Annotated in this window: 58 protein-coding genes (2 of these 58 running past the window's edge); 24 read left to right on the forward strand and 34 right to left on the reverse strand. The window is 61.8% G+C overall.

Annotation, left to right across the window (positions count from 1 at the left end; all coding sequences use genetic code 11):
• The 4 genes in view from M1E05_RS18995 to M1E05_RS19010 are tightly spaced (each overlapping or abutting the next) and all read right to left on the reverse strand, a layout consistent with a single transcriptional unit that may run on beyond the window.
• Positions 1–1100: the 5' portion of a glycosyltransferase gene (locus tag M1E05_RS18995; protein ID WP_458113040.1), read on the reverse strand. It extends 160 nt beyond the left edge of the window; 1100 of the gene's 1260 nt are visible here — the first part of the coding sequence; it begins with the start codon at positions 1098–1100; its stop codon lies off the left edge, out of view.
• Positions 1097–2113: a glycosyltransferase gene (locus tag M1E05_RS19000; RefSeq protein ID WP_461163889.1), complete on the reverse strand. Its 1017-nt coding sequence runs from the start codon at positions 2111–2113 to the stop codon at positions 1097–1099. The genes M1E05_RS18995 and M1E05_RS19000 overlap by 4 nt, the downstream gene beginning before the upstream one ends.
• Positions 2110–3186, reverse strand: coding sequence for a glycosyltransferase family 9 protein (locus M1E05_RS19005; protein WP_458113038.1), 1077 nt, complete (start codon positions 3184–3186; stop codon positions 2110–2112). The genes M1E05_RS19000 and M1E05_RS19005 overlap by 4 nt, the downstream gene beginning before the upstream one ends.
• Entirely contained in the window at positions 3183–3725 is a 543-nt protein-coding gene (locus M1E05_RS19010) for a D-glycero-alpha-D-manno-heptose-1,7-bisphosphate 7-phosphatase (protein ID WP_458113037.1), read from the reverse strand. Before M1E05_RS19010 ends, M1E05_RS19005 begins: the two co-directional genes overlap by 4 nt.
• 73 nt (positions 3726–3798) lie before the next feature.
• Here M1E05_RS19010 and M1E05_RS19015 point away from each other — a divergent pair, with 73 nt between their 5' ends.
• Positions 3799–4761, forward strand: a complete 963-nt coding sequence (locus tag M1E05_RS19015) for a glycosyltransferase family 9 protein (protein WP_461163890.1) — start codon at positions 3799–3801, stop codon at positions 4759–4761.
• Here the strand turns inward: M1E05_RS19015 and M1E05_RS19020 are convergent.
• The gene (locus M1E05_RS19020) at positions 4719–5666 is read right to left on the reverse strand and encodes a sigma-70 family RNA polymerase sigma factor (protein ID WP_461163891.1); all 948 of its coding nucleotides are present in this window, start codon (positions 5664–5666) and stop codon (positions 4719–4721) included. The genes M1E05_RS19015 and M1E05_RS19020 overlap by 43 nt on opposite strands.
• 184 nt (positions 5667–5850) lie before the next feature.
• Between M1E05_RS19020 and M1E05_RS19025 the strand changes: the two genes are divergently transcribed.
• Entirely contained in the window at positions 5851–7002 is a 1152-nt protein-coding gene (locus tag M1E05_RS19025) for an NAD-dependent epimerase/dehydratase family protein (RefSeq protein WP_458113034.1), read from the forward strand.
• A 72-nt stretch (positions 7003–7074) separates the two neighbouring features.
• Here the strand turns inward: M1E05_RS19025 and M1E05_RS19030 are convergent, their stop codons facing one another.
• Positions 7075–7611, reverse strand: coding sequence for a hypothetical protein (locus M1E05_RS19030; RefSeq protein WP_461163892.1), 537 nt, complete (start codon positions 7609–7611; stop codon positions 7075–7077).
• A gap of 150 nt (positions 7612–7761) precedes the next feature.
• Between M1E05_RS19030 and M1E05_RS19035 the strand changes: the two genes are divergently transcribed.
• The 5 genes from M1E05_RS19035 (at position 7762) to M1E05_RS19055 (ending at position 11940) form a co-directional block, all read left to right on the forward strand.
• Complete coding sequence (locus M1E05_RS19035; protein ID WP_461163893.1) at positions 7762–8661, forward strand: hypothetical protein; 900 nt, start codon at positions 7762–7764, stop codon at positions 8659–8661.
• Complete coding sequence (locus M1E05_RS19040) at positions 8658–9080, forward strand: phage holin family protein (protein ID WP_458113031.1); 423 nt, start codon at positions 8658–8660, stop codon at positions 9078–9080. The genes M1E05_RS19035 and M1E05_RS19040 overlap by 4 nt, the downstream gene beginning before the upstream one ends.
• 18 nt (positions 9081–9098) lie before the next feature.
• Positions 9099–9695 (forward strand): DUF3618 domain-containing protein, encoded by a 597-nt coding sequence (locus tag M1E05_RS19045; protein WP_458113030.1) that lies wholly within the window; start codon positions 9099–9101, stop codon positions 9693–9695.
• A 126-nt stretch (positions 9696–9821) separates the two neighbouring features.
• The gene (locus tag M1E05_RS19050; RefSeq protein WP_458113029.1) at positions 9822–10973 is read left to right on the forward strand and encodes a YihY/virulence factor BrkB family protein; all 1152 of its coding nucleotides are present in this window, start codon (positions 9822–9824) and stop codon (positions 10971–10973) included.
• Positions 10974–11088: 115 nt separating this feature from the next.
• A complete protein-coding gene (locus M1E05_RS19055; RefSeq protein WP_458113028.1) occupies positions 11089–11940 on the forward strand; it encodes a universal stress protein in 852 nt (283 codons plus the stop codon).
• Between the two features lie 20 nt (positions 11941–11960).
• Here the strand turns inward: M1E05_RS19055 and M1E05_RS19060 are convergent, their stop codons facing one another.
• Together M1E05_RS19060 and M1E05_RS19065 are read right to left on the reverse strand one after the other, a co-directional pair.
• Entirely contained in the window at positions 11961–12638 is a 678-nt protein-coding gene (locus tag M1E05_RS19060; protein ID WP_458113027.1) for an O-methyltransferase, read from the reverse strand.
• A 57-nt stretch (positions 12639–12695) separates the two neighbouring features.
• A complete protein-coding gene (locus M1E05_RS19065) occupies positions 12696–13046 on the reverse strand; it encodes a thiamine-binding protein (RefSeq protein ID WP_458113026.1) in 351 nt (116 codons plus the stop codon).
• A gap of 69 nt (positions 13047–13115) precedes the next feature.
• Here M1E05_RS19065 and M1E05_RS19070 point away from each other — a divergent pair, with 69 nt between their 5' ends.
• Positions 13116–13736: a TetR/AcrR family transcriptional regulator gene (locus tag M1E05_RS19070; RefSeq protein ID WP_458113025.1), complete on the forward strand. Its 621-nt coding sequence runs from the start codon at positions 13116–13118 to the stop codon at positions 13734–13736.
• A gap of 69 nt (positions 13737–13805) precedes the next feature.
• Here M1E05_RS19070 and M1E05_RS19075 read toward each other — a convergent pair whose 3' ends face one another.
• The 3 genes from M1E05_RS19075 to M1E05_RS19085 all read right to left on the reverse strand — a co-directional run bounded on the left by M1E05_RS19075 (position 13806) and on the right by M1E05_RS19085 (position 15732).
• Complete coding sequence (locus M1E05_RS19075) at positions 13806–14129, reverse strand: hypothetical protein (RefSeq protein WP_458113024.1); 324 nt, start codon at positions 14127–14129, stop codon at positions 13806–13808.
• Positions 14130–14143: 14 nt separating this feature from the next.
• Positions 14144–14902 (reverse strand): GAF and ANTAR domain-containing protein, encoded by a 759-nt coding sequence (locus M1E05_RS19080; RefSeq protein ID WP_458114610.1) that lies wholly within the window; start codon positions 14900–14902, stop codon positions 14144–14146.
• Positions 14903–15000: 98 nt separating this feature from the next.
• On the reverse strand, positions 15001–15732 hold the full coding sequence (locus tag M1E05_RS19085) for a GAF and ANTAR domain-containing protein (protein WP_461163894.1): 732 nt from the start codon (positions 15730–15732) through the stop codon (positions 15001–15003).
• Positions 15733–15978: 246 nt separating this feature from the next.
• Between M1E05_RS19085 and M1E05_RS19090 the strand changes: the two genes are divergently transcribed.
• The gene (locus tag M1E05_RS19090; RefSeq protein ID WP_461163895.1) at positions 15979–16203 is read left to right on the forward strand and encodes a hypothetical protein; all 225 of its coding nucleotides are present in this window, start codon (positions 15979–15981) and stop codon (positions 16201–16203) included.
• Positions 16204–16274: 71 nt separating this feature from the next.
• Here M1E05_RS19090 and M1E05_RS19095 read toward each other — a convergent pair whose 3' ends face one another.
• From M1E05_RS19095 to M1E05_RS19110, 4 genes are all read right to left on the reverse strand, one after another.
• Complete coding sequence (locus tag M1E05_RS19095; protein WP_461163896.1) at positions 16275–16484, reverse strand: hypothetical protein; 210 nt, start codon at positions 16482–16484, stop codon at positions 16275–16277.
• A gap of 138 nt (positions 16485–16622) precedes the next feature.
• The gene (locus tag M1E05_RS19100; protein ID WP_461163897.1) at positions 16623–16934 is read right to left on the reverse strand and encodes an AzlD domain-containing protein; all 312 of its coding nucleotides are present in this window, start codon (positions 16932–16934) and stop codon (positions 16623–16625) included.
• Entirely contained in the window at positions 16931–17722 is a 792-nt protein-coding gene (locus tag M1E05_RS19105) for an AzlC family ABC transporter permease (RefSeq protein WP_461163898.1), read from the reverse strand. The genes M1E05_RS19100 and M1E05_RS19105 overlap by 4 nt, the downstream gene beginning before the upstream one ends.
• An 18-nt stretch (positions 17723–17740) precedes the next feature.
• Positions 17741–18616 carry a glycerophosphodiester phosphodiesterase gene (locus tag M1E05_RS19110; RefSeq protein WP_458113019.1) on the reverse strand — a complete coding sequence of 292 codons (876 nt, stop codon included), beginning with the start codon at positions 18614–18616 and terminating at the stop codon, positions 17741–17743.
• Between the two features lie 50 nt (positions 18617–18666).
• Here M1E05_RS19110 and M1E05_RS19115 point away from each other — a divergent pair, with 50 nt between their 5' ends.
• Positions 18667–19983, forward strand: coding sequence for a DUF445 domain-containing protein (locus tag M1E05_RS19115; RefSeq protein WP_461163899.1), 1317 nt, complete (start codon positions 18667–18669; stop codon positions 19981–19983).
• A 20-nt stretch (positions 19984–20003) separates the two neighbouring features.
• On the opposite strand, the gene M1E05_RS19120 is transcribed toward M1E05_RS19115, so the two are convergent.
• Entirely contained in the window at positions 20004–20225 is a 222-nt protein-coding gene (locus tag M1E05_RS19120; RefSeq protein WP_458113017.1) for a hypothetical protein, read from the reverse strand.
• Between the two features lie 64 nt (positions 20226–20289).
• On the opposite strand from M1E05_RS19120, the gene M1E05_RS19125 reads away from it, so the two are divergent.
• Complete coding sequence (locus M1E05_RS19125) at positions 20290–21315, forward strand: SDR family oxidoreductase (protein WP_461163900.1); 1026 nt, start codon at positions 20290–20292, stop codon at positions 21313–21315.
• Here the strand turns inward: M1E05_RS19125 and M1E05_RS19130 are convergent.
• From M1E05_RS19130 to M1E05_RS19140, 3 genes are all read right to left on the reverse strand, one after another.
• Positions 21282–22031: a LamB/YcsF family protein gene (locus tag M1E05_RS19130; RefSeq protein ID WP_461163901.1), complete on the reverse strand. Its 750-nt coding sequence runs from the start codon at positions 22029–22031 to the stop codon at positions 21282–21284. The two genes, M1E05_RS19125 and M1E05_RS19130, sit on opposite strands and share 34 nt — an antisense overlap.
• A complete protein-coding gene (locus M1E05_RS19135; RefSeq protein WP_461165294.1) occupies positions 22021–22878 on the reverse strand; it encodes a hypothetical protein in 858 nt (285 codons plus the stop codon). The genes M1E05_RS19130 and M1E05_RS19135 overlap by 11 nt, the downstream gene beginning before the upstream one ends.
• A 128-nt stretch (positions 22879–23006) precedes the next feature.
• Positions 23007–23564: a hypothetical protein gene (locus M1E05_RS19140; RefSeq protein WP_461163902.1), complete on the reverse strand. Its 558-nt coding sequence runs from the start codon at positions 23562–23564 to the stop codon at positions 23007–23009.
• Positions 23565–23719: 155 nt separating this feature from the next.
• Between M1E05_RS19140 and M1E05_RS19145 the strand changes: the two genes are divergently transcribed.
• Positions 23720–25036 (forward strand): MFS transporter, encoded by a 1317-nt coding sequence (locus M1E05_RS19145; RefSeq protein WP_461163903.1) that lies wholly within the window; start codon positions 23720–23722, stop codon positions 25034–25036.
• A gap of 41 nt (positions 25037–25077) precedes the next feature.
• On the opposite strand, the gene M1E05_RS19150 is transcribed toward M1E05_RS19145, so the two are convergent.
• Positions 25078–27435, reverse strand: a complete 2358-nt coding sequence (locus tag M1E05_RS19150) for a glycoside hydrolase family 65 protein (protein WP_461163904.1) — start codon at positions 27433–27435, stop codon at positions 25078–25080.
• 57 nt (positions 27436–27492) lie between these two features.
• On the reverse strand, positions 27493–28239 hold the full coding sequence (locus tag M1E05_RS19155; RefSeq protein WP_458113011.1) for an HAD family hydrolase: 747 nt from the start codon (positions 28237–28239) through the stop codon (positions 27493–27495).
• Positions 28240–28512: 273 nt separating this feature from the next.
• Here M1E05_RS19155 and M1E05_RS19160 point away from each other — a divergent pair, with 273 nt between their 5' ends.
• Positions 28513–28890: a DUF7793 family protein gene (locus M1E05_RS19160; RefSeq protein ID WP_458113010.1), complete on the forward strand. Its 378-nt coding sequence runs from the start codon at positions 28513–28515 to the stop codon at positions 28888–28890.
• Between the two features lie 22 nt (positions 28891–28912).
• On the opposite strand, the gene M1E05_RS19165 is transcribed toward M1E05_RS19160, so the two are convergent.
• Positions 28913–29530 carry an alpha/beta hydrolase gene (locus tag M1E05_RS19165; protein WP_461163905.1) on the reverse strand — a complete coding sequence of 206 codons (618 nt, stop codon included), beginning with the start codon at positions 29528–29530 and terminating at the stop codon, positions 28913–28915.
• Between the two features lie 171 nt (positions 29531–29701).
• On the opposite strand from M1E05_RS19165, the gene M1E05_RS19170 reads away from it, so the two are divergent.
• Positions 29702–29959 carry a DUF6458 family protein gene (locus M1E05_RS19170; RefSeq protein WP_458113008.1) on the forward strand — a complete coding sequence of 86 codons (258 nt, stop codon included), beginning with the start codon at positions 29702–29704 and terminating at the stop codon, positions 29957–29959.
• A 92-nt stretch (positions 29960–30051) separates the two neighbouring features.
• Here M1E05_RS19170 and M1E05_RS19175 read toward each other — a convergent pair whose 3' ends face one another.
• The 4 genes from M1E05_RS19175 to M1E05_RS19190 all read right to left on the reverse strand — a co-directional run bounded on the left by M1E05_RS19175 (position 30052) and on the right by M1E05_RS19190 (position 34437).
• Positions 30052–31284, reverse strand: coding sequence for a pyridoxal phosphate-dependent aminotransferase (locus M1E05_RS19175; RefSeq protein ID WP_461163906.1), 1233 nt, complete (start codon positions 31282–31284; stop codon positions 30052–30054).
• A gap of 94 nt (positions 31285–31378) precedes the next feature.
• Positions 31379–31885 (reverse strand): hypothetical protein, encoded by a 507-nt coding sequence (locus M1E05_RS19180; RefSeq protein ID WP_461163907.1) that lies wholly within the window; start codon positions 31883–31885, stop codon positions 31379–31381.
• A gap of 166 nt (positions 31886–32051) precedes the next feature.
• Positions 32052–33347, reverse strand: a complete 1296-nt coding sequence (locus tag M1E05_RS19185) for an Nramp family divalent metal transporter (RefSeq protein WP_461163908.1) — start codon at positions 33345–33347, stop codon at positions 32052–32054.
• A 154-nt stretch (positions 33348–33501) separates the two neighbouring features.
• Positions 33502–34437 (reverse strand): dihydrodipicolinate synthase family protein, encoded by a 936-nt coding sequence (locus M1E05_RS19190; RefSeq protein WP_461163909.1) that lies wholly within the window; start codon positions 34435–34437, stop codon positions 33502–33504.
• A gap of 186 nt (positions 34438–34623) precedes the next feature.
• Between M1E05_RS19190 and M1E05_RS19195 the strand changes: the two genes are divergently transcribed.
• Complete coding sequence (locus M1E05_RS19195; RefSeq protein ID WP_461163910.1) at positions 34624–35700, forward strand: LacI family DNA-binding transcriptional regulator; 1077 nt, start codon at positions 34624–34626, stop codon at positions 35698–35700.
• 46 nt (positions 35701–35746) lie between these two features.
• Here M1E05_RS19195 and M1E05_RS19200 read toward each other — a convergent pair whose 3' ends face one another.
• Together M1E05_RS19200 and M1E05_RS19205 are read right to left on the reverse strand one after the other, a co-directional pair.
• Positions 35747–36676 (reverse strand): hypothetical protein, encoded by a 930-nt coding sequence (locus M1E05_RS19200; RefSeq protein WP_461163911.1) that lies wholly within the window; start codon positions 36674–36676, stop codon positions 35747–35749.
• A gap of 124 nt (positions 36677–36800) precedes the next feature.
• On the reverse strand, positions 36801–37508 hold the full coding sequence (locus tag M1E05_RS19205; RefSeq protein WP_461163912.1) for a TetR/AcrR family transcriptional regulator C-terminal domain-containing protein: 708 nt from the start codon (positions 37506–37508) through the stop codon (positions 36801–36803).
• A gap of 115 nt (positions 37509–37623) precedes the next feature.
• On the opposite strand from M1E05_RS19205, the gene M1E05_RS19210 reads away from it, so the two are divergent.
• The 7 genes from M1E05_RS19210 to M1E05_RS19240 all read left to right on the forward strand — a co-directional run bounded on the left by M1E05_RS19210 (position 37624) and on the right by M1E05_RS19240 (position 43879).
• Complete coding sequence (locus M1E05_RS19210) at positions 37624–38331, forward strand: DUF4386 domain-containing protein (RefSeq protein ID WP_458113000.1); 708 nt, start codon at positions 37624–37626, stop codon at positions 38329–38331.
• Between the two features lie 259 nt (positions 38332–38590).
• A complete protein-coding gene (locus tag M1E05_RS19215; RefSeq protein ID WP_458112999.1) occupies positions 38591–39400 on the forward strand; it encodes a DeoR/GlpR family DNA-binding transcription regulator in 810 nt (269 codons plus the stop codon).
• Entirely contained in the window at positions 39397–40395 is a 999-nt protein-coding gene (locus tag M1E05_RS19220; RefSeq protein ID WP_461163913.1) for a 1-phosphofructokinase family hexose kinase, read from the forward strand. Before M1E05_RS19215 ends, M1E05_RS19220 begins: the two co-directional genes overlap by 4 nt.
• A 1-nt stretch (position 40396) precedes the next feature.
• Positions 40397–42472: a PTS fructose transporter subunit IIABC gene (locus tag M1E05_RS19225; protein ID WP_458112997.1), complete on the forward strand. Its 2076-nt coding sequence runs from the start codon at positions 40397–40399 to the stop codon at positions 42470–42472.
• A gap of 56 nt (positions 42473–42528) precedes the next feature.
• A complete protein-coding gene (locus tag M1E05_RS19230; protein WP_458112996.1) occupies positions 42529–42807 on the forward strand; it encodes an HPr family phosphocarrier protein in 279 nt (92 codons plus the stop codon).
• Positions 42808–43010: 203 nt separating this feature from the next.
• Entirely contained in the window at positions 43011–43610 is a 600-nt protein-coding gene (locus M1E05_RS19235) for an SRPBCC family protein (protein WP_458112995.1), read from the forward strand.
• A gap of 2 nt (positions 43611–43612) precedes the next feature.
• Entirely contained in the window at positions 43613–43879 is a 267-nt protein-coding gene (locus M1E05_RS19240) for a DUF7218 family protein (RefSeq protein WP_458112994.1), read from the forward strand.
• Between the two features lie 50 nt (positions 43880–43929).
• Here the strand turns inward: M1E05_RS19240 and ku are convergent, their stop codons facing one another.
• The gene (ku, locus tag M1E05_RS19245; RefSeq protein ID WP_461163914.1) at positions 43930–44985 is read right to left on the reverse strand and encodes a non-homologous end joining protein Ku; all 1056 of its coding nucleotides are present in this window, start codon (positions 44983–44985) and stop codon (positions 43930–43932) included.
• Positions 44986–45025: 40 nt separating this feature from the next.
• Between ku and M1E05_RS19250 the strand changes: the two genes are divergently transcribed.
• Positions 45026–47611 (forward strand): ATP-dependent DNA ligase, encoded by a 2586-nt coding sequence (locus M1E05_RS19250; protein ID WP_461163915.1) that lies wholly within the window; start codon positions 45026–45028, stop codon positions 47609–47611.
• A 147-nt stretch (positions 47612–47758) separates the two neighbouring features.
• On the opposite strand, the gene M1E05_RS19255 is transcribed toward M1E05_RS19250, so the two are convergent.
• Together M1E05_RS19255 and M1E05_RS19260 are read right to left on the reverse strand one after the other, a co-directional pair.
• A complete protein-coding gene (locus M1E05_RS19255; RefSeq protein WP_458112991.1) occupies positions 47759–48019 on the reverse strand; it encodes a hypothetical protein in 261 nt (86 codons plus the stop codon).
• A 96-nt stretch (positions 48020–48115) separates the two neighbouring features.
• Positions 48116–48310 carry a hypothetical protein gene (locus M1E05_RS19260; protein ID WP_458112990.1) on the reverse strand — a complete coding sequence of 65 codons (195 nt, stop codon included), beginning with the start codon at positions 48308–48310 and terminating at the stop codon, positions 48116–48118.
• A 598-nt stretch (positions 48311–48908) separates the two neighbouring features.
• On the opposite strand from M1E05_RS19260, the gene M1E05_RS19265 reads away from it, so the two are divergent.
• The gene (locus M1E05_RS19265; protein WP_461163916.1) at positions 48909–50489 is read left to right on the forward strand and encodes an MFS transporter; all 1581 of its coding nucleotides are present in this window, start codon (positions 48909–48911) and stop codon (positions 50487–50489) included.
• A 127-nt stretch (positions 50490–50616) separates the two neighbouring features.
• Here the strand turns inward: M1E05_RS19265 and M1E05_RS19270 are convergent, their stop codons facing one another.
• The 3 genes from M1E05_RS19270 to M1E05_RS19280 form a co-directional block, all read right to left on the reverse strand.
• Positions 50617–53301, reverse strand: a complete 2685-nt coding sequence (locus M1E05_RS19270) for a carboxypeptidase regulatory-like domain-containing protein (RefSeq protein ID WP_461163917.1) — start codon at positions 53299–53301, stop codon at positions 50617–50619.
• A 172-nt stretch (positions 53302–53473) separates the two neighbouring features.
• Positions 53474–54244, reverse strand: a complete 771-nt coding sequence (locus tag M1E05_RS19275; RefSeq protein ID WP_461163918.1) for an SDR family NAD(P)-dependent oxidoreductase — start codon at positions 54242–54244, stop codon at positions 53474–53476.
• A gap of 103 nt (positions 54245–54347) precedes the next feature.
• Positions 54348–55102, reverse strand: the 3' portion of a protein-coding gene (locus tag M1E05_RS19280) for an IucA/IucC family protein (RefSeq protein WP_461163919.1). The gene runs 1111 nt beyond the window's last position; only the last 755 of its 1866 coding nucleotides appear in the window; its start codon lies off the right edge, out of view; its stop codon occupies positions 54348–54350.

Genomic DNA, 55102 nt, shown 5'->3' on the forward strand with positions numbered 1-55102 from the left:
GGGGCCCCGAGCAGTTCCGCCACCGCAGCCGCAATGGCTTCCGGATCCTTCGGTGGCACGTGCAGTCCTGTCTTGCGGTCCACCACTGTGTCCCTCAGCCCGCCTACAGCAGCAGCCACAACAGGAACACCGCAGGCCATGGCTTCCAGCGGCACAATTCCAAACGGCTCATACCAGGGTGTGCAGACCACGGCGTCGGCGCTGCGCAGGATTCCCGGCATAACCTCCCTGGGCAGTTGCCCGCGGAGGCTCACCTGATTCGCCACTCCAAGCTCCTGGGCAACGGCCATGAGCCGGCTGCCTTCCGGATCGGCACCGGTGACGGCTGCGTCACCCTCGCCGCCCACAATCAGCAGTTCGACGTCGTCGAATCCAGCGGCGCGAAGGAGCGGCAAGGCCTGAATCACCAGATCCACCCCCTTACGCGGAACCAGGCGCCCTACGGAGAGGATGCGGTAGGTACGGGGCCGCGTTTCGGAGTCGCCTGTGGCGGAAAACAGCTCCAGGTCCACGCCGCAGGGAGCAATTGAGATTTTCCCGGTGTTGATCCCCATGGCCTTCAGCTCGAAAACTTCGTCCGAGCACGTGGCGATGATCCTGTCAGCGGCCCGGCCCACGTACGGTTCCAGCCACTCGCGCTCTGCAGGGCTGGTGTCCTGGGCGCCCTGGTGGCGTCGTTTGACTGTTCCCAGGGCATGGAAGGTTTGAACCACGGGCACGTGCAGGCCTGCGTCTCCCCTTCTGGCTGCATCCAGCGAAGCCAGTCCGGACATCCAGAAATGCCCATGGACCACGTCGGGACGCCGGCTTCCCCAGTCCTGTGCAATCCCGTCGGCCAGCTTGCCCATAAAGGGGAGCAATTCATCCTTGGGAACGTGCTTCGCCGGACCCGCATCAACATGGACCACTTCGAGGCGAGGCATAATCCTGACCCTGGCCGGCAGATCGGCGGCATCGCGGCGCGTGTAAACAGTGACGTGATGGCCGCGGCGGGAAAGAGCAGTTGAGAGAGCTGCGACATGGACGTTCTGCCCGCCCGCGTCCACTCCGCCCAGCGCGGCCAGAGGACTCGCGTGCTCTGACACCATGGATATTCTCATTGCATTTTCCTCTCTTGCGCCGGAACAAGTACTTGTCCCCTCCGGAAACGCCGGCACGGAAGGCTGTCCAGCAACTCGTCCCAGGCAGCGAGGAAGGCATCCAGGCTGTAGTTCGCCAGGGCCGCCTCCCGCGCCGCCGCTCCCATCCGCCGTGCTTCCTCGGGATCAAGGATCAGCCTGTGCGCCCAGCGCCGGAGCTCCTCAACCTCGGTTGAAGCGACGCCGGCCCCAGGAGGAACCGCGCGGGCTGCCTCCGTCGTGGCCAAGGCAAGCACGGGCATGCCGAGATGCATCGCCTCCAGCAGTGACAGTCCCAGAGATGTCCAGCGCATCGGATGCAGGTAGACGCGGCAGCGAGCCAGTTCACGGTGGAGGGAGGGCGTCGGCAAGTCCCCGCGAAGCTTCAACCGCGACGGATAGATTCCCGTTTCAGCCGGCAGCCCGTCTCCGCCCATGCCGAACACCTGAAGGGGAGCGACCGACGCAAATCGTGCCAACAGGTCAGTGCCTGTCACCCTTCCACGGCGCACAGGTTCATTGACCACGACGCCCAGATCCGGGGTCTCCCCTGTGTAGAGGTAGCCCGGATCCGGGATGCCGTGCTCAATCACCACGGTGGGGGCCGCCCCGCTGTCCCAGAAGAGGTCGTTGAAATGGGTTACATGGACGATTGGAATGTTGTTCTGGCCAGAGAGCGGGTGGCTAGTCCATGGCACGTCACCCTTCGGTGTGTTGTGTTCCACATACACAGCCGGAAGCTCCGTGCCGGGCCTGCGGCCCAGAACACGCTGGACTTCGTCAATCTCTTCAGGCCGTTGGAGCACGACGGCGTCAATGCTGTCCGCGTCCAACGTGGCCAATGTGACTTCAGCCACCGAGGCAGGCCAGTTCCTGCCTGCGCGGCCCAGCCCCCATGGACCTCCTTCGGGAAGGGCCGGCAGGAGGTACTCGTGGCGTCCGCGGACGAACGCGTCCGTCCAGGAGCCGTGAACATGCCACATCAGGATTCTCATGGATGCCAGACCTTTCGCCGGGTACTGAGGGAAGACACTCCGCTGATCAGCCGTTCCACAGCATCCGCCACCTGCTCAGGCGCTACCGAGCTGAGGCAGGGATGCCCTGGTACCGGACATTCCCTTGCCCTGCTGAGCCTGCAGGCGGCGTTTTGGTCACCCAGCAGCTCCAGCGGAACTCCGTAGGGGGCCCAGCGGACGGCGGGAACCACGGGGGAAAAGAGGCAAACCACCGGTGTTCCCACAGCCGCGGCAAGGTGCGCCGGTCCGGTGTTTCCGGTCACTACGGCCTTGGCCCGGGCTAGGACACCGGACAGGGTCCGCAGGTCGGTGCGGCCGCCGAGGTCGATCCCGGACGGCCCTGCGACAGTTGCCGTCAGCGCCCTTTCACCCTGAGCGCCGGTCACCACCACCCTGTGACCTGCACCTTCGAGCAGTTCCACGGCAGCAGCATGATGCAGCGGCGGCCAGGCGCGTGCAGGCGCTGTTGCCCCCGGATGCACCACGATGTACGGCTCCTCCCCCACAAGGTCCGTGACGTCGGGGACGGGAACCACTTTGAGCTTGCCGTCGTCGCCCGGGGGTAGTTCGAATCCGGCGGCGCGTGCGATGCCAAGGGCACGCTCGGCCTCAGGTTGATCCTCGGGAAAATCTTCGCCCGGCCGAAGCCTGACATCCAGGAGAGAGCCGGGATAGTCCGTTGAGGCGCCCGTGATGCGGGTGACTCCGGCCAGGCGCAGCAGCAGTGCCAGCGGCAGCGGAGATTGATGAAAGGACGTGAGGATGACGGCTTCTGTAATCCTTGAGTGCCGGATGAAGTCGGTAAGGGTGTCCAGGTGCCGTGCGCTCACGGGTGGGGCAGGATTGGCGATCCAAGGGCACGCCCAGCTGAAGACCTCGGTGACGTCGGGAAGAATGGACGCCGCCGCTTCGCCCTGGGGCCCGCACAGCATGACAACGTCGTTGGCCCGTCCGGCGCCCGAGCGCCGGCCATGGGCAACTGCCCGAACGGCAGGACCCGCGAGCAGGACGTCGCCAACGCTGTCGAGGCGGGCCACCAGGACGCGGCTCACGGCGGACCGTCCAGGAGCATCCGGATTGCAGCGCTAAGGTCGGCGGCAACGTTCCCGACGGCGGCTTCCACCTCTTCGGTACGGGTCGCCGGCGTCGGGACAAGGACACCCCTGACACCAGCGGCTACCGCGGCATCCAGATCAGAGCCGATGTCGCCTATGTAAGCCGCCTCCCCCGGTGAGATTCCCAGGCGGCGGCAGGCGGCAATGAGCATTCCGGGGGCCGGCTTCCTGCAGCCACAGCCGTCCTCGGGCGCATGCGGACAGATCTCCCAGACATCGAAGGGCCCCAGCAGCTCCTCGATGCGCGAATTGACGCTGCTGACCTGGCTTTGGGTCAAGAGACCACGGGAAATTCCGGATTGGTTACTGATGACGCCGGTGGCCAGGCCCAGTGCGCGCAGCTCCCGCAAAACAAGGGCGGCATGACCCATGGGTTCCACCAGGTCCGGGTTCCCGTTGTAGGGCACGTCCTGTACCAGCGTGCCGTCCCGGTCGAACAGGACAGCCCGAAGCGGTAATGAGTTGTCACTTCCCATATCCAGTCCGTTCCCCGTTACAGTCCTTGCTAAACAAGTCGGGCAGTACTTCTCTTGGAGCTAGACTCCAAGCTTGGGGAAAGGACACGGATTGAACGGTCATTCGGTGCAGCAAGACAAGCCTGAACTGCTGGTGTTGAGGGCCCTCAAACTCGGAGACCTGCTGGTTGCGGTGCCGGCGTTGCACGCGTTGCGCCGCGCCTTCCCTGACCACCGTCTTCGCTATGCTGCCCAGGGCTGGCTGACCGAGGCACTCCAGCTCGTCGGTGGTTTTGAACTTCTGCCGACCCATGGGCTGGACGAGCCGATTGCGGTCGAGCCCGGCACCGTGGATGTAGCAGTCAACCTGCACGGAAGCGGCCCGGAAAGCCAAGAGCGTATAGAAGAACTCAGGGCCCGCCACACCATTTCCCACGTCTCCGAGCGCAGGGCCGGGCCGCGGTGGCAACCTGATCTCCATGAGCGGGAGCGGTGGACGCGGCTGCTGCAGTGGCATGGCATCGAGGCTGACCCCTTGGACTTTCGCCTCAACCGTCCGGCAGTGCATACAGATACGCCCGATGCCACCGTAATTCATGTAGGCGCGGCCTACGGCAGCCGGCTCTGGCCTGTCGACAGGTTCGCTTCCGTGGCCTGGAAGCTGGCGGCCTCAGGGCACAGCATCCTTTTTACAGGAAGCTCAGCCGAACGCGAGCGGGCGTTGATGGTCTGCCGCAGGGCTGGCCTCGCCGCTACTGCGGTGGTAGCTGGGCAACTGACACTGAGCCAGTTCGCTGCAACCGTGGCCGACGCCCGGCTGGTCATCTCGGCCGACACCGGGGCAGCACACCTGGCCTCCGCTTACGGCAGGCCGTCAGTGGTGCTGTTCGGCCCCGCGCCACCCGAGATCTGGGGCCCCCCGCCGGGCCCGCATGTAGTGCTGACCAAGGCAGAGGCAAGACGTGGAGACACCTTTGCCGCTGATCCTGACCCCGCAATTCTGGGCGTGACCAGTCAGGAGGTGCTGGAGGCCGTCCGCGGCCTGGGCCTGCTGTGAACGTCGCCGTCGAGCAGCCGTTGCTGAAGCTGGACCAGAATCTTTGAGAGCCGTCGCGAGACCTGCATTTGGGTCATCCCCACTCTCTGGCCCAGTTCACTTTGTGACTCTTCCAGGAAATAGCGCCGGTACAGCAGCTGCCGGTCCGCTTCGCTGAGTTCCTGGATGGCTTCGCTGAGGCTCAGAAGTTCCTCGAGCCGCTCAGGGGAGGCATCCGGAGAAACAAGCATCTCAACGGGAGGCGGCGCATCACCGTGCACATCTACTGCATCCAGGGAGTCCGGACGCAAGCTGGCTGAGGCAGCCAACGCTTCCCGGACAGAGGCGACGTCGGCACCCAGTTCCCGGGCGATTTCGGCGTCCGTGGGCGTCCTTCGCAGCCTCTGCGACAGCAGCGGCTCGGTCCGCAGGATCTCCGTGCGAAGGTCCTGGATGTGACGCGGTGGCCGAACCACCCAGCACCGGTCCCGCAAGTATCGTTTGAGTTCACCAGTGATGGTGGGGGTCGCATAAGCGGGGAAACTCCCGCCCCGGCTCTCATCGAAGCCCCGCGCGGCCTTCACCAAGCCCAGGTAGGCAACCTGATTCAGGTCCGCCCGTTCGCGCCCCCTGGAGACAAACCTTGCGGCGAGGGACTCCGCCAGGTCCAGGTAGGTGAGAACCAGGTGATTCTGGAACGTGAGTTGAATCTGGCCTTGCTGGTTCTGTCGCGGCTGGTTGTGCCCCGGCTGATTGTGCCCCGGCTGATTGTGCGCCGGCTGGCTGAGCGTCGGCTGATTGTGCGCCGGCTGATTGTGCCGTTGCTGGGTGTGCGCAGGCCGGGCATGTACAGGCCGGTTTTGTGCCGGCCGGGTGCTTCGTCCGGTTGCCGGGAGCAACGGCAGGGAAGGCTGGGTTTCCCGCATGTCGTTCGTTCCTTCGTGCTGGAGCGTTCGAAAAGCCCGTGGCAAGACTTATCAGTAGCGAACCATAAGGTTGCTTATTAAACAATGCCCGGTAGCGTTATTCGAAGAACTTGTCTGAACCTGGGAACGGTGCCATTGGCACTTCTGGAGCCTGGCCACCAGTTGAACGGAAGGACCATCCGAGATGCGCGTCGTTATCGTAGGAGGCAGCGGCAATGTTGGAACGGCCGTGCTGCGCAGGCTTCAAAAGGAGCGTTCGGACAGGCCTGATCTGGAACTGGTCGGAGTGAGCAGACGCGTTCCCGACTCCTCCAAGCCACCATTTAACGGCGTTTTGTGGCACGCCCTGGATGTTGGGGCAGAAGAAGACGGACACCGGCTCAGTGCGGCCCTCAAAGGTGCAGATGCAGTGGTGCATCTCGCATGGCAGGTTCAACCAAACCACGATCTGGACCGGCTCTACCGCACCAACGTGACTGGCACGGCAAACATGCTCAGGGCAGCCAGGGATGCCGGCGTAAAGCAAATCGTGTGCGCTTCCTCAATCGGCGCATACAGCCGGGCGGCCAGCAAGGAATCCAGGGTAGACGAGAGCTGGCCGGTTGGCGGCATCCCCGGCTCGCACTACAGCAGGCACAAGGCGGAGCAGGAGGCCCTGCTGGACAGCTTCATGGCAGAGAACCCCGCCGTTGTCGTGGCCAGGCTAAGGCCGGGTCTGACTTTCCAGCGTGATGCGGGATCCGAGATCGGAAGGTACTTCCTCGGCCCGCTGATCCCGAAACTCCTGCTGGGCAAACCCAGGACGCCCATCCTTCCCGTTCCCCCACAGTTTGTTTTCCAGGCCGCACACGCCGACGACGTTGCTGACGCCTACTGGCGGGTTCTTGACCGCGGAGCGGAGGGCGCCTTCAATATTGCCGCCGAACCCGTGGTGACGCCACAGGGGTTGGCTGCGCTGTTCCACGCAAAGCGCTGGTTGCCTATCCCTGTACGCATGGTCCACGCTGCAGCGGATCTCAGCTGGAGGCTCCATTTACAACGAACCGACGCCGGCTGGGTGGACATGGCGGAAGGGGCTCCCATCATGGACACCACCCGGGCCAAGGAAGTTCTCGGCTGGACACCCCAGGTATCCTCACTGGATGCCATCAGGGAAGTACTGGCAGGGCTCGGCTCGGGGCAGGGGGTAGCAGCATCGCCCGCCATGCACCCGCGGCCGCTACCGGGACCGGCTGGGCTTCGGAGGCAGGCGATGCGCAGGGTGGCGGTCCGCAGTGGAGCCTTGCGAAGCGAGGCTTTACGTCGCCAGGTGCTCCGTACGCCCGGCGGACAGTAGCAACAGGCCTAAGCGCAAGTAATGCCTGGCTGCCAAGCCGCCAGGCATTACTGAGGGGCCTGTTTCAGTGCCCTAACGGCCGCCGTCGTCCTGCCTGCCGCTGTCTTTGGCTTCACGGTCAGCGGCATCGCGGTCAGCAGGGCCCCGGTCAGGAACACCATGTTCAACATGGCTCTGATCACGGCCGGGGGCCTGATCCCGCCGGCTCTTTGAGTCAACGTTGGGATCCAGTGAATCAGCACGCTGCCGCCGTTCGGCCGACTCATCGCGGAGCGACTCAGCCTCCTTTTGACGTTTCTCAGCTTCCTGGCGCATCCTCTCGGCATCAACCTGAGCCTGTTCGGCATCTGCGCGGGCCTTGATGGCATTGGCCTCACGCTCGCGGGCGTCGAGTTCGATATTTTCTGCCTTGCGGCGCATCTCGTCCGCCTGTTGACGCTGTTCGGCTACGTGCTTGTGGTGTAGTTCCTCTTTGCGCTTCCGGGCAGCCATCAGTCCCAGAACGAGCGCCGCCACAACGATGATTCCTATCACGATCCACACCCAGGCCATTGCATCCATGGGATATTCAACCCTTTCAAATTCGCGCAAGATCCGGCGATTTTTCATTGCCGTCCTTACTGTTCAGCAGTACCCAACCCGTCCGCTTGAAAGATCTTAGAAAGGGTACTTACTATTCGATAGTAATCATGCTTACTATTTAGTGCCAGTAATGCTGGTTCTTGATCAGCAGCCGACCTTTTGAGAAAGAGAGCGAAGATGACAGAGAACCAATGGCCGCAGGACGGAAGCTACGGCACCGCTCCGGCCGATGCGCGATCGACCGACCCGTACGACCCCGCTTACCCAGCAGGAACAACCACTTCCGCAGGGATGCAGTCCGGTGAGGAGACCGGGTCATCCAAAAAGGACGCCATGAAGACTGAGGCCGGGGAAGTCGGCAGGCAGGCCAGCGACTCTGCCAGGAATGTGGCGGAAACGGCAAAGACTGAGGCATCAAATGTTGCAACAGAGGTCAAGACGAACGCCAAGGACCTGCTGTACCAAGCGAAGTCCGACCTGAGAGACCAGGCAGGAACCCAACAGCAGAAAGTAGCTGACGGGCTGCGCTCCATTTCCAGCCAACTGCACTCCATGGCCTCGGCTCCTGATGAACAGGGTGTTGCATCGGATCTGGTCCGACAGGCAGCAGAACGCTCCTCCTCAGTTGCTTCCTGGCTTGAAGCAAGGGATCCGGGCTCGCTGCTGGATGAAGTAAAGTCCTTTGCCCGCCAACGTCCGGGAACCTTCCTCCTGCTCGCGGCCGGAGCAGGCGTCCTGGCTGGCCGCTTGACCAAGGGCTTGACCGCCGGTTCAGCTGATTCCGGAATGGGCACCAGCACCGGTCGCAGTACCGGAATGGCTGAGCCAATGCCCGGAGGGATGGCAGTTCCACCACCGCCGGTCCAATATCCGGCTCCCACAACGAGCACGGCAGGCGCCGCAACAGGGACTGGAGGCCAAACGTATCCGCCGAATCCCGTGGAAGGCGCAGGAACCACGAGCGGTCAGTGGGCCGATGACCCGCTGGCAGGCGACCGCGTTGGTGAGAGCCCCTTATCGGGAGGCACAACTGACGATCCATACCGCGACGATCCGTTTGATGGTGGGCGTCGATGAGCAGCCAGGTACCGGAGCCTCCTCCCTCTGAGGCGCACATGAAAGCGGACAACTCCTCACTGGGCGATCTGCTGGGCGATGTCACCAGGGATATTTCCACCCTGATGCGCCAGGAAGTTGAGTTGGCCAAGGCTGAGATCAAGCAGTCAGGAACCCGGGCCGGGAAAGGTGCAGGTCTTTTGGCCGGCGCCGGCGTAGCCGGACATTTCGTCCTGCTGTTCCTCTCCGTGGCTCTCTGGTGGGGACTGGGCAACCTGATCGGGCACGGCTGGTCCGCCGTCGTCGTCGCCGTAATCTGGGCCATCATCGCAGCCATCCTCGCGTCCATGGGCCGCAAGGAACTCAAGGCGATCAAGGGCATGCCACAGACAGCGGAAACGCTCCAGGAGATTCCACCCACCCTGAAACCAAATACCTAGATCGAGCAAGGACACACGATGACCGAAAACCCGGACGCAATCCGCGCCGACATAGAAGCAACCCGCACGCGGCTAGGCACCAATGTGGATGCCGTGGCAGACAAAGTCACACCGTCCAATATCGTCCACCGCCAGACCGACAAGGTAAGGGAAGCCGTTTTTGGAGTTAAGGAGAAAGTCATGGGAGCAGCCGAGAACACCGCTGACCGTATGCATTCAGCCCAGCAAGGCGGCGGCTCCGCCCTTAGTGACGCCGGTGCCGCCATCAGTGATGCACCCCAGCAGGTTAAGGCAAAAGCCCAGGGTAATCCGCTCGCTGCCGGGCTGATCGCGTTCGGCGCCGGAATGCTCCTCTCTTCACTGATCCCGGCAAGTGAGAAGGAACGTGAGGCGGCCCAGCAAGTCAAGACAGCCGCCGAACCCCTGACCACGCAATTGACGGAAACAGCCAGGGACATGGCCCAAGGACTGAAGGAACCTGCCCAGGAGGCCATGGAAAACGTCAAGACTACTGCGGCAGAGGCCACCGAACACGTCAAAGGCGAGGGCCAGATGGCAGTGGAGGACGTCAAGTACAAAACAACAGACGCCAAGGACAACGTCCAGAAGGCCTGAGCATGCCGCGTTCGGCCAGGCCGGCGGCCCGCATTCGCGGGCCGGCCGGCCTGGCCGTTTACTCTTCCCCTCACTCCTAGCGAAAACGCCCCACAAGGAAATCCGGCAGATTTGAGGATCGTTCCCATGGCCAGAAACAACTTCTCTGCGAAGAACAGCTCAAACGCAGGCACCGAGTCAGCTGACAACAGCACAGCGAAGGCCCGAACAGCCCCGGCCCCCGATGATCCGCGCAAACCGGACAGTCCCGACGACGTCACCAAGCCCTCCTGGAAGTACATTGCACGGAAGACGCTCCGGGAGTTCACAAGGGACCAATGCCAAGACCTGGCTGCGGCCCTGACCTACTTTGGTGTGCTGTCGCTTTTCCCTGCTCTGCTGGCGCTGGTGTCGTTGCTAGGTGTTTTTGGCCAGGCGGAAAGGACAACTTCCGGCCTGCTGGATATTGTGCAGGGTATTGCGCCCGGCGGCACGGTCGACTTCATCCGGCAACCGGTGGAGGAGCTGGTCAACTCCCCCGCTGCTGGTTTCACGCTGATCATCGGCGTCCTGACCGCCCTCTGGTCTGCATCCGGATATGTGGGAGCCTTCGGCAGGGCAATGAACCGGATCTATGAGATCGACGAAGGCCGCGGCGTCGTCAAACTTCGCGGCACAATGCTGGGTGTCACCGTCGTGACCGTGCTTCTCGTGGCGGTGATCGCGGCCATGCTGGTTCTCAGCGGTCCTGTTGCCGAGGCCGTAGGAAGCGCCATTGGATTGGGCGGAGCCTTCCTGACCACCTGGAACATCCTGAAGTGGCCAGTCATCGTGCTCCTGGTGGTGGTGGCCATTGCCATCCTGTACTACGCCACCCCCAACGTGAAGCAGCCCAAGTTCCGCTGGATGAGCATGGGCTCGTTCATTGCCCTCGTGGTGTCGTTCCTGGCTACTCTCGGCTTCGCCTTCTATGTCGCCAACTTCGCCAACTACAACAAGACCTATGGCGCCCTCGGCGGCGTCATCATACTGCTGCTGTGGCTCTGGATCCTGAACATGTCGCTCCTCTTTGGGGCAGAGTTCGACGCCGAGATGGAACGCGGACGGCAGCTCCAGGCGGGCATTGAGGCCGAGGAGACCATCCAGCTGCCGCCCCGGGACACCAAAAAGAGCGACAAAATGCAGGAAAAGGAAGAAGAAGACATCCGCCAGGGACGGGAACTGCGCGAACAGCACGCCGGCCAGCAGGAAGGCAAAAACAACGGCGCGGAAGGCAACGGCCGGCCCCGCGGCCGCTAGTCGCCAGTGCCAGTCGCTAAAAATCATCAGGCATGGGCCTCTGCCCTAGTAATCCTGCGGCTCTTGGCGTTTACTTGGTTCCACCTTCGCGCCGATGCAATCCAGGGAGGCCGCAATGCCGGGAGCCGCAGAATGGAACGAGAACCGCATCCTTGCGGTGGGTTTCGACGGGTCCGAACAGTCCCAGCTTGCTGTCAGGTGGGCAGCTGAACATGCAGCTGACCAGAACCTGAAACTGCGGATAATCCACGCCTGGGTGTGGCCTGTGTTCACCAAATCCCTCGGACCCGTCAAGGGTGTATCTGGCAGCGGGCTGCGCCATGCCGCTGAAGCTACGTTGCAGGAGGGTGTGGACCTGGCGCACGAGGTATCGGGCGAATTGGAGGTTGAAGGCGTTTTCGAGGCAGGCCTCCCGGGTCAGGTACTCAGGGACGCCACCAAGGACGCCCGCCTGCTCGTGGTGGGGCACCGGGGCATAGGCGGCATCGTTGGCCAGCTGGCAGGTTCAGTCTGCCTGGACCTCGCCGGGCACTCGCCGTGCCCCCTTCTGGTTGTGCGGTATCCCCACCGGGGAGGCGAGCCGGTGCTGGCAGCGCTCAGCACTGCACCCAACAGCGAAGCCGTGATCGTGGACGCACTCAGAATGGCGCGCGCATTGAAAACCTCGCTGGAGCTGGTCCACGTCGACGTAGAAAACGGACACCACCACGAACCTCACGGCCGGCACTCGCCGCTCCATGGGCAAGCGCTGGTGGACCATGCGGTTGAAGCCGCCCGCGAATTGGCGGAAGATGTGGCTGTTTCCGGCATCCTTCGGCAAGGCCACCCCATCTCCCGGGAGCTTGCCGCCGCGTCAGCCAACGCGGATCTGCTGGTCCTGGGAGCCCACCGCCGGGAGGGTGGACCCGGGCGCACCGTTTCAGCCCTCCTCCCGCGGGCACTGTGCAATGTGATGATCTCGCGATAAGGGATTACCGGGTCAGCTGATTACCTCACCACGGCAAGGGCGAAGCCGTCCCAGCCCTTGGAGCCCACGGTTTGGATCACAGTCGCATCCAGCCGGGGGTTCTCCCCCATGATGTGCAGCGCATCAAGGATGCCGGGGGCGTTGACGTTGTCCAGTTCGGGCTCCAGCACAGCGCCTTCCCATACCACGTTATCCATGACGATGGTGGTTCCTGGCCGGCCAAGGCGGATTGCCCAGTCAAGGTAGTGCGGATCGTTTTCCTTGTCTGCATCGATGAAGACAAAATCAAAGGGTCCCCGCGATTCAGCCTCCAGCAGGGGCAGAGTCTCCAGCGCGGCGCCTACACGGATCTCCACTTTGTGTCCCACGCCTGCAGCGTCCACGTTTGCCCGGGCAACTTCGGCATGCCGTTGGAGGTATTCGCACGTCACCAGCCGGCCGTCGTCGGGCAGTCCCTGGGCCATCCAGATGGTGCTGAAACCGGCCAGGGTGCCGATCTCCAGCACATTCCGGGAACCGGACAGCTGTACGAGCAACTTCAGCAGCTTCCCTGCGTTGGGTGCCACCTCAATCCTGGGCATGCCCGCTGCGGCCGCGGACACCACCGCCCGCTGAAGCCCAGGATCAGGATGGACGACGACGTCGGTCAGGAAGTCTTCCACTGCGGTCCAGTTTGACTCGGCCTTGTGCTCGATCATCCGCCCAGTCTGGCAGTTTGCAGGCACGCGCGGAAGCATGCACGCGGATGACGGGATTTATCGGCTTTCGCTGATGGCCTTTTCCAGGCGCTCAACTTTGCCGGACAATTCTCCGGAGTAACCTGGCCTGATATCCGCTTTGATGACAAGGGACACCCTGCTGCCGAAACGGCCCACGGCTTCGGTAGCTTCCTTTACAACAGCGAAAACCTCGTCCCACTCACCCTCAATGGTGGTGAACATGGAGTCCGTCCGATGGGGAAGTCCCGATTCCCGGACGATTTTCACGGCGGCGGCGACGGCGTCGTGAACGGAACCGTCAGCAGCGTTAGTAGAGGAAGCAGCAGAGGAAGCGGGGTTTCCTCCGGCGGGCGTGCCCGAAGGGGCGACGGAGAATGCAAGCAACATGCGTCCAGTGTTTCATGCCCCCTGCGTCATATAGAGTGCCTACCAATCAGTAACCCATAACCTTGAAAAATGAACGTGGCAGTAGAGCGTAAGCCCCTCCGTGCTGATGCTGCACGCAATGTAGATAAGATCATCAGTGCCGCGAGGCAGTGTTTCCGTGAGCATGGTCCTGACGTTCCTCTTCAGACCATTGCAGAAACGGCCGGGGTTGGACCCGCAACACTTTTCCGGAACTTCGCCGACAAGGAACAGCTGGTGTTGGCCGCTCTCAACCGACAGCTCCGGCTTCATGTCGATCCCGTCATCGACGAGGCCCTCTCCGGACAAGATGCCGCTGCAGGCCTCTTCAGCGTCATAGACGCCCTTATGACCGCAGCCAGCGAGGACGCCAATCTGCTCGGCGCTGTTGCCGGGCGGAGGCAGCTGCTCACCGGCATCACCGGCGGGCTCATCGAGTCTGTGGGTGTCCTGCTGGGCCGGGGGCAGGGCCAAGGAACACTTCGCGAGGACATTTCACTTACGGACCTCTTCAGGCTGCTGGCCATGCTGATCGGGGTAGTGGACACCATGGAGCCCGGCTCTGACGCCTGGCGCCGCCCCGTTGCGCTGATCGAGGACGCCATACGCACCGAGCGTCCCCGGCGCCCTCTGCCTGCCCAATCCCCGCTGCCGGGTCTGCAGCTGGCCTGACTGGCAGCCCTGGTGCCCGGCGATGCTCGCAGGTAGTTTATTGAGGTCCCGGTCTACGCGGGTCCCGGTCTACTCCGAGTCCCCCGGCTCATTTTCCGTACGTTCGCCGTCGTCGTGGGCGCGTCCGGCGTCCTCTGATTCCCTGCTGTAGGATGCGCGCCCACCCCGGGAATCAAGCTCGTCCAGGCGTTCGTTCAGTGCATGGCTCAAGATGTCACGCTGAAGCGGCGGCAAGGCTATGGCTCCATGGATGTAGGCCTCGACTTCAAACTGGCCTGCAACCCCTCCAATGCTGAAATACCTCAGCCAAAGCTCTTCAATCCGAAGGTCCGCGTCCCTCAGCGTCTCTTCGAACCGAAGCCTTTGCTCATCCTCGTCTTTGCCCAGGGCCAAAGCGCACCCCCCGATCACCTGCCGGCTATGCGGGTGGAAGAAACCAGTTCCGCTGAAATCTCGCGCAATGGTTTCCGGTCCCGCCGCGATTCTGTCAGCAGCTGCTGCATGGCAGAGGCCTCATCCATCCCATACCTCGCCATAAGGACCCCTCTGGCCGCCGCAATCATTTCGCGCCCCGCCAAGGCATCCTGCAGCATCTCGCTGAGGCTCTGAGCGCTTTCCCGGGCCTGGACGTTGATGATGAAGATGGAGGCCTGTGCGGCAAAAAGTTCCATCAGCTCCACGCTTGACGCGTCGAAGGTGCTCGCCTCACGGGCGTAAACCTTCACAGCGCCAAGGACCGAATCACCCGCAAGCAGAGGCGTACTGACTACGGACGCCAGCCCAAGCTCAGCAGCGGCTTCCAGCCAGTCCGGCCATCGCGTATCCGTGCGGACATTCTCAACCAGCACCGGCTTCCCGGTGGCCCATGCCTGAAGACAGGGACCCTCTTCCACAATGTACTGCGCGTTATCGGCTGCCTCCACCAAAGGATCAGAGGCCGCGGCGGTCCGCTTCCGTCCGGCGGCGTCCACCAGGGTGACACCGGCACCCACTGCGCCAGGTATTGCAGCCTGGGCTGCGGCAGTAATGAGTTCGAGGGCACGGGAAACCGTCTCCTCGGTAAGGAGAAGATCATTTGCCCTCGCGAAAACGGCGGCAAGCTCGTCGGCAAGTGGAAGACCTACCACCATGACTGCCTCGATTGCACCAACTCCGCCACCTTCCATCTCTCCCAAGCCCACTTCCAGCATATCCCCGTACCGAAGCCGGAGCGCCGGATGACTGCGCCTTGTTTGCAGGGCTGCCGTAAGCCTGCGGCAGCCCGTCAGAAGTCAAAGTGCGTGCTGTTATCGCCTGACAGTGAGGTGTCGTAGTTCCGCAGGATCTCCTCGGCAACAACCCGGAGCTTGACGTTCCGGTTATTGGAAACCCTGGTCAGGATTGATATTGCCTCGGCTTGTGTGCACCGGCTTTGGCCCATGACGATACCGGACGCCAGATTGATGCTGGTCCGGGACTTCATGGCGGCCAGGACATCATCCCTGAGCTCCTGCGAGGCACCTATCCTGACGGCCAGCCTGAGCGCTTTCCCCCCTTGGCAGGCATAGGTCTGGCACTGGCGGATGATCTCCTCAGTAAAGGCATCCGCTTCCGGGGCGAAGAAACTCAAAGAGGCAGTGGCCCCGTGCTCGAGCGCCAACGGGACCCCGAGGATACTCAGCTGGCCGCGATCAGCGACCAGCTGATTGTAGCGGCCCCACCGTGTGTCTGTCCTGGTATCACGTACCACCACGACAGTGGACTCCCGCACAGCCTGGAGGCACGGGCCGTCCCCGAAGGCCTGCTGGATCTCGTCCAGTTGACGTACCTCCGGGCAGCTGCCGGCCACCGTCACGGACTTACGCATACGGGTAAGGGCTACTGCACAGCTGACGGGAAATCCTGCTGCTTCGGTAATGGATGCCGCAGAAAGCACGGACATCTCCTGCAGGAAAGCGCCGACGTCGTTGCTGTCCAGGACGAGGTCCTGAAGGCGCTGGAAAAAAATCTGATCCACTTCAACCCCCTTATGGAATGGATCCAAACTCAGAAAAAGAAACATGCTGTTGTGGGTCGCGCCACATTTCAATAGACTTTTTGTGGGTTACGCAGTCAGCCCCAGATCCTCGGTATTGGAGCTAGTAATGTCCGTGCAACTGCAACGCCATCTCCAGCCCGACTGCTTCCGCCCGGAATTTCCACGTTTGGCAGCCCGGCGACTCATTGCCCCAACCTCTTCGCTACGGCTCACGGCGGCGGCATCATGAACCGCCCCCAGCTGGTCCACTACATCAATGACTCCCGGGATCCCGGGGTTGTCCTCTCCGAGGCTACGGTGCGGGAACTCGAGCAATTGGTGGACGCCCTGTACCGGAACCTGGACACACCCGAACCTGAGTTCGGCGCCCAAGTCTGGTACGAGCTCGCTTCCGAAGAGCTGGAACGCCGGAAGGATCGGAAGTTTCCTGACGCCTATGGTGCCGCCTGAAACAAGACTCCCTGAGCCGTGACCGCCAAAATTGTGGTCACCTGAACTCAGGGGCGCGATGGGCCATCCTGTCATTCGGAAGGTCCGTCTTGTGCCCCGGCAGGTTTATCCTGCGCTTCCTTCAAGTGCTGCTGCAGCTTCTCTTCGGAGTCCCGACGACGGCGGGACACATCCTGTAAGTCACGGTTGGACTCGGATCCTGTCGTGGGCGGAGAAACCCGTGGCTGCGCGCGCGTATCGTCATCGTCCCCTGCTTCAGCCGGGACGTTTTCTTCAGTCATTCTCGAATACTGGCATATTTCAAGTTTCGCCGGATAGGGCCTTAGGGCCGTAGAAAAGAGCGGCATTCTCCCCCGCGCCTTCATCAAGCCCTTCATCGGAGGCGGGAACGGCCCCAAATGGCCCGTTGAAGGCTCGAGTTAATTCCAGCCCAGGAGCCTTAGCCCTGCTGCAGCCGCAGCACCGGCCAGGACCACTACGAGAAACGGCGCCCTGAGGCAGAGCGCTATTGCTGCGGCGGCGAGCGCTCCGACTCGGGCGTCGAGGGTCACTGATTGACCTGCTGCCACCGTGTTGACGACGGTCAGGGACGCCAGAAGTCCGATGGTCATTGTGCCGGCGATCCTCGACATACGCGGGTTCCTGAGCAGGCTGGCCGGAACAAAGTAGCCAGTTAGCTTCCATAAATACCCCAGGAGGCAGGAGACCAGAAGCCAGATCCAGAGGCTCATCGCGCACCTTCCTCAGGAGCAGTCTTCTGCCCTGGTGCCGTGGCTTCATGCCGGGGGTGACTATGAAGGTGGTGATGATGGCGTTCGGCATAGGGATCGACGTCCGGCTCCATGCCCTCGTCGCTGCGACCATGGCTGAACCAGCCAATCGCTGCTGCGACCACCGCCGCGATCAGAATCGGCACCCCTGACGGCACCAGAGGAACCGCGAGCACGGTGGCGAGAGCGCAAACAGCAGCGATGGCAACCGGCTCCCGGCCTTTGAGCCGTGGCCACAGCAGACCCAGGAAGGCGGCCACGGCTGCGCCGTCGAGGCCCCATTGCTTCGGGTCGCCAAGGGCGCTTCCGGCGAGGGCTCCTACCGCTGTAAAGATGTTCCAGAGGACATAGATGCCAATCCCCGCCGTCCAAAATCCACGCTGCTGCTCAGCAGGATCGGTCTGGCCGGTACTGGTCGCTGTGGATTCATCAATGGTGATGTGCGCTGCTACGTACTTCCGCCATCCGCTTGGCCGAAGCAAGGCGTTGAGCTGCATCCCATAGATGCCGTTTCGCATACCCAACAGGGTGGCGGCACTCATGGCGGCAATCCCGGTCCCACCGCCTGCAACAACACCGATGAACGCGAACTGCGAGCCGCCGCTGAACAAGAGCAAGCTGAGTGCCATGGTCTGGAAAAAGTCCAGGCCGGAAGACACGGACAGTGCACCAAAGGAGATGCCGTAAAGGCCTGTGGCGATGCTGATGGAAATGCCCACGCGCACAGCCGGGGACTTAAGGAGGGTCATGCTCTAAATATCCGTTTCCTAAAGCTGTGCCAAAACCTGCGCAGGCCGGTTGGTGGTGATTTCGTGAATCCCCAGCCCTTGGCAAAGTGCCACATCATTTTCTGAGTCCACCGTCCACACCCTGAAACGGCGGCCCGATTCAAGCCAGCGCTGCACTGCCCTGGCGTGCTGACGGACGTAATCGATCCCCGGACCCGCCATGCCTACTTCACCCTCGTCGAGAATTCTCTCCCCTTCGAGCTGGGCTGCCTTCATGACGTTGGCGACTGCCCCGCCGGTGAACGGGCCAAGTCCCAGTTCTTCGCGGATCTCTTCAACGTTGATGTCATCCACCAATTGGCAAATGTAGTCACCGGGTACGGATTTCCGCAGATGTCTCACGGAGTCGGGGCTGAAGCTCATGAAGGATACGGAAACGTTGTCCACCGCGGAAGAGCGCGAATCCCATCCCTCGGCCCTGAGCACTTCAAGCACCCGGTCCTCGAGCTTCAGCTGATAAGGGCTCGGGTGCTTGAGCTCAATGGCCAAGCCGATGGGCCTGGCCGCTGCGCGGAGGATATCCAACAACTCGGGCAGGGTCAGGAACTGTTCTGACCTGGCACCGTACTCGGTGGGAATTCTGGCGCCCTTCCAGGAGGAAAAATCCAAGAGCCTGAGCTCGTCCAGGGTCCGTTCCGCCACGGGCCCGGTGCCGTCGGAGGTACGGTCCAGGTTTGCGTCGTGCAGCAGGACAACGTGCTGGTCCTTTGTGAGGTGGACGTCGCACTCCACACCGTCGGCACCTTCGGCAATAGCCCGCAGGTACGCCGCGCGGGTGTGCTCGGCGAAAGCGGCACTCGAGCCGCGATGGGCATAGACCAGGGGACGAACGGGTCTGGACTCGTCGATTGTCATGCTGCCACGTTATCGGACACCTGTTAAAGATGCGGCGCTAGGCTGGGCACATGCAGGTGAATACTGAGGCAACCACCGTTCCGGCCGCTCCCGGACGCGTATCCAACACCGAAACCGAGGCGGCAACCGGTGACGCCATCAAGGCTGCTGCCCTCCGCAGGATGAAACTGCTCGCATTGGCGATGCTCATTGCCATGGCCGTTATCTTCGTCTTTGCGTTCGCCCTTCAGGAGGAATATCCGTGGCTGCAGTATGTTCGCGCGGCTGCTGAGGGCGGAATGGTGGGTGCGCTTGCTGACTGGTTCGCGGTAACTGCCCTGTTCAAGTACCCCATGGGTATCAGGATCCCGCACACGGCTATCATTCCCCGGAGGAAGGACCAGATCGGCGCCTCGCTCGGTGAGTTCGTCGAGACCAACTTCCTGTCCGAGCAGGTGGTGCAGGAGAAGCTTGCCAGCGTGGATGTCGCGAGGAAGGCGGGCTCCTGGTTGGCTGGCCCGGGCGGTGCCGAACGAGTCGCGAAGGAGGGTGCCGCCGTCATCCGCGGGGCGTTCAAGGTTCTGAATGACGACAACGTCCAGGCAGTCATTGAAGGCATGGTGCGGAAGCACCTGCTGGCGCCGCCGTGGGGACCGCCCGTAGGACGGCTCGCCGAGCGGATTTTCGCCGACGGCCACCACCATACCCTCGTGGACCTTCTGGTGGACAGGACCGTGGATTGGGTAGCGCAGAACCATGAGACGGTGACCAGGCTGGTCTCACAGCGCTCCCCGCAATGGGTGCCGCAGTTCGTGGACGGGCTGGTGGGCGACAAGGTGTATGTGGAGGTGTTGAAGTTCGTCCGGGCAGTGCAAACGGATCAGCAGCACCAGGTAAGGAAGTCGATCGATACCTATCTCAACGACCTTGCGCAGGACCTCCAGCATGATCCCGTGATGATCGCCCGGGCAGAAGGGATCAAGGCCCAGGTGCTCGGCGATCCCGAAGTCCGCGAGCTTGCTTCCCGCACGTGGGGCACGGTGAAGCGGGCGCTGCTCGACGCCGTCGACGATCCCCGCAGCGAACTGACCATCAAGTTCAAGGCCGCCGTTCGGGACTTCGGTTCCCGCCTGGTGGACGACGACGAGCTGGCGGGCAAGGTGAACGCGTGGATCGGTGACGCTGCCGGCTACCTTGTGAAGACTTACCGCTCGGATATTGCCGCGGTCATCACAGACACCGTAGCCCGCTGGGATGCGGAAGAGACTTCACGCAAGATCGAACTGCAGGTGGGCAAGGACCTGCAGTTCATCCGGATCAACGGCACAGTGGTGGGCGCGTTGGCCGGCTGCGGGATCTTCACTGTGGCCCACCTGATCTTCGGCTGATGCTTTGCCTGAGCTCCTGTTCACGGTGGGGCACGGAACTGCTTCCCAAAAGCGAGACCCTGTGGTGGAGGTGCCACCGGCGACTGATCGCCGATCATTGCGTCCTGCTCGACGGCGTCGGGGTTAACCACCTCATGCCTTCCGGAAAACGCGTGCCGCACCAACCCACCGAGGGGGTCCGGGTTCTGGGACAGGACCTGGTGTACGACGTCGTTGTTCCCGGCGGCATTTCTGGGTAGCATCTAGAAACTAAGCTTGCTTAGTTTTAGCCAAATGCTTGAGCTCTGATGAACTTGGGAGACCAACATGCGGACAAGAGATTCTGTTGTTGTCATCACAGGCGCATCCAGCGGAATTGGCCGCGCCACAGCCCTCGCCTTTGCCCGGAAGAAGGCCCGCCTGGTTCTCGCTGCACGGCGTTCGGAGGCGCTTGAATCCCTGGCCGGAGAGTGCCGGAAGCTTGGCGTCAAGGCAGTGGCTGTGCCAACGGACGTCTCCGATGCTGCGGCCATGGACAAGTTGGCTGCCCGCGCCATAGAGGCGTTCGGACGGATCGACGTCTGGGTCAACAATGCCGCCGTGGCTGCGTTCGGACGCTTCCAGGACGTCCCCCTCCGGGATTTCGAACGAGTGCTGGAAGTGAACGTTATGGGCTACGTGCATGGAGCCCGGGCGGCGCTCCCTCATTTCCGGAGGCAGGGATCCGGAGTCCTCATCAACGTCTCTTCGGTCGTCGCTGCCATCGCACAGCCCTACGCGGCGGCGTACTCCATCTCCAAGGCAGCCGTCCGGGCCCTGGGCGTTAGCCTGCGTGCCGAACTCATCCTGGACAGACTTCCCGACGTCCATGTTTGTACCGTCCTGCCCGCAGCGATCGACACCCCTATTTTCCAGCAGGCCGCAAATTACACGGGCCATAGAGTGAAGGCATTGCCGCCCGTCCACACTCCGCAACGGGTGGCCCGTACCGTTGTGAAGTTGGCACGGAAACCCCGCCGGGAGGCTGTGGTGGGTACAATCGGGCGCTTCATGCTGCTCCAGTTCAAGCTGACACCGGGGACGATGGAAGCCGTGATGGCAAGGCAGGTGGACAGAACACAACTGTCCCGCAGACACGCTGCTGGCGCCTCGTCGGGGAACCTTTACCGCCCTTCAGCGGTGAAGCGAACCGCCAGAGTGGAAGGCGGGTGGCATGGTCGCAGCCGGACAGCCCGACGTCGGCTTGTGGCTCTCACGCTGCTGGCAGGAGCAGGGAAGGTCCTCAGGAAACGTCAAGCCGCTGCCCGGGACCTGGACGTTCAGGCGAAGGCGTCAAGCTCCACGCCGACTTGAAGCAAGGCCTCCCGCACAGCGGAAGCTGTCCTCGTTGAGTTCGGAACGTCCGCCGAGAGATAAAGCGAATCGGCACGAAGGCGCAGCAAGCTTCCATCAGCTGCCTCCACCTCGCCTTTCAGCGCAAGGCGGACCGCCCGGTCTACAATCTGTTCCTCATCGACGAGTACTGCTCCATCCTCGTCCCGCCTCATGGGCCGGCCGTCGGGAAGGTACACCCGGTCGATATACGCCTCGTGGAATACGGGCTGACCCCCTTCTGCGGCCAATGTCAGCAGGGCAGAGTCCGGCACGCCCAGCACAGGAAGCCCGGGATCATAGGCTTGGATCGCAGCGATTACAGCGGAGGCCTGCTCGGCGTCGTGCAGGGTGCGGGCAAAGAGGGCGCCGTGGAGCTTGACGTAGTCCACTGAGGCACCGACAGCATGGGCCACTCCGTCCAGGGCGCCAAGCTGGTAAAGCACATCACCAAAAAGCTCATCAAAGGACACGTCCAGGAAACGACGTCCGTAGCCTTGCAGGTCGCGGTAGCCCAGATGCGCACCGACGGTGACATCCAGTTCGACTGCGGCGCGGCATGTGTCCAGCATGGTCACGGGGTCTCCGGCGTGCAGCCCGCAGGCGACATTGGCGCTGGTCAGCAGCGGGATAAGCGCGGCGTCATTCCCGGCTGCCCATGGGCCGAATGATTGCCCTAAATCGGCGTTAAGGTCCAAGAGTTTCGCCTTCCTGAACAGGGTTCCCCTGAATCATGTTTCCCCGTTCGGGGTTTCCCGATGCGAAGTCTGTGGTTGCTGCTCCACCTGTTGGGCCGGCCCTCAGCTCCCCCGGAATTGTATCCGGCATAGGGCCAAACGCCTTTTTCGCATTGGCTACAACGGCTCGTCCCATCATGCGGTTGCCCACTCCGCCAACTACAGCGCCCACACCGAACGGCAGGGCTCGTCCCAACAAGGCTGTGCCTTGGCGTTTCAACAGGTTGTGGAGGAAGGCCTTCTGGATGCGCTCACGCACCGTTCCGCCGGAAAACGGGGTGGCGCGGGCAAAAGCGGAACCCCAAGCCTGTGTTGGCCCCCTGCCTTTTCCTGTCGCCTGGCCGCCGAGTGAGCCGAGCAAGGACGTGCCCTCCTCCCCCAGCATGATGGCCATAACCAAGGTGCTTGCCTTCTGCGGGTCCACCATCCGTACACCATGGAGTTCGGCGAGGGAGGTTGCGTACAGTGCCGTTGCCTCCAGGAATCCAACGGTTGCCAGGGCCGATAGCCCCAATGCAGCCACCGTTCCAACTCCTGGAACCACTGCAGAGCCGCCCACCAAGGCGCCGCCCCCTGTAACGGCAGCAATGTAGTCACGCTCAAGTTTGTCCGCCAGCTGTGCTGCGGTGGCGGTCGGATACTTCCGCTGGAGACGCCGGATGTTGGCCAGGACAAGGGGCCGCTGGACCTCAACTGCACGCAAAAGCATGCTGTGGACTCCGGGTTTGGGCTTCCCGCTGGCATCGAAAACCGCGTTCCGTGCTGTCTTCTGCGCAATCTTCATTGCCGGGTTTTGTCGCATGGCCATCATCACCTCATGTGGGATCGGGAACACTTGTCAGTTGTCATATACCCCGCAGAGCGGAAAACTTTCATCCACCACCACCCTAGGCCACCATGGATGTTCCTCGAGGCAATGTCCTCGCCAGCAGCGGACTAGGTCATCCATGATTCCGCCACTGCCATGTAGGCCGACGACGACGACGGTCCCCGCGGTCCCGAATACGTGACGGGGGCGCCGGGCCACCGGATTCCCAACTCGCTCAACCGGGCGGAGCTGCAGGGCAGGTATACGTTATTGAGCGTCCCGCTTCCGCCGCCAAGCTGAAAGTCGGGGGCTGCAAATTGCCAGCGGTCAAGGACGCCGCTGATTTCAAGCTCAGCCCTGCCGCCGATCGCCCGGAAGCCGTGTTCAAGGTCAAGTTCGACGTCGAACTCGTCCTGCGTGTGGGTCAGTTCAGTAAGCGGAAATCTGGCGGCTTCAGGGAAGAAGCGGGTGAATTCAGAGGCCATGGATGCTGCAAAGAATTCGCTGGGTCCATAGCTCCGCCAACCTTGCGTGGTAGCGATCAGCAGGGCCTGTCCAGCACCCCAGCGCGACCAGTCAGCCATCCAGAACGAAGCAAAACAGCTTGCCGGCTCTCCGGGGATATGCACGCCGTCGCGGTCCACCGGATGTAACGCGAGCCCAGGGTTTGCCCCAACAAAGGCCATGGCCCGCCGTGACGATCCCGGCCGAGGAGGCCCCTGCGGGAACGGTCCCGGTACGGACGATCCAGTGGTGCTTTTCCCCGTGCCAAGTGTCCCCCTACCGGGAGCCTAACGCGAATGTCCGGAGCCCGAGGGGGTGCCCGGCCTAGAATTGCCCTATGCCTTCCCCTCGAGCCCTGCGTCCGTTTGCGCATCGGGAGTACCGCGTACTGATTGCAGCCCTGGCTGTTTCGATCTTCGGCTCGGGAATGTGGGCCGTAGCCATGGTGTACCAGGTGATCCATCTCGGTGGCGGGCCGTTGGAGCTTTCCTTAGTGGCTGCAGCCGCCGGAGTTGGTTTGGTCGCATTCGTCCTGGCCGGAGGCATTGCAGCGGATCGTCTTCCACAGCGGCTGCTCATCATTGCGGTGGAGGGCACCAATCTCGCCGTCATAGCGGCGGTCACCGGTTTGTCCTTTATGGGCTGGCTGCAACTATGGCATCTCGCGGCGGGTGCGTTTGTGTTGGGCGTGGGTGCGGCCTTCTTCTTCCCTGCCTACTCGGCCATCCTGCCAAGGATCCTGCCGCCGGAAGATCTCTTGGCCGCTAACGGTATGGAGGGCACCATGCGGCCCATCCTGCAACAGGCGGCCGGCCCGGCGCTGGCAGGAATTATCGTTGCCGAACTTTCTCCATCACATGCCGTCGCCGGAGTTGCCCTCTGCCACGTGACGGCATTTATCGTTCTGAATTTCCTAGGGCAGCATGCACTGGAAGCGCCCGGCCATGACGGCCAGCCCACCCCGGAGCGAGCCAAGACGTCGGTCTTCCATGACCTCCGCGAGGGCGTGAGATACACAGTCCGCACACCCTGGCTGTTGTGGACCCTCCTGTGGGCATGTATTTCGGTACTTTTCCTGATCGGGCCCATCGAAGTGCTGCTGCCGTTCGTGGTGGAGGACCAACTCGGCGGGGACTCAAAAATGTTCGGTTTCCTGCTGGCCATCATGGGGGTAGGAGGCGCAGTGGCCTCCCTGGCCACAGCATCATTTCCACTGCCCAGGCGCTACCTCACTCTGATGATGGTCGCCTGGGGAGCCGGGGCACTGCCGCTGGCCGCCGTCGGGTTCATGGACAGCTTCTGGGCGGTGGCAACTGTCCTGTTCGTGTTCGGCGCGACCGGTGGCGTGGGGATGGTCATCTGGGGAACCCTGCTGCAGCGGCGGGTACCACCACACCTGCTCGGCAGGATCTCGAGCCTGGACTTCTTCGTATCGCTGGCCCTGATGCCCGTGTCCATGGCCCTCGCCGGCCCGGCAGCAGAAGTGGTGCCCATCTGGGTGATCTTCCTGGTGGCCGGAACCGTCTGCCCCGTCATGTCCGTCGTTGCGCTGATCGCGGCCAAGATGCCGGAAGACGAACTTGCCCACCCCCTCGACAGGAGGCGGGCAGTTGTGACCCATCAGGACGCTCGGGACGCCAGCCTCCTCGAATAGAAGCCTTCCGAGGTGAAGATGGTTCCGCCCCAAGCTGGATGCTAGGCGCGCGCCCGTACGATCGGGATGCTCGCCGTCGGAAGTCCGCTGGGGAAGACCGTAGGCTCGGGCACTTCAACCGGCTCAAGTGCCAGGTGCACCGGGTCGGTTCCCACTGTGTGGACTTCGCCCCGGACACTGACGTCTAAAGGTGAACCCTCACGAACGGAAAGGACGATTCCTTCGTGGCTAAGGTCCACATACAGAAGCCTCCCCTGGAGCTTCAGATGGAACGAAAGCCGCTCCCATTCACTGGGCAAGCGGGGATCGAAGAACGGCAAGGCTCCCTGGTCACGCATCCCGGCAAACCCGCACACGAGTGAACTCCAGACCCCGCCGGTGGAGGCGATGTGCACACCGTCGATCGTGTTGCCGTGGGTATCATCCAGATCGATGAACAGGGCATTGGTGAAGTGCTCCAGCGCGGCTTTTCCATAGCCCACTTCTGCGGCCATGATTCCCTGGACACAGGCGGACAGTGTGGAGTCTCCCGTGGTGATGGGGTCGTAGAAATCGAACGCGCGCCGCTTTTCCTCAGAGCTGAAGTCCGCCCACTGCAGGAACATTGCCAGGACCGTGTCCGCCTGCTTCAGCACCTGGTGCCGGTAGATCACCAAGGGATGGAAGTGCAGCAGCAGCGGGTACTTGGAACGGGGAGTGCTCCAGTCCCAGCCCTCCAGGGTCATGAAGTCGTTGTCCTGGGAGTAAACCTGGAGCCGCTCATCGAACGGCAGCTGCATGCGGTCCGCAGCAGCCGCCCAAAGCTGCCGCTCGGCGTCGTCAATCCCCGCGTGGTCCAGTGCTGCAGCAGCGCGCAGGTTGAAGCGCGCCATAACGTTCGTATAGAGGTTGTCATTGACAACTGCCGTGTACTCGTCTGGACCGGTGACACCGTGGATGTGGAACTGCCCGTCCTTCCCAAAGAAGCCAAGGGATACCCACATGCGTGCCGTTTCGATGAGCAGCTCGGCCCCCATGCCCGCTTTGAAGTCCTCATCCCCGCTGGCCCAAAGGTATCTGTTGGTGGCAAACGCAATGGCGGCGGCAATGTGGAACTGGGCGGTTCCTGCAGCGTAGTAGGCGCTGGCCTCCAATCCATTGATGGTCCGCCAGGGGAACAGGGCACCGTCCACGCTGAGTTCCTTGGCCCTGACTTTGGCATCGGGAAGCATTTCGTGACGGAATTCCAGGACTTGGCGGGCGCCATCGGGGTTGGTATATGTCAGGTAAGGCAGGAGGTAAATCTCCTGGTCCCAGAAATAGTGCCCTTCGTAGCCCGAACCGCTTACGCCTTTGGCGGGAATGCCGGCCACGTCGGCACAAGCAGTTGCCTGGGCCAGTTGGAAGAGGCTCCAGCGGATGGCTTGCTGAAGTTCTGGTTGCGCACCCACCACAATGTCCGTTGTGGCCCAGTAATCGGCATAATGCGTCTGGCTCTGGGCGAAAATATCCGCCACCGGCAAGAGCGCCGCCTCCGCGAGCTCTACCGGGTCCTGGGCTGAAGCGTCACCAAGTGAGGGATCCACGGCTCGTGCCACGGCATAGCTGACAGACTTTTCCAACCGGAACGGCCGGTCAGGTCCCACAGCCAGAACGTAGCGGGCATGGCTCTCGTCCGGGCCCACGGGAGTATCGAAGGGCTGGAGCACGGGAGACGTCACGTGATCCACGGCGAGCCCAATCCGCTGGCGCGATTCCGCAGCCTGCCATGACAACCGCAAAGATCCGTCGCCGCCCTCAAGCTGCGCCGGAAGCAGCACGCGCCCGGCGTGCCGGCCGGCACGCCGGGGATCATGCTCGGACTGGTCCTCAACGGGCTGATCCTGGCGGTTGATCACGGAGGACGTTACGTCGGCGGAAATGTATTGGTCTGCGTAAAGCTCCAAAGTGATAGCCATGCAGCCGCGGGACTCAAAACCCACGGCCCTGCGCTCAACCGTTGTGACTACAGCACCGGAGCGGCACAGCCAAGTGACCCGACACTCGTAGACACCGGTCCCGAAGTCCACGCTCCGCTGGTAGTCCTGCACGGCCGATTCGGCCAGGCTCAGGGTCTCGCCGTCAATGATCACTGTGAAGTTGTTGACGTCCGGGATGTAGAGGATCCGCTGGCCTGTACGAGCGAAGCCGAAGGCATTTTCGGCATGCTTGATGTCCCAGATCTCGTGGAACCCGTTGATGAAGCTCCCGGGGAGTTCGGTGTCGGCGGCGGCCCAATGTCCGCCACGGATGCCGAGATGTCCGTTGCCGAGGCAGAAGAGCGTTTCCAGGGTTCCGGCGTTACCGGGTTCGTGGGCAGTTTCGACGAGCCGCCAAGGGTCGTTGGGGAACCGGGAGCGGTCGGAGCTGATGAGTGCCATGGTGTTGGGGGTCCTTTGGCGTGAATACCGTGATTAATCCGGGGAAACTGCGGCGGCCTACACCAGTTCGATAAGGTCGTTAACCACAAAGGTAGCCCCGGCGGCCAGCAAAATCTGCCGCCCGGCACCCCTGTCTACGCCGATGACTGAATGGAACTTTCCGGAGTTGCCGGCCTTCACACCGGAGACCGCATCCTCCACCACAACACACTCCTCGCTCGGCAGCCCCAGCAGCCGTGCAGCGTAGTCGTACGTGGCAGGATCCGGCTTGCCCGGCAACCCTTCCGTGGCAGCCACAACGCCGTCTACCACCACAGGGAAGTGGTGCGAAAGTCCCGCTGCTTCCAGCACGGCGGGAGCATTCCGGGAGGAGGAGACGACGGCGAGCTTAAGTCCGCGCGCAAGCGCTGCTTCAATGAAACGCACCGAACCTTCATAGGGCTCCACTCCCGCAGCCACGATTTCGTTGAAGACCAGGTTCTTGCGGTTGCCGAGACCCTGCACAGTTTCGTTGGCGGGGTCGTCGTCGGCGGGCCCTTCGGGAAGCACGATGCTCCGGGAAGCGAGGAAGTCCCGGACGCCGTCGAACCGTGGTTTTCCGTCGATGTGGTCGAAGTAGTCGCTTTCGCGGTATCCCGCGGCGCTGGGCACCGACTCGAGGTAACCGTCGAACAGTTCCTGCCATGCACGCTCGTGAACCACGGCGGTGGGCGTCAGGACGCCGTCGAGATCAAAGAGGATGGCTGAGGCCGTGGTCCAACTGCTGACCTGGGCATTTTGGGCGCTGCTGTGAAGTTTAGGCATGCGGATACTTGTCCTTTCAGACGTGAGGCATGGTGCATTGGGGTGCGCCTTTGGCAGAGGCGTCTTCGCCGCATGGCCGAAGTCGAGTGTAAGCGCTTGCAATTCCGCTTGCAAGTGGTTTTTTTAGTTCCTAAACGCTAAGACAATGATAGGAGGGTAAACGGCACATCAAGGCGGCTTATTACGGCCGGTTCGGCCCCCGGCGAGGCGCCTCCGCGCCGAAGCGCGCGCAGGCACTACCATGGGGCCAGATGCTCACTGGGAGGGAACGGCATGGAACCTATCGTTATCGACGGCGGCAAGGGCACCGTGGCGCTGGGTTCCGACGGGGTGATTCATCTCGTGTGGAAATCCAAGGTCAGTATTGACCGCAGAGACTCTGAGGCCGCGATGGCAATGGTTAACGAGATCAGTGGCGGCTCTGAATATCCCATGCTCGTGGACATGGCCACCACTGAATCGGTGAGCCGCGATGCCCGTGCCGTGTTCTCCATTCCCTGCGCAGCCAACCGGATCGCCTTACTGGGCTCCAGCCCGGTGGATCGTGTGCTGGCGAACTTTTTCCTTGGAATCTACACCCCTCCGTGCCCCACCCGGTTCTTCACCTCCAGGAGCGATGCCATGACCTGGCTCAAGAACACGGACTCCTGAAACCACCTGTGCGGCCGAGCGATCAGCGCAGCACATAGTGGCGAAGGAAAGCGCTGACGTCCACCATCTCCGCCTTGCACATCGCGTGTCCCATACCAGGGTAGGTGCGCGCCGTCAGCTGTGTGTTCCGGTGCAGCCACTCGTCAGTAAACGCAATCGCTTCCTCATTGATGACCAGGTCTGCTTTATCCCTGCCCCAAAAGAAGGGCGGCGGAGAGTCAAAGGATTCACTCATCGACAGGAGTTCGTTGTCCAGGACAAACCCGGAGAGCCCGACGACGGCCCGGTACTCCTGGGGTCGAAGCCGCAACAGCGTACTGGCCATAGCCATCCCTTGCGAATATCCCAGCAGGCTGACACTGGTGTGCTGTCCCTTGACGGTGTTGATCCAGTCCCCCACCTTGTTGGTGACGGCAATGACGTCGGCAAAATCATTGGTGAGGAAGTAGTCCAGCAGGAACCAGCCATAATGGTCCCCGATGTCCGTGGGAGCCCGGAGCGCGGCGCACGTGAAATCCTGGGGCAGGTGGGGAAACAGGTTCACCATGCGGGATTCGTCGGTGCCGTAGCCGTGCATCATGACCAGCAGCGGTGTCCCAGCGCGTTCATGTTCGGGCTTGGACCATACGACTGTCTCCATCGGATCAGCCTAGCTTTTTCCGTGGAGTGCCATCGCGGCCGTCGCGACGCGCCGGAGAGGCGGACGTTGAATCAACAGGTGGCCGGATGTAGCCTGACAACAAGACAGCATGCTTAGCATTGTTGCCGCCAAGTCCTCCATGGACTTGTCCCTGGACAAAAGGAGAACGTCATGAGAATCGGTTCCTCCATCTTCCTGATCGCCCTCGGTGCGATCCTGGCCTGGGCAGTAACCCCCGGCCTCATCCCCAACGTCGACATGACCCTGATCGGTTACATTCTCATGGCTGTCGGAGTCATCGGCCTGGTCGCGTCCCTCATCCTGGCGTCCCCCGGGCGCAGCCGCAGGGTCAGCGAGACCCGGTCCGTCGTCGACCCGAACACGGGAGAACAGATCACCAGGAACGAAAGCCGGGACGGCAACATCTGACAGAGGGTACGGCTGACGGCAGCCGGCACGAGCGGCAGTCGTAGGGGCGGCCTCACCGGCCGAGGCCCCTACTGCGCCAAGACACTACTCCGCTAGGACACGCCTATGGCGACACTCCTGTGCGCGGCGAGGAAAGCAGCAATCCTTCGTACTGCTTCCCTGATGTCTTCTACGGACGGAAGGATCACAAAGCGGAAATGATCAGGCCGTGGCCAGTTGAAGGCTGTCCCGTGCGAGACGAGGATCTTTTGCTCCCGCAGCAGGTCAAGGACAAACTGCTCGTCGCTTTCGAAGGGATACAGCTCCGGGTCCAGCCGGGGAAAGAGATACATGGCGCCGGCAGCAGGGATGCAGGTCACGCCGGGAATGGCGGTAAGGAGTTCAAAGGCGAGGTCCCTTTGTTCGCGCAACCTGCCTCCGGGCCGGATCAGCGCCTCAATGCTCTGATACCCGCCCAGGCAGGTCTGTATTGCGTGCTGGGCAGGGACGTTCGCGCACAGGCGCAGCGACGCCAACAGCTCCAGCCCTTCACGGTAAGCCAGGGTGGCTGCACGGGGACCCGTGATCGCAACCCACCCTGCCCGGTATCCCGGCATCCGGTAGGCCTTCGAGAGTCCGCTGAACGTCAGGCAACAGATGTCTTCCGCCACGGAAGCGGTGTGGATGTGCTGGGCATCCTCGTACCGGACCTTCTCGTAGATCTCGTCGGAGAACAGCACCAGATCGTGCTTGCGGGCCAGTGCAGCAAACTGTTCCAGAATGTACCTCGGGTAAACGGCTCCGGTGGGGTTGTTCGGGTTGATGATTACCATGCCTTTGGTGCGGCTGGTGATCTTTGATTCAACCTCAGCCATATCCGGCCACCAGTTTTCATTCTCATCGCACACGTAGTGCACCGGCTTGCCCCCTGCCAGTGTCACCGCCCCCGTCCAGAGCGGGTAATCAGGGGCGGGGATCAGGATTTCGTCGCCATTTTCCAAAAACGCCTGCAGGGTCATGGAGATCAGCTCACTGACACCGTTGCCGATGAAGATGTCCTCGACACCAATCTGCATCAATCCCCGCGTCTGGTAGTACTGGGAAATGGCTGTGCGGGCCGAAAATATGCCTTTGGAATCGCTGTAACCCTGCGCTCCGCGGAGATGGTGAATCATATCCAGCACAACGGACTCCGGAGCTTCGAGCCCAAACGGCGCGGTGTCTCCGAGATTCATTTTGAGGATCCGGTGCCCCTCTGCCTCCATCTCCCTTGCCGCTTGGAGGATGGGTCCCCGGAGTTCGTAGTTAACGTTCTGGAGTTTGCTGGAATGTTGCATCGGAGGCATGGCTAATCTTTTCACAGCAAGCGAAGATGCCTCGAAAAGTCAACACCTTTTTCCTGAACGTTCCGGAAACGTACTGCTCTTCTGTAGGGGGCTTCTACGGAGTGATGGTCAGTGGCTTCATTGGCGTGGCGCACGCGACCAGCTGGAAAGCTGGAACCGCTCCACCCGCACGATTGTTCCTGCCAGTGTCATCGCACCAGTCGACGGCATACGGGGTGGCTGTGACGAAGCCTTCTCCGGGTGCCGCGTGAGGCGGGATCTCAAAGCTGTAGGTGAACCCGCCGGCGTCGTTCATGTCGGCAGTTTCGTCGATGATCTCCACCCCGGCAGCATCGGTGACCACCACCCAAATAAGGGCATTTTCACCGTAACGGGGATCGCAGTCAGCGTCAGATGCGGTCACCCTCACGGTCTCACCCCGGCTGGCACTTAACGGATCGACTGAGTAAACGGGAGGCATACAGGGCGGCGGTCCGTCCCCCGACGACATAACGCAACCGGAGGCAGCAATCACCACCAGGATCGCGGTGGCCAGGGTGGCCCACAATCGAAGGGTTCGAGGGTTTCTAAGGCCGGCGGGTTCCCCTGAAATGAGCGTCATTTTTTCAGTATTCGCGCATTGACTTTGATTGATCCCCCAGGCAGAAAATTCGTGGCCGTATCGTTGCCGAATAAGGGACTGCGCTCACTTGCCCCTCGACAACAAGGTTCGGAGCAAAGGCAATGCCCCCGCTTTGCAGGGGCATTGCCTTTGCTTTTTGTGCTTATTAGCTGAGCAGAGTGGTGATGAGCCTCACGGACGAGGCCAGGATAGCGATAAGGCCGATAGCGCCGAGGAGATTGTGCCACCAGCGGTTCCGAAGACTGCCCATCAGCTCGGGCTTGTTGCTCATGATGAAGAGCAGTAAGCCCAGCATGGGTGCAATGAGTACGGTCAGTGACTGGGCAATAACAATCAGGCCTACTGGCGAGGACTGGAACAAGAGCGTGATGACCAGGCCGAACGCCAGGATGATTCCGGTGACGACGCGCGCCGTCGTTGATCCTGCCTTGGCACCCCGGCCGAGGGCGTCGGAGAGCATGGTGCCGCCGGCGGTGGCATTGGCGATCATCGAGGAAAATGCTGCACCTGAGAGGCCAAGTGCGAAGAGCATGGAACCCACAGGGCCAGCCAGGGGCGCAAAAACTGAGGCGAGGGCGTTGATGGTTCCCGCTTCTGCCCCCGTCTTGCCCAAAACCGAGGCGGCAACGATGATGACCAGTGCCGTCATGATGCCGGGGGCTACGATGCCGGGGATCGTATCGACGAGGGTGATGTCGCGGTAGTCGGCCCGGGTGCGGCGATGTTCCTTGACACCGTAGGAGGTATAGAACGCAGCATTGATGGAGAAGTTGGTACCTACCAGCGCCACGATAAGGATTTCACTTCCAGCCGGCAACTGCGGAACCATTCCTTCCATTGACCTGTACCAGTCGGGCTGCGCGACAACAGCGCTGGCAACGAACGCCACCGCCATAAGGGCAACGATAACCAGCAAGGCCTTTTCAATGATTCCGTAGACATTCCTGAAGGCAAGGACGAACGCGACGGCGGCAGTGCAGACAACCGTCCACATGACCGGAGAACCGCCGAAGATCAGGGACAGCCCCAAGCCCGATCCCACGGCGTTCCCGACTGAAAACATCAGCGTGATTCCGAAGACGCCAAATCCTGCCAGGACGCCCACCCACTTACCGAGGTGTTCCTTGATGGAGGTGATCAGGGACGTCGGTGTAACAATGCCCAGCCGGACGCTCATGTCCGTGAAGAAGATCATGAGGACGGTGGATACTGCAATGACCCAGACAAGGGTGTAGTCGAACCGGCTGCCGGCCTGGACGGCGGTAGTGAGGTTGCCGGGTCCGAACTGCCAGGCTCCCACCACAAAGGCCGGACCCATAAGCGCAAGGTAACCAAGGAACGTCCGGCGTTTGGCTGGTACGGCCGGAGCGGCGTTGTCCTCGTGGGTGACCATCTGACCTCTTTTATCCAGGGGGTGGATGGTCTTATTCTGCTCGCTCATTGCGAGTCCTCCTTCTCCAGCTGCGTTGCTGGGGGTCGTCGTTGACCGATGGTGGAGACCGAAAAGTTCTTCGCCGAGATGGCACTTCACGGCAATGCTGGGCGTCAGCACTGCTGTGAAGTGCCTTCTCGCGTTGGGGGTGTTGGGACCGAGATCAGGCGGAAACGGTGACGTTGCCCAGATTGGCCGACCGAAGGGCCAGGCCGATTTCGTCACTGGCACCTGGAGCCAGGGGAAGCAGCGGCGGTCGGACGGTTGCGTGCTCGAGAATACCGCGGGCCACAAGTCCTTCCTTAAGGGCCACTGTGCCTTCCATGTGGGATCCGCGGTGGTAGACATTTTTTGTCACCGGAAGCAGGTGGTCATGGATGGCCCGCGCCGCAGCGTAGTCCTTTGCCTTGCCGGCGGCGATCAGCTCCACCAGCGGTTCGGGGGCGAGTCCGCCATACCCGACCAGCGCGCCGTCAACGTCAAACATGGTGTGCAGCAGATACTCGTCGTGGCAGGTGAGAATCTGCAGGTCCGGGTAGGTTGCCCGCAGGACCGGGATCTCGGTGTCCCAGCGCTTCATGTTCCTGACACCGTTCTTGGTAGCAAAAACGCCTTCCTGACCCGCAATCTCCAGCTGGGTCTCGAGGTCGTAAGTGGCCTTCGTGGCATCGGGGTACTGGAACAGGATCAGCGGAAGGCCGGAAGTTTCGTAAATTTCCGTATAGCGGGTCTGCGGTGCACCCTGCTGATATCCGAAGCGGAGCCACCCGTGCGAGGGGTATACCAAGCCAGCAGCTGCGCCGGCATCGACTGCCCGCTTCGCCTCGAGGGCAGCGACTTTGTTGCCCTCGCCTGTGATGCCGGCGATGATCGGCACGCTGCCGTTCACGGCATCCCGGAATGCGGAGATCACGAGCGCCTGCTCGTCCTGGGTCAGGAAGGTTCCCTCACCAGCGTGCCCAAGGACGACGAGGCCCTTGACGCCATCAACGCTGGCGAGCCAAGCGCCGAGCCGGTGGATTGCATCGACGTCGACGCTTCCGTCACGGGTGAAAGGGGTTACTGGAGCGGGAACCAACCCGCGAAGATCGATGGTCATTTTGAACTGCCTCTGTCTTGTCATTCGTAGTCCCGCCCTAGGGGTGCAACGCGGATGAGAACGTTTGCGGGAACGTTTTCAGGAACGTTTTCATTTTGCGACGTGGTCCGCGTCACTGTCAAGGGCTGATTTTTGAAAAGAGGAAATAGAGTGTCTCCTAGGACCGTCCTAAACAGGAGAATGCGCATGGAACCATCCGCCCCAAGCACAAACGTCACCCTTAGGGACGTTGCAGCGGCCAGCGGCGTGAGTCTTTCCACTGCAAGCCGGGCTCTTGACGAACGCGGCACGGCCTCGCGCTCCGCCGCCGCAGCGCATGTTCGAAAAGTCGCAGAGGAGCTCGGCTATCGGCGGAACTCATTCGCATCGAGTTTGCGCCGCGGCGAGACACGGACTTTGGGAGTACTGGTCCCGCGCCTGAGCGATACCGTCATGGCGCTAATGTTCGAGGAAATAGAGCGGGCAGCATCGGACCGCGGCTATTTCGCCATGGTGGCGACCAGTGGCGATGAGTCCGAAGACGAACGACGTGCAGCGGAAACCCTTTTGGATCGGAACGTGGATGGACTGATCCTCGCCACCGCCCGGCTAGATGACCAGCTTCCACGCCTCCTGCGGGAGCGTGGCGTAGCGCACGCCCTCGTCCTGCGAACCGATGGGGTCAGCCCCTCAGCAGTGGGCGACGACGAAGTCGGCGGATATCTGGCCGTTCGGCACCTGATCGACCTCGGGCATCGCGACATAGCTGTGATCACCGGCCCCTCATTCACATCCAGTGCGATCGCACGCCTGGCAGGCGCCCGGAGGGCCTTGGGGGAGGCAGGGATTGATCCCCGTGAGCAGTGGATGCTGGCAGCCGGCTACGGGATTGAGAACGGGTTCTCAGCCGCGGAATCTCTGCTGGGTAAGAAAGTCGACAAACGACCTACTGCAATTTTCGCGGCCAACGACAACATAGCCTTGGGAGTCATTGCAGCTGCCCATCGTTTCCAGATCACGGTGGGGCAGGACCTGGCACTGGTTGGCTACAACGACACCCCCCTCTCGGCAAGGCTCTCAACCCCGCTGTCCTCAGTGCGCGTGCCTCTCGATCAGATCGCCACCACTGCTATCGACCTCATCGTCAACCCCGGCAAAGAACCGATCATACGGAAGTCGATGCCGACCCTGATGCCACGCGAATCGAGCGGACCTCCTAAGCATTTTGCAGGAAGTGGCCACTCCAGCCAGGACACTCCTGTGGATGACGGCGACGCATCGTGAGAAATCCCGTACACGACCAGCGCCTCCTACTTATCCGGCTCGTCCTTTAGGGCAGTCCATCCACCCGGCCGAGGCCGCCCCGGGCGACGACGTAGCCCCAGAACAACAGTGCGTGTGGACGGGTTCCGCGCCAGCTCAAGGGGACAGAATCGCCACTCTGCTCGACGACCGTAGCTGTCCACCGGCGTCGTACCAGCCCGGGCCGGCGCAGCCGGAGCTTGCTGAGGGAGGCGTATGGGATCCATCTGCCTGTATGACGCTTTGCAAGGCCCACGGCACGAGCTGACGAAACGGTGGCGCGCTGAAAGTGTGGGTTCTCGCTATGGTCCAAGGGACCGTGCGGGATGGTGCCGGCGGGCAGGATGAGGATGCCGTTCCGGTTGACCCATATTTGAACTCTTCGGCCGTCACTGGCGGCGTCACCGGAGACCAGCCGGCACAAGTCGTCGTCTTCTGGAGGTTCCACCGTCTGTGCAGATTGTGTTGCCTGAGGCGTGGCCGCTGGCAGGGGCGGGGCGAAGCCGTCGCCGGCCGGGCTCCCCGGCTGACCAGCAAGATGCGGGTCGTGGGCCCTCCTGTTGGCAGCAGCAACGGCCTGCATAACGGCTGCGCGCAGTCCATCGGCACACAACCGGGGCGCTTCAACAGCAAACACTTCCCGATCGAGCTGGACAACCGAACGGACACCCACCTGCTCTCCCAACAGGTCCGCCAGGTCGTCGTGATCGGGGCGAACGAGCAGACCGACCCCGTCGTCCAGTTCCACCAGCCAGCCGTGGTTGGCGATCTCGGGTTCGTCCTCGGCCTCGACGGAGATCCAGTCCGCCAAATCGGCCGGCCGAACAGGCGTACCCTCTTCCTCCGCGACGCATGGCACGAGGAGTCCCAGACGCTCGATAACTTCAGTGGTGTGGAGAGTACAGTCATGCTTCTTCAGCCAGTGTTGCACCATTCCCGTCCGTCCCCACACGAGCATTGACCATCCTTCGCAATCGCGAGTCTACGGCACCTGGCGTCCGGGACAAGGGGTTATCCTCCGCGAGCCCGCCCCTTCCAGTGACCGGGCCTAACCCGCGGATATTTCAGCAGCCTCCTACCCCCTACCGTATGCCCGGCTTGGCCCTGCTCGTCCAGTTCTGCTGATGGAGCCGCTCAAAGCCGTCAAGGAGGAGGTCCAGGGCAAACTCGAACTCGAACTGGTCGTCGCATCCAGTGCCAACGGCCGTTTCCTGTTCGTGAGACCCCGCCGTGGCAATTTCAATGATGTACGGATACTGCGCTGCCACGTGGTGGAACAGAGCTGCCCGCTCTTCAGGATCCGCGGGCGGGGGCGGCGTGGGAAACACCTCCTGAGTAAATCCCCACATCCTGCTCCCGAGAGCGTGCATCACGTGGTGGGTAAGGTCGGCCGAAAGTCCCCCCGCCCGAAAGAGACGGATCAACGAATCCATATACTCGAGCACCACCGGCGGCGCATGCGTGCGGGACTCAACCACCTGGGATGCCCAACGGTGGCGCAGCATGGCTTCCCGGGCGGAGAGGATCCGCAGCCGTACTGCGTCCTTCCAGTTTTCGTCCCGGACCCGGGTATCGATCTCGCTGACGATAACCTCCACCATGCCATCCAGGAGCTCTTCCTTGTTCGCCACATGTTTGTAGAGCGCCATCGGCACAACATCGAGCTTTTGGGAGAGCCTACGCATGCTGAGAGACTCAACTCCCGCTTCATCAGCGAGGGCGACGGCGGCATGCAGGACCCGCTCCCTGCTCAGGGGCGCGCGGCGCTCAGAATTTCCAGACTGAGCCAAGGGAACCACCTTTCGTTAGAAGTGTGGCCTGTCTGTTGACAAGTGTACAACGTACACCTATCGTCATATTCACCGCTGGTGTACGCCGTACACCTCTAACCGTAGGAGAGACGAAATGATTTCAACCCGAAGAATCGCCCTGGCTGCCGGCATCCTCTTCCTCGCCACCCACGTCAGCTCAATTACGGCACGCGTCCTCTACCTGCCTGTCCTCAGCAATCCGGCCTACATTGACGGCGGAGGCCAGGACAGCCAGGTGTTTTTGGGCGTACTCCTTGAAGTGGTCCTGGCCCTCACGATTGTCGGAACCGGAGTGGCCCTCTACCCCGTGATCAAACGCCAGAACGAAGGGGTTGCGCTCGGCTATGTGGCGCTACGGACCCTTGAGGCGGGTGTCATAGCCGTGGGCGCAATACCCCTCCTTACTATCGTGACCCTGAGGCAGGATCTGACAGACCTGGCGGGCACCAACACCATCCCCCTCGTGAGCGCCCTGGCCGCCTTCAACAACTGGGCATTTTTGATCGGGCCCAGCCTGATCTGCGGAACCAACACGGCGCTTCTTGCTTACCTGCTGTACCGGTCCGCCCTCGTGCCCAGATTCATCGCCGTACTCGGACTGATCGGCGGTCCGCTGGTGTTCACCTCGGGCATCGCCCAGATGTTCGGCGCCTATGAGCAAGTTTCAGTGTGGGCAGGAGTTGGGGCCATCCCGGTATTTGCCTGGGAAATCTGCCTCGCCGTCTACCTCATCGCAAAGGGCTTCAAGCCGGCGCTCCAAGCTGGCCTCAATGCTCAACCAGCTCCGGCAGTGAAGGCATAACCCAGCATCCCGATTGCACCCTCTGCCCAACAGAAAGGGCCGCCCTTCTTTCGCTGAGCAAGCCAAGCGAGAGGAGGGCGGTCCTTTTTTGCTGATCTTTGTTTATGTGGTTTTTTCATTGACAAACCAACACGATCAAAGATAAAGTCAAGGTATTCAACATCAGTGTGATGCCTGTCACGGGCACCAAGGAACCATCTTCCGGGGAGTCACACTTTCAGCTTCCCGCAGTAATCGACCTGTACGCAATGGAGGGTAAGTGTTTGCTGAAGAGCGCCAGCAGTTGATCGCAGGGCTTGTCGCTGAGAGCGGCCGGGCCAGCGTCACTGATTTGGCGGAGCGGTTCAGCATCACCACCGAAACCGTCCGCAGGGACCTTGCGGCCCTTGAATCGGTTGGAAGCCTGCGTCGCGTCCACGGCGGAGCAGTTGCCGCCGATCGATTCAGCACCACCGAGGAAAGCATCCTGGTTCGTACGGTGCAGAAGCAACCGGAAAAACTCAGGATCGCGGAGGCTGCTTTGGCCTTCGTTCCGGAAGGCCCGTCGGGAAGCATCCTGATGGACGCCGGCTCCACCACGGAAGCGCTGGCGGATCTTCTCGCTCTTCGGATGTCTGATCCGTCTTCGGCCCCGGCCGTGGCGGACGGCAACGAACTGGTGGTTATCACCAACGCGATTCCCATCGCGGGAAAGCTTGCCGGAGAACCCGGAATTGCCCTCCAGATCCTGGGAGGCCGCGTCCGCGGACTGACCCAGGCCGCAGTGGGCCAGTCAACAGTGGAGGCGGCGCAACGAATTCGTCCCGACATCGCCTTCATCGGCACCAATGGAATACACGCAGCCTTCGGGCTGAGCACTCCCGATCCTGAAGAAGCCGCCGCCAAGGCTGCCTTCGTCCAATCGGCCCGCCGCATCGTTGTGTTGGCCGATTCGTCCAAGCTGGATGCAGAGACCCTGGTCCAGTTCGCTTCGTTGAAAGATCTGGATACCTTGATTACAAACAGTGAACCCAGCCCGGAACTGGCAGCGGCCCTGGCCGAAGCCGGCGTAGAGGTGGTGATCGCATGATTGTCACCCTTACAGCCAATCCCAGCCTGGACCGCACCGTGGCGCTGCCATCACCCTTGGAACGCGGCGAAGTCCAACGAGCAGTTTCAGTAAGCCAGGAGTCCGGCGGGAAAGGCGTAAATGTCTCCCGTGCGTTGGTTTCTTCTGGACTCGAAACCATCGCCATACTTCCAGGCGGCGATGGGGATCCCGTGCTGGCAGGGCTGCGGGATGGCGGTGTTCCTTTTGCCGCGCTTGCCATCGGCGAGCCGTTGAGGACCAACGTGGCACTGACCGAACCAGGCGGTGTGACGACCAAAATCAACGAACCCGGCCCTGCGCTGAACGCCGAACAGCAGGAGGCCCTGATCGGGCTGCTGCTGGAACGCTCTCACGGCGCCAGCTGGGTCGTTCTGGCTGGCTCACTCCCACCCGGGGTCCCCGCCGACTTCTATGCCACCGTTACCCGGCGGCTCCGTTCCATGAGTAACGGTCATGATGCCCCCCGCATCGCCGTCGACTCCTCTGGTGAACCACTGAGCGCTGCCATATCGGGGGATGAAAACGGCGGCATCTCCGGTAAGCCGGACCTTCTCAAACCCAATGCGGAGGAACTTGCGGAACTGGCCGCAGCCGCCGGCTTCACGACGGTAGTTTCTGCCGAGGAACTTGAAGCGGATCCGCTGGCAGCAGCAAACGCGGCTGCCGCCGTCGTCCGCTCCGGGGTGGGTGCTGTTCTTGCCACCTTGGGCTCCAAGGGCGCGGTTCTTGTAACGCCCGACGGCGCGTGGCTGGCTACTCATGCGCCGGTCAAGGCCGTCAGTACCGTAGGCGCCGGCGATTCCTCGCTCGCAGGTTATCTGCTCGCTTCCAGCCAAGGCGCGGCCCCGGCCGATTGCCTCCGTCAGGCTGTGGCACACGGTGCCGCCGCCGCTTCCCTGCCGGGCTCGACAGTTCCGGCAGTCCACCAAACCACCCCCGATGCCGTAACCATCACGGCCCTCCGGAAGGACTGACATGACTCAGCTCATCACCACCGAATTGGTCATTCTTGACCAGGATCTGGGCAATTCGCCCGAGGATGTGATCCGGCACCTCGCCAGCAAAGTTGCTGCGACCGGACGCGCCACTGAGGTTCAAGGACTCTTTGCGGACGCCTTTGCCCGCGAACAGAAGACAGCAACCGGTGTGCCGGGTGGCATCGCCATTCCGCACTGCCGCTCCGGTGCCGTTGTTGTTCCCACGCTGGCCATGGCCCGGCTCTCCCAGCCTGTGGACTTCGGCGCGAAGGACGGCCCCGCCGACCTCATCTTCTTCATTGCGGCACCGGACGGAGCGGACCAGGAGCACCTGAAGCTCCTTTCCAAGCTCGCCCGGTCCCTCATCAAAAAGGACTTCACCGGTGCACTCCGCGCGGCATCCACTGAAGCGGAAATCGTCGAGCTGGTTGAGGGAGCTGTAGCCGACAAGCCTGCAGCACACGCGGCCGCTACAGCAACCGGCGCCACAGCTGCCGGCGCTACTGCCGGAACAACCAGCGAATCCGCCGGGTTTGCTCCTGTCACGGCAGAAGCCCCGGCCTCCGGGAACGGCGTTAAGCGCCTTGTGGCTGTGACGGCGTGCCCCACCGGCATCGCCCACACCTACATGGCCGCGGATTCCCTTGTGGCTGCGGCCAAGGAAGTCGGCGTGGACCTGCAGGTGGAAACGCAGGGTTCTTCAGGTGCCAAGCCGCTGGACCCCGCAGTCATCGCGGCCGCCGACGCAGTAATCTTCGCCGTCGATGTTGACGTGCGCGGCAAGGAGCGGTTCGCCGGGAAGCCTGTCATCAACGCTCCCGTCAAGCGCGGCATCGACGAGCCGGGCAAGATGGTCCAGGAGGCACTCGCGGCGGCAGACAACCCCAACGCACGCCGTGTTCCGCACTTTGGTGCCGAGGAGCAGGCCCAAAACGCCGAGATGGAAAAGGGCGAGCACATCGGCCAAAAGCTGAAGAAGGCTCTCCTCACGGGTGTCAGCTACATGATCCCGTTCGTGGCCGGTGGCGGTCTGCTTATTGCTCTGGGCTTCCTGCTTGCCGGTTTCGACATCGCGCTGGGCACGAAGGCCAATGACATCCTGGCCAGCAGCACACTCTTCAACCTTCCCGACGGAAACCTCGCCCTTTACCTTGGGACAGTTGCTTTCAAGATCGGCGCCTTGTCTATGGGCTTCCTGGTTCCCGCGCTCGCTGGTTACATTGCCTACGCCATCGCTGACCGGCCCGGTATCGCGCCCGGCTTCGTTGCAGGTGCGGTAGCCGGGTTCATGGGTGCCGGCTTCCTCGGAGGTATCGTTGGTGGTCTCCTGGCTGGCTACGTCGCGCACGTCATCGGTTCATGGGCGGTGCCGCGCTGGCTGCGCGGACTGATGCCGGTTGTCATCATTCCGTTGCTCGCGTCGATTGTTGCCTCCGGACTGATGTTCCTCGTTCTTGGCGGCCCCATCAAGAACCTCACGGATGCCTTGAACGCCTGGTTGTCCGGTATGAGCGGCGCGTCCGCAGTGATCTTGGGCATCATTCTGGGCCTCATGATGTGCTTCGACCTCGGTGGACCGGTCAACAAGGTTGCCTACGCCTTTGCAGTTGCAGGACTCAGCGCCGGAAGCGCCACCAACCAGGCTCCTTGGCAGATCATGGCAACTGTCATGGCTGCCGGCATGGTCCCTCCCCTGGCGATGGCCCTGGCCACCGTGCTGGATAAGAAGCGCTTCAGCCTGGCCGAACGCGAAAACGGCAAGGCCGCCTGGCTGCTGGGCGCGTCCTTCATCTCCGAAGGCGCCATCCCCTTCGCTGCGGCCGATCCCCTGCGTGTCATCCCTGCGAGCATGGTCGGTGGTGCCGTCACAGGCGCACTCACCATGGCAACAGGGGTCACCTCACAGGCCCCTCACGGCGGCATCTTCGTTTTCTTCGCCATCGGCAACCTGGCGATGTTCGTCGTCGCGATCATTGCCGGAACCGTCGTCAGCGCCTTCGCAGTTCTGGCGCTCAAGCGCTGGGCCGTCCGCGAACCCGTTGATACGGTGGAGAAGGTTCCCGTAACTGTCTGATCCGTCTGAAAACCTTCACTAACAGAAATCCGCGTACAGCAATGCAAGGAGCAGAAATGCCAGAACGTACCGCAACCGTCGCCAGCCGTGTCGGCCTGCACGCCCGTCCCGCCGCTATCTTCGCCGAGGCAGCCGGGGAGTTCGATCTCGACATCACTATCGCCCGTGAAGGCGAGCCCGTAGACGAAGCCATGGACGCAGCCAGCATCCTGTCGCTCATGAGCCTGGGAGCATCCCACGGGGACGTTGTGGTCCTGCGCGCTGACGGTGACGGCGCAGACGCTGCCCTGGACCAGCTGGTCCGGATCCTGGAAACGGATCACGACGCCGAGTAGCAGCACCGGAAGAACCAGCTTCTAAAACCGTGGCCGGCTCCCCGCAAAGCAGACTTTTTCCCTCCAGGAAAGGCTGCAGCGGGGGGTCGGTCACGGTTTTTTGCTCTACTCAGTGTGGCTCAAATCGATAAGCTTCCTTACTAAAATTGCTTGTTTTTGCCTGGGAGCCCAACTAGCGTGGAAAACCTAGGGAGGAAAACACCATGGCAACTTTGCATGAAAGCATCGAGGTGGAAGTACCCGTAACCACCGCCTACAACCAGTGGACCCAGTTCGAAACGTTCCCGAAGTTTATGAGCGGTGTCGAATCCGTAGAGCAGCTCGATGAGACCTCACTTCGCTTCCGAACCGACATCGCCGGTGTGAAGCGTGAATACAATGCCAAGATCTCGGAGCAGCTGCCGGATCGGCGTATTACTTGGGTCAGCACGGACAAGCCGCGCAATTCCGGCACCGTCACTTTTGAACCCTTGGAAGATCAAAGGACCCGGGTCAACGTGGAAGTGTACTGGGAACCCGAAGGCCTGGCCGAGAAGGCGGGTTCTGCCCTTGGGGTAGACAGCCGCCAGGTGAACGCCGATCTCAAACGCTTCAAGGAATTCATTGAGTCAAGGGGCATAGAAACTGGGGCTTGGCGGTCCACAGTGGAGCAAGGGGAAGTTGATGATCCGCCCTTTGAAACAGCTGCTTCCGGCATTCCGTCAAGCACTCCGGCTGTTATCCCCTCTGCGGTTCCCTCGCCGGAGCGTCCGGCGGGCACTGATCCCATTATTGACGACGACGAGCCAGTAGATCCGAGATAGCCATGCCTGAGAAGAAGAATCCGAGCGTCAAGGATCCCAAGCTCTACGAAAAGCTTCGGGACGACGGCGCCTCCAAGCAAAAGGCAGCCCGGATCTCCAACGCGGCCGCCAAAAAGGGCCGCTCCTCCGTGGGGAAAAAAGGGGGCAAGGCCGGTGACTACGACGATTGGACCGTTGCGCAGCTGAAAGCCAAGGCCAAGGAGATCGGCCTGACAGGCTACTCAAGCAAGAAGAAAAGCGAGCTCATTTCAGCGCTCAGAAACTCCTGATCGCGGCGATGAACTGCCGCGAGCGGGAGTGCCGTCAGCGGATCCCGCTCTCAGGCGCCCTTTCGCCTGCTCTTGGTTTCCGTGGCGGTTTCGGCTTCCTGCTTCTTGGCGGGCGCCTTCCTGGCGGTGGACTTGGTCGCAGGAGTGGACTTGGTCGCCGTCGACTTTGCAGCAGTCGACTTGGTGGCAGTCGACTTCGTAGCGCTGGACCTGGTGGCGGTCGACTTGGTTGCCGTCGCTTTTGTCTCACTCGACTTACTCGCTGTGGACTTTGCCGCTGCGGACTTGCTGGGGGCAGCGGCAGGTTTCTCATCCCCGCCTCCGCGCTTCTTGTCCAGGCTCCGCTTGAGGGCCTCCATCAGGTCGATGACTTCGCCCTTGCCCGCGTCATCGGCACTGACTCCAAACGTCTCCTCGGTATCGAGCGATTCGCCCTGCTCAAGCTTGGCCTCAATGAGCTGGCGCAATTGCTCCTGGTACTCGTCAGTGAAGCGCTCCGGCTCAAAGTCACCTGCCATGGACTCCACAAGGGCGGCGGACATTTCCCGTTCCTGGGAAGAAATCTTGATGCTGGTATCCAGCGACGGGAACTTCGCTTCACGCACCTCATCCGGCCACAGCAGGGACTGGAGCATCAGTACATCGTCCCGGATGCGCAGTATACCGAGGCGGGTCTTATCACGGAGTGCAAACTGGACGATGGCAACCCTATCTGTGTCCTCGAGTGCCCTACGCAGAAGCATGTACGCCTTTGGAGACTTCGAGTCAGGCTCCAGGTAGTAACTCTTCTCGAACATGATGGGGTCCATCTGCTCGGACGGCACAAACTCCACCACTTCAATCTCATGGCTGTTTTCTGCCGGAATGGCTTTCATCTCGTCGCGCGTGAGAATCACTGTGCGGCCGCCCTCTTCGTAGGCCTTTTCGATGTCCGCATAGTCAATGACCTCGCTACACACCTCACAGCGACGCTGGTAGCGGATCCGTCCGCCGTCGGCATTGTGAACTTGGTGCAAACTGATGTCATGGTCCTCAGTGGCGCTGTAAACCTTGACCGGGACGTTCACCAGTCCAAACGCGATGGCGCCTTTCCAGATGGCTCTCATGGATCAAGTGAACATCAGACTGGGGCGGAGGTGAAGCCCTATGGCCGGTAGCAGGGAACGTGTCCGCGTCGGGGGGCGCGAATTGGTGGTCACCAACCTGGACAAAGTGCTGTACCCGGAGACTGGCACCACCAAGGCGGACGTCCTGGCCTACTACGCAGCGGTGGCCCACGTCCTTATCCCTGCCGGGAAAAACAGGCCGGTCACCCGGAAGCGGTGGGTCCACGGAGTAGGAACGGCTGAGGAGCCCGGGGAGGTGTTTTTCCAGAAGAACCTGGAGGAGTCAGCTCCCGGCTGGATACCCCGTGCCTCCATCACACACAAGGAGCGCACCATCCAGTACCCGTTGGTCAACGATCCCGCCACCCTGACCTGGCTGGCCCAAATAGCGTCCTTGGAGATCCACGTGCCGCAGTGGCGGATTGACTCCCACGGGGATCCCCTGCCGCCGGACCGCATGGTGCTGGACCTGGACCCCGGCGAAGGTGCGGGCCTTGCTGAGTGTGTCGAAGTTGCCAAGCTCGCCCGCGTGATCCTCAAGGACGTTGGACTGGATCCCGTACCCGTGACCAGCGGCAGTAAGGGTATCCACCTGTATGCAGGACTTGACGGCACTCAGAGTTCCGAACAAATCTCAGCGTTTGCAAGGGAACTGGCGCGAGCTTTGGAAGCCGACCATCCTGAGCTTGCCGTCAGCGACATGAAAAAGACGCTGCGCACCGGTAAGGTCCTGGTGGACTGGAGCCAAAACAACGCTGCCAAGACCACGATCGTGCCCTACTCCCTCCGCGGCCGGCTGCACCCCACTGTCGCAGCGCCGCGGACATGGCGGGAGCTCACCTCACCATCGTTACGCCAGCTTGACTATGAGGAGGTCGTACGGCGGGTGAAGGACGGCAAGGATCCCTTTGCTCCGATTTCCGATATAGCCGGCCACCCGCACATAAGCAGCTCTCACGGAACCTTCGCCGCCGTCGAAAGTTCCGCAGATATCGCCGAACGTATGACCGAAGGCGAACGGGGCGAACGCGACGGCGGGACCGCCGATCCCCGGCTCGAAAAGTACCGCTCAATGAGGGACCCCGGCGAAACCCCCGAGCCCTTTGCCGCCGACCAGCACCGGGCTTCCGCGGACCACGGTGGAACGCCACAGGAGATCTTCGTGATCCAGGAGCACCACGCCAGCCGGCTGCATTTCGATTTCCGCCTGGAGCGCGACGGTGTGCTGGTTTCCTGGGCCTTGCCGAAGGGCGTGCCCACCTCGAGCGACAAAAATCATCTGGCGGTCCAGACCGAGGACCATCCGATGGATTACGCCACCTTCGAGGGGACCATACCTAAAGGGCAGTACGGGGCCGGCTCTGTCACCATCTGGGATCGCGGCACGTACGAATGCGAGAAATGGATCGCCGGCAAGGAGGTCATTGTCACCCTCACCGGGTCAGAGGGTGGCAATTTGGGCGGCACGCGGAAGTTCGCCCTCATCAACACCGGAAAAGGCAAGGACAACCAGGGGCAGTGGCTGATCCACCTAATGCACCCCGGCCGCAAGTCGCACCACCCCCGCAGGTCCTTCCCTGACGACGCCGTTGAGCCGGGCACCGATCCCGCGCCCGCCGATCGTCCTGCCCCCGGACCCAAGGCCGATCCCCCACCCGACGTCGACAGTCTCAGCCCGATGCTGGCCACAGCGGGTGCTGTCGCTGATGTGACTGACAGCCACTGGCGGTTTGAGCTCAAATGGGACGGGGTACGGGCACTCGTTATCGGTGAGGAAAGCAGGATCAAACTCATCAGCCGAAATGGCAATGACATGACCGCAAGCTACCCGGAGCTCGTTGTCCGGGAATGTTGGCCGCCAGGTGACTTCGTGGCGGACGGCGAGATCATCGCCGTCGGACTTTCAGGAAGACCTGACTTCGGGCTGCTGCAGTCCCGCATGAAGCTCACCAAGCCGGCCGACGTCCGTAGGGCCCAAAAGGCGACGCCGGTGCGGCTGATGCTCTTCGATCTGCTGGTTCACGAGGGCGAAGACCTCCGCCGCCGCCCGTGGCATGAACGGCGGGAGCGGTTGGATCGGTTCTACCAGCCGTCCGACTGCCCGGTGTACCTCTCCGATGTCATTGACGACGACGTTAGACACATTTTGGAGAGCGCCCGGGAACTGGGCCTGGAAGGTGTCATGGCCAAGAGATCGGACAGCCGGTATGTCACGGGCCAGCGCAGCAAATCCTGGCTCAAGCTTAAGGTGGAGCGCACCCAGGAAGTAGTGGTGGGTGGCTGGCGGCCGGGAAACGGGTCGCGCAGGAATTCGATCGGTTCATTGCTCCTTGGTATCCCTGAGGGCTCCTCGCTGCGGTACGTGGGCCGGGTCGGAAGCGGGTTCAGCACTCAAGAACTGGAGGAACTGCGGGAACGGCTGGAGACCATTTCACGGAAAACCTCCCCGTTCAGCGACATTCCGGCCGCCGACGCCTCCGACGCCCGTTGGGTCACGCCCGGGCTGGTGGGGGAAGTGACCTATGGCGAATGGACCAGCAGCGGTAAGTTGCGGCACCCGGTATGGCGTGGCTGGCGGCTGGACAAGGAACCCGAGGACGTGGTGATGGAGGCGGTGGCTTTCTAGTGCTGGCGACTGTGGTGTAGGCGGTGGGCGCTAGGCGCTGGGGACGCGCAAATGGTCGCGGGATGCGCAAACGGCCTGCCGACACCGATATTTGCGTGTCGGCAGACCGTTTGCGCGTCCTCAGGTTATTTCCGTGTCCCGCCGACTCTAGGAAGAGTGAGGCATTTGGGGCCTGCTGGTCCTATGGATCGCAGTCACGGCCGCCCCCTGACCCATACGTCCAGGGCCGTTGCCTCTCTCTTTGGCGTGGCGGCGCTTGCCATTCCCTGCCGGCCACTGCGGTCCTTCGCCGGGGATCTTGGCCAGCCCGAGTGGCGTCCGCTCGGGAAGCGGTATCTCATTCATAGAGGCCACCAGGTGCTCCGCGATGTCGGCTTTGATTTCTTGTTCAGCCTGCTGTTCAGCCATTGCTCCTCCTTCCACGATGAAATGAAATGCACATCCAGCGTCAGATGTGCCGGAACTGCTTAGATGCTGTAGCTCTTGCTACCAGGATTGCTATACCTACCAGCGGACTTTCTTCTCGGCGGGCCCCTGTTTCCCGCTCGTGTGCGTGGGTTTGTGGTTGTGGCCGACGCTTTGGGACGTTGTTCCGCCCCGCGATTTACTGGCCAGCATCTCCTTCTGGGCCTCTGTCAGCTTGGACTTGATGCCCTTGGAGCGGTCCTGATCCTTGCCGGAATCCTTTTGCTTGCTCATGGTTTGTCTCCTTCCAGGCGCCCTCGGCAGACCGAAGCCCCTTGGTACCGCGTGGACCCGGATACCCCACGGCAGAAAAAGCCCCTAGGGAGAATCGTCGATGACAGAGCATCAAGAATGGGAACAACGCGAAGGAATGGTCTCTTCAAGCGCAGACTTTTTGGTGGTTACGTGGCGATCGGACCATCGATACCTTCGATGGAGGGCGACCGGCCTGGCTACTCAAAAATCAGTGTTCCCATGGCTCAACCATAAACAATAATCAGACAACTTGTGAACCCCGCAACCGGGACTAATTCGGGACGCTCTCGTCGCCCTTACGTTCCGCTGGGCCCATCAAAAATGACCAATTGAGGCCGTGTTTGACGGTCATCCCCAAAAATTTTGGATGGCTAACGCGCAAATACGAAAAATCCGCGCCAGCACCCGGCAAGACCGGCCACAAATATGTCTGATATTTGCGTCTGACGGACGCTTAAAGAAATGAGCTTACGGCACCAGAATCGGAAAAGCCATAGACATCGCGTAAAATTGAAGGCCTGCCCGGAGCGGGGCAGCTACAAGTCGCAAGCAAATGACCTCCACGGGAGTTGCCCAAATGCCCACAGACCGAAGCATGACCGACTCTTCAGCAGGCGCTACAAGCGCCAGCGGAACCAACAACATTGCACCAACAGGTGTAAGGAAAAAGCTGATACCGCGTCGACGACTCAAGGAGTCCGACGTCAACGTAGTGAACCAGCCGATGCTCAAAAAAGCACTCGGCGGCACCATCGTTGGAAACACCATGGAATGGTTCGACGTCGGAGTGTTCGGCTATCTGATCACCACGATGGGACCTGTCTTCCTGCCAGAGGCCGACGCCGAAGTGCAGACGCTGTTCCTTCTCGGAACCTTTGCAGCAACCTTCATCGCCCGCCCGCTTGGCGGAGTTGTCTTCGGATGGCTTGGCGACAAGATTGGCCGCCAGAAGGTGCTGGCAGCAACCCTGATGCTGATGGCGGCGAGTACTTTCGCCGTCGGTCTCCTGCCCGGCTATGCGCAGATAGGTATCTGGGCGGCAGCGCTCCTGGTGCTGCTGAAGCTTGTACAGGGCTTCTCCACAGGCGGTGAATATGCCGGAGCCACCACCTTTGTCAGCGAATATGCTCCCGACAAGCGCCGCGGATTCTTCGCGAGCTTCCTTGACCTGGGCAGCTACCTGGGCTTTGCCATGGGCGCCGCGCTGGTTTCGGTCCTGCAACTGACTCTTGGTCAATCCACCATGGAGGAATGGGGCTGGAGGATACCGTTCCTGGTGGCCGGTCCGTTGGGTCTCATCGCCATTTACTTCCGGAACAAGATCGAGGAATCTCCCCAGTTCCAGGCCACCCTTGATGCCCAGGAAGCCTTGGGCAAGGATGCCGCAGCAGGTGATGTTGACGCTGCCAAGGGTCCTGTAGGCATCATCAAGGCCTACTGGCGCTCGCTCATAATTGCCATGATCCTGGTTGCCGCCGCAAACACCGCCGGTTATGCACTGACCTCCTACATGCCCACTTACCTCACGGAGTCCAAGGGCTATGACCCGGTCCACGGGACGTTGCTGACCATTCCGGTCCTGGTGATCATGAGCCTGTGCATTCCGCTGACGGGGAAGCTGTCCGACCGCATTGGACGCCGTCCGGTTCTGTGGATCGGCGCCCTCAGCACAGTAGTCCTGGCTACCCCGGCGTTTCTGCTGATCGGAATCGGAGAAACTTGGTCGACACTCGCTGGCCTGTCCCTGATCGCTTTCCCGGTGGCGTTCTACGTGGCCAACCTCGCCTCAGCTCTCCCGGCGCAGTTCCCCACCGCCAGCCGATATGGAGCCATGGGAATCGCGTACAACTTCGCTGTGGCCATTTTCGGTGGGACCACGCCCTTCATCGTCGCAGCACTCATCAAGGGCACCGGCGACGACATGATGCCGGCGTACTATCTGATGGCCACCTCGGCCATCGGTGCGGTAGCAATTTACTTCCTGAAGGAGTCCGCTCAGCGTCCCCTGCCCGGGTCTATGCCCAGCGTGGACACGGCGGCTGAAGCCAGGGAACTGGTTGCCACTCAGGACGAGAACCCGCTGATCGACCTGGATGACATGCCGTTCGATCCTCCGGCATCAGAGCAGGAGCCGGAGAAGGTCCCGGTCGGCGTCTGATCAAAAGGCGTCTGATCAAAAACTGTTAGGCCCGCTTTGCGTGCTCCCACTTGGGGGAAGCACGCAAAGCGGGCCTGCAGCGTTAACCGGAGCGCACGGAGGTTGTAGGGAGCACTGATGGATTCAGCTATCTGACGTAGCCAAACACGTCCACCACCAGGTGAATCGGCCCGGTCGATGAGTTGCGCACGGTGATCCTTCCGTCCGCCCCGATGGGGACGATGGCGAAGTTGGCCACCGTCAGACCCTTTGTAAAGTTCACGTTGGAGACCCCCGGCAGCGCAGTACGGGACGGGTAGGCAGTGAGATGGCCCGCTGCCGAAGGTTCGGTAACGGTGAGGTTTACCATTGCCGCCTTGGCCCCCGCCGGAATGCCTCTCGTACCGCCGATTGGAATGCTCACATCCCTCCAGGCATGCACTGGCCCGGGTTCCAGACGCGTGTCCTTCAACCGTGTGGGCACCAGTGGTTGGTAACTTCCTTCAGCGGTGCTGGCTCCGGGGAGGAAGTACCCCATGACGTCTACAATAACGCCGGCCTTCCCAGGTGAGCTGTTGGCAATGCTGATTTTGCCATCGGCCCCCACCGGGACCACGGCCATATTGGGAACATCGCCGTTGTAGCTGTCGTAATTCACATTCGAGGTGCCGGGTCGGGTGGTTCCGCTGGCGAAAGCCGTGAGATGCCCGTAATTCAGCCAGGTGTCCCCACTTAAGCGGGCCGCGGTGATATTGACGACGACGGCGGCTGCACCGGCGGGAACCCCACCAGATCCTGCGACCTGAACGTTGAGGGTCTGACCTCCGGCCACACCGCCCGAATTGCGCGAATCCACAGCCCGGAACGGTGTGAGCGGGGAATAAGTGCCCGGCAGCGCTGCCGAGCCACCCCCGGTGAAGTACCCGGCGACATCAGCGATCAGATGGGCCTTGCCGCTGGAACCAGAGTTGATTCCGATGACGATCTTTCCGTCAACCATGGGGACTACCGAATAGTTGGGCACCGTCTCCTGGTGATCGTAGTTGACGGTGGAGGTGTCCCAGACGCTGGCGCCGAAGGCAGTGGCGGAGGCGTGGCCCTGCGATTGTGGTTCGGTGACCGTCACGTTCACGGCCACGGCAGTTGCGTCAGCTGGGATGCCGTACCGACCTCCAATCTCCACTACCTGCGTTCCACGGTCATTTAGCGGTCCAGGGGTCACGCGGGTATCGAGCACGCGCGTTGGCGTCACGGCGTGGAACTTTCCTGCGGCTTCCGAAGGATCCCTGCCCGTCGTCTCAAAGGACAATGCTCCGACGTCGATGGCCTGCCCACCACCGATTGTAATTACCTGGGCTTTGCTGCGTTCCGTCACGTTTCCTGAGTAGATGACTCTCCATCGGACACCGCGGATGTATGCCGGATGGGCGTAAGTCTTCAGGATGAAATCCGCATCTGGGAGTCCTAGCAGCTGAAACCGCCCGGAAGAGTCAGTCTCCAAATGTCTTTCTTGCCCGCCGTCCACGGGAATGGCTCGGACAACGGCGTTGGGCACTGGTTGGCCGGTTTCACCCAGCACGATTCCGGAAATGGACGTACCCGGTGTCGCTTGGAAGTCGATGCCCCCAGTAGCGGCGCCGGCAGTCACGACAACCCCGGTGCCGGCCTGCCTGGAGGGCACTCCGGGGTAAAACTGTGGTGCGACCTGGCGCTCCCAGCTCGGATTCAGATCTGTGAATCGGATTTTGTAGGTGCCCGGCGCAATTCTCGTGATTGCGTAGTTCCCAGCAGTATCGACAAGGGACTGCCGGAGCGGCTTTCCCAGAGAGTCAACTGCTTGAACCACCATTCGGCCCGTTCCCCCGGTAACGTGGCCGCTGATCGAGCCTGCCCCCAGCATGGTGACGGCCACCCCCGTGCGCTCTTCCCCCTCATTCAGGACGAGCGTTTCCGCAGTTGCCCGCTCGAAAGTACCAGGGTGCCAGGTGGTGCTGGCAAGGGCAGGGTCCAGGGAATTGAACCCGAGTGTCAGCGGACCCGGTGGCAGCTGACGCAGCGTAAATTCGCCGCTGGCATCGAAGGTGGCGGTGGAGACGGTAGTGCCCAGGGCTGAAGAGGCGAAGACGCTTCCGGGACCAGGAGCAACACCGTTGGGAAAACCCACCTTCCCGCTGACAGATGCAGGCTTCTGCAAGCCAATGCCCAGTCCGTTCCTGGTCTCACCTTCAGCCAGGCTCACCGGGGTGGCGGCAGCATCTTCTGTTGCCCCGCCGTACCACGTGGTCAACAATCCTGATTCACCGGGTTCCACGCGGACTTTATAGTCGTTTGCGGCCAAACCATCGATCTGGAAAGTGCCGTCAAGGGAGAGCGGCACGGATTTCTTCACTTCAGTATCGGCTCTGTCATTCGGGGTGATGTGCTTACTTTCGGCCACAACGGCCAGTTTTGAGGCGTCGAAGCCGGCTGGAACCGATACAGAACCGGATATCGTAGCGCCCGGGGCCATGGTGATGTTCAAGCCCCTGTAGTCCCGTGTCTGAAGCGAAATTCTGGTCGCATCCCGCAGCCGCGGAGCGTTCCCGAACCAGGTGTCCGCCAGCCCGGTTTCACCGGGCAAAACCCGGAGGGCGGTATATCCGAGTTGGAAGTCATAGGGAAGTCGAAAGCGTCCACTGGCGTCAAGGGGGACTTCGGCCCACGCTCCGGGCGAGTCAAAGTCCGACAGGGCAACACGGAGTAGGTCCATCCGCGTGCCGGGCGGAGCGGAGACCGTTCCCTCAAGATAGCGGTCCCAACCATCCGCGGCGGCGGGAATTCCCGCTCCCGCCAAGCCAACTAAGGCTAAACATCCACATAAAATTGACGCAAGTAAGCGTCGCGACGCGTTGCTGTGCACGCTGCCGCCTTTCAATCAAGGCGGCATAACCGCTCCCCCCGCTTATTGCGGCAGACGTCAGTATAGGGGTTTTCGGAAGAACTGCATATCGCGGTCCACCGGGGCTCTATCTTGCCCTGCGAGGGGGTCCCGTCGTCAGCCGTGCCGGCAGTACTTGCGCCGCTGCCATCATGAACCGGTACCTCTTGGAGGGAATCCAAACAGCCTTGCCGTGCTCGCTCGCGGTCAGAGCCTCACGGACTACCCGGTCGGGGTGCAGCCACATCCACCGCGGGGCCACTGACTTGTCCATGTCCATCCGGTCGTGGAACTCAGTGTGCGTCAAACCAGGGCATACGGCCGTCACGGTGACGCCCTGGGGGGAGTAGGCGAGGTTGGCCCAGCGGCTGAAGGCAACCAGCCAGCCCTTGGCCGCAGAGTAGGTTCCCCGGGGAAGGAACGCGGCCACGCTGGCCACGTTGATGATCTTTCCGGAGCCGCGTTTCAGCATTGCTTTCAAAGCAGCATGGCTAAGCACCATCGGCGTCTCCACCAGCAGTTTCAGGTGCCTCTTCTCCTCCTCGATGTCATTCTCTTCGAATGACTTGAGCAGCCCGAACCCTGCGTTGTTGACCAGGATCTCCACCGGATGCTCGTCGTCGGACAGGCGTTCGACGACGGCCGCCACCCCGCCGTCGTCCGTAAGATCTGCCACGATCACCTCTGTCGAGATGCTGTACAGGTTCTCCAGCTCCCCAGCGGAAGCATCCAGCCGTTCCCTGTCCCGTGCCACCAGTACGAGGTGATGTCCTTGTTCGGCCAACTGGCGGGCAAACTCCGCGCCCAGGCCAGCAGTGGCGCCGGTGATCAATGCTGTTGTTCCTGTTGGCATGCCCATGGTCTCAGACTAACCGGGTGGCTTAACTTGCGGCAGGGACCGAACCGGGCCAAGGACCACTGGTCCTGAACAGCCCGGCTCGGTCCTGGGAGGATGCGGCATATTAGCCTGCGAAGACGGCCAGTGGATTCTTCAGGCTCCCCGCCATCTGGAGTCCGCCTGACGGATCAGAGATGTCCAGCATCTGCTGGTTGTTCCGCAGCTGGAGGCGGTTCAGACAGGAGAACTGAAAGTCATCCGCAAAGAGGTCATGCTTGGAGAACTGGTCCGCGAGTTCGGGATGCTCCGCCTGATAGTCGCGGATGGCCTCGGCTGCGGTGCGCCAGAACGTCTCCTGGCTCATCACGGAATCTTCCTCCAGGAGAGCGCTGAGGAACCTGAAGATGCAGTCGAACACGTCGGTGAAGATTGCCAGGACCTTCTCGCCGTCGGGGATGTCAGCCTTGACCCGACTTACCTCCTCCGGCAGTTCCATCCTCTCCCCCATCACCACAATCTCCTCAGCTATGTCCTTCATAATGGCGCGGACCGGAACCCCGTCCTCAAGCACCAGGATGACGTTTTCGCCGTGCGGCATGAATGCCAGCTCGTAGCGGAAGAGGCAGTGCACCAGCGGGATGAGATAGGCCTCGAAGTAGCGGCGCAGCCAGTCTGACGGCGCAAGCCCGGATCGCCCGATAAGGGCAGAAACGAAGGGTTTTCCTGAGCTGTCCACGTGAAGGAGCGAAGCCATAGTGGTCAACTGCTGGCCGTCCTTGAGCAAGGGAAGCGGACTTTCCCTCCACAGCGCCGAGAGCATCTTTCGGTAGGGCGAGCCCTTGGCCGAGGCGGCCTCGTAGTAGCCATTGTGGTAGCCCA

It is taken from the genome of Arthrobacter sp. R4-81 (assembly GCF_054792365.1).

Excerpts from the sequence above, each read along its gene's own strand:
- M1E05_RS19000 (WP_461163889.1), bottom strand. The coding sequence starts at position 2,113 with ATGAGAATCCTGATGTGGCATGTTCACGGCTCCTGGACGGACGCGTTC.
- M1E05_RS19010 (WP_458113037.1), bottom strand. The coding sequence starts at position 3,725 with ATGGGAAGTGACAACTCATTACCGCTTCGGGCTGTCCTGTTCGACCGG.
- M1E05_RS19020 (WP_461163891.1), bottom strand. The coding sequence starts at position 5,666 with ATGCGGGAAACCCAGCCTTCCCTGCCGTTGCTCCCGGCAACCGGACGA.
- M1E05_RS19025 (WP_458113034.1), top strand. The coding sequence starts at position 5,851 with ATGCGCGTCGTTATCGTAGGAGGCAGCGGCAATGTTGGAACGGCCGTG.
- M1E05_RS19030 (WP_461163892.1), bottom strand. The coding sequence starts at position 7,611 with ATGAAAAATCGCCGGATCTTGCGCGAATTTGAAAGGGTTGAATATCCC.
- M1E05_RS19035 (WP_461163893.1), top strand. The coding sequence starts at position 7,762 with ATGACAGAGAACCAATGGCCGCAGGACGGAAGCTACGGCACCGCTCCG.
- M1E05_RS19040 (WP_458113031.1), top strand. The coding sequence starts at position 8,658 with ATGAGCAGCCAGGTACCGGAGCCTCCTCCCTCTGAGGCGCACATGAAA.
- M1E05_RS19045 (WP_458113030.1), top strand. The coding sequence starts at position 9,099 with ATGACCGAAAACCCGGACGCAATCCGCGCCGACATAGAAGCAACCCGC.
- M1E05_RS19050 (WP_458113029.1), top strand. The coding sequence starts at position 9,822 with ATGGCCAGAAACAACTTCTCTGCGAAGAACAGCTCAAACGCAGGCACC.
- M1E05_RS19055 (WP_458113028.1), top strand. The coding sequence starts at position 11,089 with ATGCCGGGAGCCGCAGAATGGAACGAGAACCGCATCCTTGCGGTGGGT.
- M1E05_RS19060 (WP_458113027.1), bottom strand. The coding sequence starts at position 12,638 with ATGATCGAGCACAAGGCCGAGTCAAACTGGACCGCAGTGGAAGACTTC.
- M1E05_RS19065 (WP_458113026.1), bottom strand. The coding sequence starts at position 13,046 with ATGTTGCTTGCATTCTCCGTCGCCCCTTCGGGCACGCCCGCCGGAGGA.
- M1E05_RS19070 (WP_458113025.1), top strand. The coding sequence starts at position 13,116 with ATGAACGTGGCAGTAGAGCGTAAGCCCCTCCGTGCTGATGCTGCACGC.
- M1E05_RS19080 (WP_458114610.1), bottom strand. The coding sequence starts at position 14,902 with ATGGAAGGTGGCGGAGTTGGTGCAATCGAGGCAGTCATGGTGGTAGGT.
- M1E05_RS19090 (WP_461163895.1), top strand. The coding sequence starts at position 15,979 with ATGAACCGCCCCCAGCTGGTCCACTACATCAATGACTCCCGGGATCCC.
- M1E05_RS19095 (WP_461163896.1), bottom strand. The coding sequence starts at position 16,484 with ATGACTGAAGAAAACGTCCCGGCTGAAGCAGGGGACGATGACGATACG.
- M1E05_RS19100 (WP_461163897.1), bottom strand. The coding sequence starts at position 16,934 with ATGAGCCTCTGGATCTGGCTTCTGGTCTCCTGCCTCCTGGGGTATTTA.
- M1E05_RS19105 (WP_461163898.1), bottom strand. The coding sequence starts at position 17,722 with ATGACCCTCCTTAAGTCCCCGGCTGTGCGCGTGGGCATTTCCATCAGC.
- M1E05_RS19110 (WP_458113019.1), bottom strand. The coding sequence starts at position 18,616 with ATGACAATCGACGAGTCCAGACCCGTTCGTCCCCTGGTCTATGCCCAT.
- M1E05_RS19115 (WP_461163899.1), top strand. The coding sequence starts at position 18,667 with ATGCAGGTGAATACTGAGGCAACCACCGTTCCGGCCGCTCCCGGACGC.
- M1E05_RS19120 (WP_458113017.1), bottom strand. The coding sequence starts at position 20,225 with ATGCTACCCAGAAATGCCGCCGGGAACAACGACGTCGTACACCAGGTC.
- M1E05_RS19125 (WP_461163900.1), top strand. The coding sequence starts at position 20,290 with ATGCGGACAAGAGATTCTGTTGTTGTCATCACAGGCGCATCCAGCGGA.
- M1E05_RS19135 (WP_461165294.1), bottom strand. The coding sequence starts at position 22,878 with ATGGCCATGCGACAAAACCCGGCAATGAAGATTGCGCAGAAGACAGCA.
- M1E05_RS19140 (WP_461163902.1), bottom strand. The coding sequence starts at position 23,564 with ATGGCCTTTGTTGGGGCAAACCCTGGGCTCGCGTTACATCCGGTGGAC.
- M1E05_RS19145 (WP_461163903.1), top strand. The coding sequence starts at position 23,720 with ATGCCTTCCCCTCGAGCCCTGCGTCCGTTTGCGCATCGGGAGTACCGC.
- M1E05_RS19150 (WP_461163904.1), bottom strand. The coding sequence starts at position 27,435 with ATGGCACTCATCAGCTCCGACCGCTCCCGGTTCCCCAACGACCCTTGG.
- M1E05_RS19155 (WP_458113011.1), bottom strand. The coding sequence starts at position 28,239 with ATGCCTAAACTTCACAGCAGCGCCCAAAATGCCCAGGTCAGCAGTTGG.
- M1E05_RS19160 (WP_458113010.1), top strand. The coding sequence starts at position 28,513 with ATGGAACCTATCGTTATCGACGGCGGCAAGGGCACCGTGGCGCTGGGT.
- M1E05_RS19165 (WP_461163905.1), bottom strand. The coding sequence starts at position 29,530 with ATGGAGACAGTCGTATGGTCCAAGCCCGAACATGAACGCGCTGGGACA.
- M1E05_RS19170 (WP_458113008.1), top strand. The coding sequence starts at position 29,702 with ATGAGAATCGGTTCCTCCATCTTCCTGATCGCCCTCGGTGCGATCCTG.
- M1E05_RS19175 (WP_461163906.1), bottom strand. The coding sequence starts at position 31,284 with ATGCCTCCGATGCAACATTCCAGCAAACTCCAGAACGTTAACTACGAA.
- M1E05_RS19180 (WP_461163907.1), bottom strand. The coding sequence starts at position 31,885 with ATGACGCTCATTTCAGGGGAACCCGCCGGCCTTAGAAACCCTCGAACC.
- M1E05_RS19185 (WP_461163908.1), bottom strand. The coding sequence starts at position 33,347 with ATGAGCGAGCAGAATAAGACCATCCACCCCCTGGATAAAAGAGGTCAG.
- M1E05_RS19190 (WP_461163909.1), bottom strand. The coding sequence starts at position 34,437 with ATGACCATCGATCTTCGCGGGTTGGTTCCCGCTCCAGTAACCCCTTTC.
- M1E05_RS19195 (WP_461163910.1), top strand. The coding sequence starts at position 34,624 with ATGGAACCATCCGCCCCAAGCACAAACGTCACCCTTAGGGACGTTGCA.
- M1E05_RS19200 (WP_461163911.1), bottom strand. The coding sequence starts at position 36,676 with ATGCTCGTGTGGGGACGGACGGGAATGGTGCAACACTGGCTGAAGAAG.
- M1E05_RS19210 (WP_458113000.1), top strand. The coding sequence starts at position 37,624 with ATGATTTCAACCCGAAGAATCGCCCTGGCTGCCGGCATCCTCTTCCTC.
- M1E05_RS19220 (WP_461163913.1), top strand. The coding sequence starts at position 39,397 with ATGATTGTCACCCTTACAGCCAATCCCAGCCTGGACCGCACCGTGGCG.
- M1E05_RS19225 (WP_458112997.1), top strand. The coding sequence starts at position 40,397 with ATGACTCAGCTCATCACCACCGAATTGGTCATTCTTGACCAGGATCTG.
- M1E05_RS19230 (WP_458112996.1), top strand. The coding sequence starts at position 42,529 with ATGCCAGAACGTACCGCAACCGTCGCCAGCCGTGTCGGCCTGCACGCC.
- M1E05_RS19235 (WP_458112995.1), top strand. The coding sequence starts at position 43,011 with ATGGCAACTTTGCATGAAAGCATCGAGGTGGAAGTACCCGTAACCACC.
- M1E05_RS19240 (WP_458112994.1), top strand. The coding sequence starts at position 43,613 with ATGCCTGAGAAGAAGAATCCGAGCGTCAAGGATCCCAAGCTCTACGAA.
- ku (WP_461163914.1), bottom strand. The coding sequence starts at position 44,985 with ATGAGAGCCATCTGGAAAGGCGCCATCGCGTTTGGACTGGTGAACGTC.
- M1E05_RS19250 (WP_461163915.1), top strand. The coding sequence starts at position 45,026 with ATGGCCGGTAGCAGGGAACGTGTCCGCGTCGGGGGGCGCGAATTGGTG.
- M1E05_RS19255 (WP_458112991.1), bottom strand. The coding sequence starts at position 48,019 with ATGGCTGAACAGCAGGCTGAACAAGAAATCAAAGCCGACATCGCGGAG.
- M1E05_RS19260 (WP_458112990.1), bottom strand. The coding sequence starts at position 48,310 with ATGAGCAAGCAAAAGGATTCCGGCAAGGATCAGGACCGCTCCAAGGGC.
- M1E05_RS19265 (WP_461163916.1), top strand. The coding sequence starts at position 48,909 with ATGCCCACAGACCGAAGCATGACCGACTCTTCAGCAGGCGCTACAAGC.
- M1E05_RS19275 (WP_461163918.1), bottom strand. The coding sequence starts at position 54,244 with ATGGGCATGCCAACAGGAACAACAGCATTGATCACCGGCGCCACTGCT.